The organism is Enterobacter sp. TCD1-1, from assembly GCF_020567405.1.
Lineage (GTDB): Bacteria > Pseudomonadota > Gammaproteobacteria > Enterobacterales > Enterobacteriaceae > Enterobacter > Enterobacter quasiroggenkampii.
The window spans coordinates 1-57,041 of the sequence record NZ_JAJCXF010000008.1; the positions used below are offsets into that span (position 1 = coordinate 1).

Here is a 57,041-nt window from a genome sequence, read left to right on the forward strand (position 1 = left end):
GTTTGATGCTCGTGAATTAAACTTCGTAATGAATTACGCATGTTCACTCAGAGACTTGGTATTCATTTATTGTCCGAGGACGTTAAGAATCCATGTCACTTTGAGTGCCCACACAGATTGTCTGATAAATTGTTAAAGAGCAGTGCAACGCGGCTTTCGCTCACCGTTGCGAGGTGGCGTATATTACGCTTTCCTCTTTCAGAGTCAACCCGTTATTTCAGGATTTTTTCTCTTCAACCGAACCGCTTGTTGTGTGAAGTGATTCACATCCGCCGTGTCGATGGAGGCGCATTATAGGGAGTTCCCGAACGACCGCAACCGAAAAGTTGCAAAAAAATGACTGACTGCTGCATTCCCCAGCAAAACCCCGCCTTATACCCTTTTATGCACATAGTTATCCACAATCATGCACGGATCCGGACGCGATCCCACGAATTGAGCGGGAAGATCAACTATACTAGCGGCAAATACTCTCCTCTGTGCAGGCCGCTTCATGACCACACAACGCCTCACCCGTGACTGGCGTCTCCCTACCGCTGGGTTGATGCTGCTGGCAATTCTCTTTGCCGGTTTTACCCTGCATACGCACTGGAACGCCTTTATCCAGTGGTGTCTTGCCACGCAAATTACCCTGCACCGTTATCTGGTGATGTACCTGCTGCAGCTGAATAACCACCAGTACAGCGGTGGGTTATGGCTGTTAACGGGGGCTTTCCTTTATGGTGTCCTTCACGCCATCGGACCCGGGCACGGAAAATTCATTGTGACGACCTATCTGACCACCAATAAGGAAAGCGAGCTGGCCGCCCGGGTCGTCCCCTTCCTGGGTAGCCTGATGCAGGGCGTCAGCGCCATTCTGTTTGTCTTTATTTTGGCGGTAGGGTTCAACCTCGCCTCAGGGGATATCAGTACCAGCCGCTGGTACGTGGAGAAGATCAGCGCAGTGCTTATTGGCGCATTCGGCGCATTTGTCATTTACCAGGCGCTGAAGAGTCTGCGCCCGCGCAGGATGTCTGTCTCTGCCATTAAGCCGCTTCATCAGCACGACGAACACTGTGGCTGCGGCCATCACGGCGTAGGCACGGACCTGACGCAGGGAGACTGGAAAACCCGTCTGGGCGTGATTCTGGCAATTGGGGCACGTCCGTGCAGCGGGGCGATCATGATTCTGATGTTCTCGAACGCGCTGGGTATTGTTACCTGGGGAGTGGCCGCAGTCATGACCATGTCTTTGGGAACCGCGCTCTCTATTGTGGGGCTTTCCCTGGCTGTACGGTACGCCCGCGAACGTACGGTGACCTGGTTCGGAGAAAGCGCCTCACTAAGATGGCTGGTGCCGGCAGTCAAAATAGCCGGAGGGATAGTCCTGATCCTGTTCGCGACGGTGCTGTTCCTGACGGTGATCCCCATCAGTACCAATGGCGACTACATCGCCGCCGGATGCTAATAAAAGAAAACCCGCCGTTGGCGGGTTTCTTTATTACTCGTTGATGCGTGGATGCTGATCCACCAGTCGGGAGCGTTTTTTCTGCAGCTCTTCAATCTCTGCGTCAATATCCTCAATCTTCTGCTCTACGTTATCGTAGTGCTCACGCAGGATCTCTTTCGCCTCCTGAATATCCGATGCCGCAGGCGTGGCGCCTTTCAGAGGACGATTCGCCGTCTCCTTCATGGTAATACCGGTAATCAAACCAATCACCGCGATCACCATCAGGTAATAAGCCGGCATCATCAGGTTCTGCGTGCTCTCCACCAGCGAGGCGGCAAGCGTCGGGGTCAGACCGGCAATCAGTACCGAGATGTTAAAGGCCGCGGCCAGCGCGCTGTAGCGAATGTGGGTCGGGAACATCGCGGGCAGCGTTGAGGCCATCACCCCGATAAAGCAGTTAAGGATCACCGCCAGCATCAGCAGACCGGCAAAAATCAGCCCCAGCACATCGCTGTTAATCAGAATAAATGCCGGGATTGCCAGCGCAAACAGCGCAACGCTTCCCAGAATAATGAACGGTCGACGGCCAAAACGGTCACTCAACAGGCCCATAATCGGCTGCACAAACAGCATACCGACCATGATGGCGATAATAATCAGCACACCGTGATCTTCCGAGTAGTGCAGGTTATGCGACAGATAGCTCGGCATGTAGGTCAGCAGCATGTAGTAGGTCACGTTGGTCGAAATCACCAGACCAATACAGGTCAGCAGGCTGCGCCAGTGCTTAGTGGCAATCTCTTTGAACGATACCTTCGGACCATCCTGCAGCCCTTCACGGTCACCCTGTTCCAGCTTATCGACGTGCTGCTGGAACGCAGGCGTCTCTTCAAGCGCATGACGCAGGTAGAGACCAATGATCCCCAGCGGCAGTGCCAGGAAGAACGGGATACGCCAGCCCCAGTCGAGGAAGTTCGCTTCCCCCACTACGGTTGAAATCAGCACCACCACGCCCGCGCCCAGAACGAACCCGGCAATGGAGCCGAAGTCCAGCCAGCTTCCCATAAAGCCGCGCTTACGGTCGGGGGAATACTCGGCAACAAAGATCGAGGCGCCGGTATATTCACCGCCCACGGAGAAGCCCTGTGCCATCTTACAGATCAGCAGCAGGATCGGTGCCCAAATGCCGATGGTGGCGTAAGACGGGATAAGACCGATACAGAATGTACTGATCGACATAATGACGATGGTGATAGCCAGGATCTTCTGACGACCATATTTATCACCGAGCATACCGAAGAACAGACCACCCAGCGGGCGAATCAGGAAGGGGACGGAGAACGTACCCAGTGCGGCAATCATCTGCAGGCTGGGATCGGCCCCGGGGAAAAACACTTTACCTAACGCATAGGCCACAAAGCCGTAGACACCAAAATCGAACCATTCCATCGCATTACCGAGCGAGGCTGCGGTAATCGCTTTACGCAGTTTTGCGTCATCAATAATGGTGACGTCGCGAAGCGTGATGGGTTTAATCTTTTTCCTTCTCAGCATAGCTATCCTCGTTGACTCGGCCCTGTCTGTTTCACAGTCCAGTTTACGTTCTGTGAACCATGGGATCCGCTCCATGCGAATCGCCTTATTCAAGCGTAGCAGGTTTACTTACATTGACGTTTTACGTCGATACAACCGAACCTGTTGACGCCTGCCTGGGCAGTTAATGACCTTTTTACCCTACCAGCGTTTATATTTGTGATCAACTTCACACATATTTCAGCGTCAGGTCAATTCGTTCCCGGATTTGTCAATGAGTGCAAATAAGCACTTTCTCATCCCCGCCTTTAGAGCCCCCTTCACACACATCATGAGTTCTTTCTCAACAAAAAAAACAAACCACGTTTTCTCACATCCAATTTACATAAATTTTCATCATCAGGAAGCCATCGATGTTTTTACATTGAATATGTGACAAAGATAACTAAAACGATGTTTTATTTTCATTGAATCAATGTTCCATTGATCGCATGATAAATCCGAATACAACGTTTCATGTGTTTTCCAATGAGGTAAATCGAGAGCACTCATTTATTTTCCTTGCAGGGTTATCGAGAAATGCCCCTCAAGCACAAACGCCAATCAATTGAATTTATTGACTAATTTTTAGCACCGATCGCCCGTCAGGCGGGGTCAGATGTGAGGATTGTCTATGAAGATTAAAGCCACGATAGAACGCATACCCGGCGGTATGATGCTGGTTCCGCTGGTACTGGGCGCCATCCTGAATACCCTTGCCCCTGATACCGGGGCTTATTTTGGCGGTTTCACAAAAGGCATGATAACGGGCACGGTTCCGATTCTTGCCGTCTGGTTTTTTTGTATCGGTGCATCCATTAATTTGCGGGCGACGGGTACCGTATTACGGAAATCCGGTACGCTGGTAATAACCAAAATAGCGGTAGCCTGGGCAGTAGCGATGATATGCGCGATGTTCATCCCGGAGACTGGAGTTCAGACCGGGTTCTTCGCGGGATTATCGGTGCTGGCGATTGTCTCAGCGATGGATATGACTAACGGCGGATTGTACGCCAGCCTGATGAATCAGTACGGGACAAAAGAAGAGTCCGGCGCATTTGTGTTGATGTCTCTGGAGTCTGGCCCGCTGATGACGATGCTGATCCTGGGGTCTGCTGGCCTGGCCTCTTTTGAACCCCACCACTTTGTCGGCGCGATCCTGCCCTTCCTGATCGGCTTTGCCCTTGGCAATCTCGATCACGATCTGCGTGATTTCTTCAGCAAAGCCACGCCGGTGCTGATCCCGTTCTTCGGCTTCGCGCTGGGAAACACCATTAATCTGAAGGTTATCCTTGATACTGGCCTACTGGGTATTGTGCTGGGTGTCGCCGTAATTATCATTACCGGTATCCCGCTAATCATTGCCGACCGCGCGATCGGGGGAGGAAATGGCACAGCGGGAGTCGCCGCCTCTTCAGCCGCAGGCGCTGCCGTCGCCAACCCGGTGATTATTGCCCAGATTAACCCGGCCTTCGAACCGGTGGCCGCTTCCGCGACGGCGCTGGTTGCGGCCAGCGTGATTGTCACCGCGATTCTGGTGCCGATCGTCACGGCGCTGTATGCGAAACGCTACGGGAATATGCAAGAGACCCAGCCTGAACCGAAACCAATTGAAATGAATCATTAACGCGCCGCACCAAACCATTCCCTCTCCCCCCGGGGAGAGGATCAGGGTGAGGGGAAGAAGGGATTCACCCAAAAATCTCTTCCACCATCCCGTCCACCAGCCGTTTTGCCGAACAGAGCCTCGGCATTCCCAGCGCGACGGTCTGCCAGTTTTGCGTCACTGACCAGCTCACCGGATGCTTATCCGCCTGACACCAGTCCCCCAGCCAGCCCAGCATGTCTTTATGATCGATCAATCCCGGCGAAGCCGGCGTTGTCAGCCACTGGTGATAAAAATGGCGGGTCGTGGGGGAGGCATTGATGCCCTGCGCCAGATAGTTAGCCGCCATGCTGCGCAGGTTATCCTTAAGCATTGCCGCCACATCTTCGTTTGCGAGACGGCATGCGTCGCCAAATGCCCCCCAGCGCAGCTCCTCCAGGACGATAAAACAGCGCCCGGCCAGCGACCAGCCATCATAATGCCCGGCCCGCCAGCGGGTAAAAATTTGCTCGCTGTGCTCACCCGCCTGCACCGTCAGGCCGCGCTGGGTCAGCGCCTTTTCCTTATAGGCTGCGCGTTGGGTAAAATGAGACACGAGATCGGCGTACTGCTGTGTCAGTCCGGGGGACTGCAGGGTGCGCGGGTGAGTCTGCTGACGCAGCGCTATCAGCTTCTCTGCCATCAGCGTCAGCGCGAGATGACCCGGATCAAGCATGCTGGCCAGTTTTTCCGCCAGCCCCAGACGCAGCCCCGCATTTTCATTGAGCATCCCCGCCATCGCCCAGGGGCGTAGCCGGGTATGCGTCATGATTTCCTGCGTCAAACGCTCACGAAACTGCAGCTGCTGTGGTCCCAGGCGAGGATGACGCGCTGCGTCTCCCCCCTGCACCAGATCGACCATAAATTTTGGATTAATACACTCCAGCGTTCGCCCGGGGCCGTCCAGTAGTGGTGTTGTCATGGTTGCTCTGCCGCGAATAGGGTTTGAATATCATCGCGTAACAGTCGGGTATCTTCCTGTATCCACGTCGCAGTAGTGATGCTTTGCTTCAACAACTGGCAGAGCGCTCGGGTTGAGTGCTCATTTTGCTGACGCACTGCGAGGCTATCACGCAAGCTTTCCTGTAACCCGGTCAGGCACAACGAAAATTCTGCAAAGAACGTCGCCATTCCTGCCGTAACAGAGACATCGACCTGCGCGGACAAAGCTTTACGTATTTGTTCACAAAACTGATCAATATGTTGCTTAAATTTGTCATGTAGCTGCGCAATGTCGATAACATACCGCGTGCGCGTTTCCACATACTCGTCCCAGCCCCAGCCCGGATTATTGAGCCAACGAGAGACCGTTTCACGCATGCTGCTCCCGCCGGAGGGAGGGACGGTCTGGCTGTCGTCCTGCGCAATCGCATCGTTGAACAGCGCCCGCGTATTGAAGTTAAGCTGGCTTGCCTGAAACGCCGGGAAGCTGATCCGCGCCCGAAAACCCGCATGGCTCAGATGCTCTTTAATACGCGTTTCGATGGGACGCATGGCTTCGTTCAGAGAGCGCGCCAGCGTGGACTCCAGCTGATCGAAGCGTAACGCCAGCTCCCGGCCGATCTTCGTCTGGGCATCCAGCATCACCTGCTCGCAGGAGGCGCGTAATTTACTCAGCGCAATCTGCGCCTGCCCTTCATCGTCCAGAACCAGCTGCTTCAGCACCTCACCGCGAAGGTTATGCCGTTCGGTGCCTGGCAAATCAAGAATCGGGTGCGTGCTGAACACCAGGTCAATTTCATGGTGTAGCGCGGTTTTTTGGGACCCGATAAAGTCCGCGGTAGCGCTCAGCGCTTCCTCAACCTCGTGTTTCACCTCATCGCTCACCACGCACTGACGCGTCTGCAAAAGCGCCATGTCCTCTTCCAGACGTGCGATATTCAACTCCAGCGCCTCAAAGGCCACCGTCAGCCCCTGATAGCGGAAATCGAGATACTCGCGGGCATTTTGCGCGTAGTTGAGCAGCTTATGCGAGGCTGAACGCAGCGCGTATAGCGAGGCATTGGCATAGGCTGCGTAAATCAGCTTACGTATCGGTTGCTCGAAGAGCGAATCTTCCCAGAGCAAATCGGCAGAATGTCGGATATGGTCGATATCGTCCAGGTCCGCCGTACGCCAGCGACGTCCGAGTGCCGCTTCGGCAAAATCCTGCACCCAGGGTTGCTCCTGATGATCCGGCAGTTGCCCGTGCGTACTCAACTCGTAGCGCGCGCGGTTCGCCAGATACGCCCACATGGACGACACGGGGTAAATCTGGCCCGGAGAAATATTGCCTTTCATTAAGGTGCCGGAGATCATCGCCCGGATTTGTTCTTCATCGTCGCTATTGCGATCTTTCTGATCGAATTTATTAACCAGCGCATACAGCGGCACCGATTTTCCCGCCGCGGAAATGGCCTGGCGGACTTCTTCATCAGAGATGGATTTAAGCTGGGTATAATCCATCACGGCCAGCACCGCCGATGCGCGAGAGAGTTGCTCGCTGAGCATTTTTTGCAGATGCGGCTGTCCGGCCTCGTTCGGCCCGGGCGTGTCGAGCAGCGTCAACTGCCCGAGGTGGGCATCCAGGCCCGCAAGATGCACGAACTCCACTTCAATGACCGGGATATGTTCGATCGCCGCATATTCTGAGAACGGAAACGCCACGCCCAGCGCCTGAGAAAGTCTCACCAGGTCATTGAGGCTTTTCAGACAATGAAAGATCGGCTGCGCGCCCAGATGATGCTTCTCAAACGCTTCCCCTTTTTCAATGCGCTCCAGCAGCGTATTCATGTCTTTATCAATTTCCAGACGCTGGGCCAGCTTCCCGCGATCGTAATCGCATAGCTGTTTCTGAAGCAGTTGGATCAATTCATCAATCGGGGAGGCATGAGAGAAATGCAGCACCGGCTCCTTCTGGCCCGGCGTGTGGCGGATCAGCGTCGGCAGCGCCGTCATCGGACGATTGCGGTTCGGCAGCACTTCGGTACCCACAATCGCATTAATGGTGGTCGATTTTCCCGCTTTCATGGTGCCCACAATGGCCAGGACCATTTCCAGCCGGGTTATTTTCCGTAATTCATTATTCAGCATCGCCTGCTGCGCGTCGACGCCGCGTGCGCTAAAATGCAAAGGTAAAACGTTGTTCGTTTCGCCTGTAATAGCAGCCGCAGTGCTCTCCAGCATTGCAGTCGGCATTGATTTCAACGTATCAAGATTTTGCAGGGCAAGCTGTAACAAACGCTCCGCTTCCTGGCTTAATTCAAAAATGGTCTGTGTGTGCATGATAAAAGCCTTTCCTTAACGCAAATTTATTACTTTTATTAAGCCACTTGTTTTAATTATGTCGTTCAGGCTTATATGATCACGTGTGGAAAACATGTTCGCCGAAATATAACTGATTGAAGATAATCAGAAATAATTCACTATCCTTGCATGGCGTGTATAGCTTCTCTCCTGGCCCGTTAGCCAAAAGAAAAAAGCGTAGCCCATTTTTAAGAAACTTCAGGATATATCATCATTATTTATCCACCTAAAAAGAGAGGTAATGCGCCACTGCCATAAGATATGTAGGGCAGTGAAGTCCGGCAATAAATAACAATGTGTCGCTTCACCTTATCCGAAATGGCAGAGCGTAGCAATTTGCTGCAATAAAATATTCGATATATTTATCGTCATTTCTTCCCACCGTGTTAATGGGCGTAAGCATCGCTTAACTGACTGACAGAACGTGTCACTCCCGATACGCTTTTTGCCTTTTTTAATTCACAATATCACCGACAACGGTGTGGATTTGCGCTATACTTGCCGCCTTTTTCGGCACCCTGCCGTCATTTAGCTGGCACTTTCCAGCGCGTTTACACTTTTGAGGATACCGATATGTCACTTCCACACTGCCCAAAATGCAATTCTGAATACACCTATGAAGATAATGGCATGTTCATCTGCCCGGAATGCGCTCATGAATGGAATGATGCCGAGCCGACTCAGGATGCTGATGCGCTCATCGTGAAAGATGCGAACGGCAATCTGCTGGCAGACGGTGACAGCGTTACCGTCGTTAAGGACCTGAAGGTGAAAGGCAGTTCTTCCATGCTGAAAATCGGCACCAAAGTGAAGAATATCCGTCTGGTTGAAGGCGATCATAATATCGACTGCAAAATTGACGGCTTCGGTCCGATGAAACTGAAATCAGAGTTCGTGAAAAAGAACTGATTTACCCGCCCGGTGGCGCTTCGCTTGCCGGGCTTTCGGGAACTACACTTAATGGGCTTTTCTTACGTGAGGTAAAGATTATGCCGTTAAGTCCCTACATCTCTTTCGCCGGCAACTGCGCTGAGGCCACCGCCTTCTACCAGCAAGCCGTCGGCGCAGAGCTTCTCTATAAAATTACCTTCGGCGATATGCCAAAAAGCGATAACAGCGATGAAGGCTGTCCGTCCGGTATGCAATTTCCGGATTCGGCTATCGCCCACTCCAACGTCCGCATTGCGGGCAGCGATATCATGATGAGCGACGGGTTGCCGCCCGGCAGTAACGCGCAGTACGCGGGCTTTACGCTGGTGCTCGACACCCAGGACGTCAATGAAGGCAAGCGCTGGTTCGACAACCTTGCCGATGGCGGGAATATCGAAATGGCCTGGCAGGAGACCTTCTGGGCGCACGGTTTCGGTAAAGTCACCGACAAATACGGCGTGCCGTGGATGATTAACGTCGTCAAGCAACAAACGTCGTAGGCAGGACACGCGCAGCGCATCCGGCAACAGCGCCCGGTGGCGCTGCGCTGACCGGGCCTACGGTGATTGTCATCAAACTCCGCTCAACTCTTCAAACTCCCGCAACCTGCACTTAACCCAAATGTCACATTGATGCGCCAGCATGAGGCCACATTTATCGTGAGGCCCAGCACATGCAAACTGTCATCCGCGTCGAGAAACTGAGCAAGACCTTCAATCACAACAAGGCTCTGCATGCCGTTGATCTGACCGTCCGGCAGGGCGACATGGTGGCGCTTCTCGGGCCTTCCGGCTCGGGTAAATCCACCCTTCTGCGCCATTTGAGCGGGCTTATCACCGGCGATAAAACACCGGAAAGCCACGTCGAGCTGCTGGGTAATACCGTGCAGCGCGCCGGGCGTCTGGCGAGCGATATCCGCAAGAGCCGTGCCCAGACGGGCTACATCTTCCAGCAGTTCAACCTGGTAAACCGCCTGACGGTGCTGGAGAACGTGCTGATTGGCGCGCTCGGCAGCACTCCGTTCTGGCGCACCTGTCTGCGCTGGTTCACCCCTTCCCAGAAGCAGGAAGCCTTACAGGCGCTGACCCGCGTCGGGATGGCGCACTTCGCCCACCAGCGCGTCTCCACCCTGTCCGGTGGACAACAGCAGCGCGTGGCGATTGCGCGCGCGCTGATGCAGAAAGCGCAAATCATTCTTGCTGACGAACCCATCGCCTCGCTGGACCCGGAGTCCGCCCGCATCGTGATGGAAACCCTGCGCGACATTAACCAGAACGACGGCATCACAGTAGTGGTCACGCTGCATCAGGTGGATTACGCCCTGCGCTATTGCGAACGCATCGTCGCCCTGCGTCAGGGACACGTGTTCTTTGATGGCGCGAGCCATCAGTTTGATAACGAACGTTTTGACCATCTCTATCGCAGCATTAACCGCGTCGAAGAGAACGCGCAGGCTGCTTAATTAAACCCGATCCGAGGAAAGTACATGAGCTACAAAGCCGTTGCCGCGCTGGCCTTTACCAGCATGTTCAGCCTCAGCACCCTGTTAAGCCCGGCGTATGCACAAGAGCAGGAAAAAGCGCTGAACTTCGGCATTATTTCGACGGAATCACAGCAAAACCTGAAACCTCAGTGGGAACCGTTCCTGAAAGATATGGAAACCAAACTGGGGATCAAAGTGAACGCCTTCTTCGCCCCGGACTATGCAGGCATCATCCAGGGGATGCGCTTTAATAAAGTAGACATCGCCTGGTACGGCAACCTCTCCGCCATGGAAGCGGTGGACCGCGCGAACGGCCAGGTCTTTGCCCAGACCGTCGCGGCAGATGGCTCCCCGGGCTACTGGAGCGTGCTGATCGTCAACAAAGACAGCCCAATCAACAACCTCAATGACATGCTCGCCAAACGCAAAGAGCTGACCTTCGGCAACGGCGATCCGAACTCGACCTCCGGCTATCTTGTCCCTGGCTACTACGTCTTCGCCAAAAACAACGCCTCCGCCAGCGACTTCAAACGCACGGTGAACGCCAGCCATGAAACCAACGCTCTGGCCGTGGCCAACAAGCAGGTGGATGTTGCCACCAACAACACCGAGAACCTCGACAAGCTGAAGACCTCCGCCCCGGACAAGCTGAAAGAGATCAAGGTTATCTGGAAATCCCCGCTGATCCCCGGCGACCCGATCGTGTGGCGTAAAAACCTGTCCGAAAGCACCAAGGACAAGGTGTACGACTTCTTTATGACCTATGGCAAAACGCCGGAAGAGAAAGCGGTCCTCGAACGTCTGGGCTGGGCGCCGTTCCGCCCGTCAAGCGACCTGCAGCTGGTCCCGATTCGCCAGCTGGCGCTGTTTAAAGAGATGCAGGGCGTGAAGGACAACAAAGGCCTGAAGGACGAGGAGAAAACCAGCAAAGTGGCCGCGATTCAGGCCCAGCTCGAAGACCTCGACCGCCTGACCGCCGCGCTCGGCGCGATGACGAGCGTGAATAAAGCGGTGCAGTAACGCTTTTCGCCCGGTGGCGCTGCGCTTACCGGGCCTACATTTTGGATCGTAGGCCGGATAAGCGTAGCGCCATCCGGCACACAAAGACCTGCGGAGTAATACATGCAAACCATCACCCTCCCACCGCCAAAGCGCAGCTGGTTCTCGCTCATAAGCTGGGCCATCCTGCTGGCGGTGCTGGTTATCTCCTGGAAGGGCGCGGAAATGGATCCGCTGCTGCTCTTCAAAGACGCGGGCAACATGGCGACCTTCGCCGCCGACTTCTTCCCGCCGGACTTCAGCCAGTGGCAGGACTACCTCAGCGAAATGGCGGTCACCCTGCAAATCGCCGTCTGGGGCACCGCGCTGGCCGTTATTCTCTCTGTCCCGTTTGGCCTGATGAGCGCCGAAAACATCGTGCCGTGGTGGGTATACCAGCCCATGCGCCGCCTGATGGACGCCTGTCGAGCGATCAACGAAATGGTCTTTGCGATGCTGTTCGTGGTCGCCGTCGGCCTGGGTCCGTTTGCGGGCGTCATGGCACTGTTCATCCACACCACCGGCGTGCTCTCCAAGCTGCTCTCCGAGGCGGTCGAAGCCATTGAGCCCGGTCCGGTGGAAGGCATTCGCGCCACCGGCGCCAATAAAATCGAAGAGATCCTCTACGGCGTCCTGCCGCAGGTGATGCCGCTGCTGATCTCCTACTCCCTGTACCGCTTTGAGTCCAACGTCCGCTCCGCCACCGTCGTCGGCATGGTCGGCGCAGGCGGGATTGGCGTCACCCTGTGGGAAGCGATTCGCGGTTTCCAGTTCCAGCAAACCTGCGCCCTGATGGTGCTTATCATCGTCACCGTCAGCCTGCTGGATTTCCTCTCTCAACGTTTGCGTAAGCACTTCATCTGAGAAGCGAGGCTTTGTTTTCTATGCACTTATCCAGACATCCGACCAGTTATCCTACCCGCTGGCAAGAGATTGCGGCGAAGCTCGAAGTGGAGCTTCGCACGCACTACCGCTGCGGAGACTACCTTCCTGCCGAGCAGCAGCTTGCCGACCGCTATGAAGTGAACCGACACACCCTGCGCCGTGCCATTGACCAGCTGGTCGAGCGCGGCTGGGTCCAGCGCCGCCAGGGCGTGGGCGTGCTGGTGCTGATGCGCCCGTTCGACTACCCGCTTAACGCCCAGGCGCGCTTTAGCCAGAACCTGCTGGATCAGGGCAGCCACCCGACCAGCGAAAAGCTGCTCTCGGTATTACGCCCGGCCTCCAGCCACGTGGCGGACGCGCTGGGTATTCAGGAGGGCGACAACGTCATCCACCTGCGCACGCTGCGCCGGGTCAACGGCGTCGCGGTGTGCCAGATAGACCACTACTTCGCGGATCTCACCCTCTGGCCAGTGCTGCAGAATTTCTCCAGCGGTTCGCTACATGATTTTCTCCAGAATGCGACAGGCATTGCGCTGAAACGCACCCAGACGCGCATCAGCGCCCGCCGCGCACAGGCGAAAGAGAGCAAAGTGCTCGAAATCCCCAATATGGCCCCGCTGCTCTGCGTGCGCACCCTCAACCACCGTGACGGCGAGATCGACGCGACGGAATACTCCGTCAGCCTGACCCGCGCCGACATGATCGAATTCACCATGGAGCACTGAATGCACTTCGACACCGCCACCCGACAGCGCTGGATGCGCGTGCTGGCCCACAGCCAGCCTGCTGCGCTGTCTGCCCGCATGAACGCCCTTAGCCTGGCCCCCGGGTACGACATCCTCCGCGCGCCGGAGCTCGGCCTCGTGCAGATCCAGGCGCGCATGGGCGGCACCGGCGAGCGCTTTTTCGCCGGGGATGCCACCCTCACCCGCGCAGCGATCCGCCTGCACAGCGGCACGCTGGGCTACAGCTACGTGCTGGGGCGTGATAAAGCCCACGCCGAGCGCTGCGCGGTCATCGACGCGCTTTTACAGGAACCACCGCATTTCCAGACGCTGATGGAAACCCTTATTTCCCCGCTGGAGGCCGACCGCGCCGCACGTCTTGCCGCGCGTCAGGCCGAAGTGAATACCAGCCGGGTCGACTTCTTTACGCTCGTTCGCGGAGACAACGCATGACGCTTCAACCTGCTTTTACCCTGGCCGTCCAGGATGCCCAACACAGTTTTCGTCGCCTGCTGAAGGCCATGAGCGAGCCGGGAGTTATTGTCTCGCTGCACCAGCTCTCCCAGGGCTGGCTGCCGCTAAATCTGGCCACCACCAGCGTACTGCTGACCCTGGCCGACAACGATACCCCGGTATGGCTTTCGGGCGCCCTGTCGAACGACATCGCCAGCCAGAACCTGCGTTTTCACACCGGCGCTCCGCTGGTCGATCAGCCCCGGCAGGCGATCTTTGCCGTGGCCGACGAACAAATCAGCCATGAACAGCTGAATGCCCTGAGCGAAGGCACCGCCGTCGCCCCGGAAACCAGCGCCACGCTGATTTTGCAGGTTGCCAGCCTGAGCGGCGGCCGCATGCTGCGCCTGACCGGCGCAGGCATCGCCGACGAGCGCATGGTCGCGCCGCAGCTGCCAGAGTGCATCATTCACGAGCTGACCGAGCGCCCGCACCCGTTCCCTCTGGGCATTGACCTGATCCTGACCTGCGGCGAACGCCTGCTGGCCATCCCGCGGACCACCCACGTGGAGGTGTGCTGATGTACGTTGCCGTTAAAGGGGGCGAGAAGGCCATCGCCGCCGCCCATGCGCTGCAGGCGCACAGACGACGGGGCGATGAACAGCTCCCCGAGCTGAGCGTCGCCCAAATCGAGCAGCAGCTTAATCTCGCCGTAGACCGGGTAATGACCGAAGGCGGCATCGCCGACCGCGAGCTGGCGGCGCTGGCCCTGAAGCAGGCCAGCGGTGATAACGTGGAAGCGATCTTCCTGCTGCGCGCCTACCGCACCACGCTGGCGAAACTGGCGGTCAGCGAGCCGGTGAATACGGCGGAGATGCGCCTGGAGCGCCGCATTTCTGCCGTTTATAAAGACATCCCCGGCGGCCAGCTGCTTGGCCCTACCTGTGACTACACCCATCGCCTGCTGGATTTTACCCTGCTGGCGAACGGCGAGACGTCGCCGCTCAGCACCTCTGACGCCGAACAGGAACCGTCCCCGCACGTCTTCAGCCTGCTGGCGAAACAGGGCCTGGCGAAGGCGGAGGAGGACTCCGGCGCGCAGCCGGACGATATCACCCGCACGCCGCCGGTCTACCCCTGTTCACGCTCGTCCCGCCTGCAGCAGCTGATGCGCGGCGACGAAGGCTATCTGCTGGCGCTGGCCTACTCCACCCAGCGCGGCTACGGGCGTAACCATCCGTTTGCCGCCGAAATTCGCAGCGGCTACATCGACGTTGAAATCGTGCCGGAAGAGTTAGGTTTTGCGGTGAACGTCGGCGAACTGCTGATGACCGAATGCGAAATGGTGAACGGCTTTGTCGCGCCCGAAAATGAAGACCCGCACTTTACCCGCGGCTACGGGCTGGTGTTTGGCCTTGGCGAGCGCAAGGCGATGGCCATGGCGCTGGTCGACCGCGCCCTGCAGGCGCCGGACTACGGCGAACACATCGCGGGCCCGGCACAGGACGAAGAGTTCGTCCTGGCCCACGCGGATAACGTCGAGGCCGCGGGCTTCGTCTCGCACCTCAAGCTGCCGCACTACGTCGATTTCCAGGCCGAACTGGAACTGCTGAAACGCCTGCAACGGGAGCGCAAACATGGCTAACTTAAGCGGCTACAACTTTGCCTATCTGGATGAGCAAACCAAACGCATGATCCGCCGAGCGATACTTAAAGCGGTGGCGATCCCGGGCTATCAGGTGCCGTTCGGCGGCCGCGAAATGCCGATGCCCTACGGCTGGGGTACCGGCGGTATCCAGCTCACCGCCAGCGTGATCGGTGAAGCAGACGTGTTGAAAGTGATCGACCAGGGCGCGGACGACACCACCAATGCCGTGTCGATCCGCAACTTCTTCCAGCGGGTAACGGGCGTCGCGACCACGGAAAAAACCGAAGACGCGACGCTGATCCAGACCCGCCACCGCATCCCCGAAACCCCGCTGACGGAAGATCAGATTTTGATTTTCCAGGTGCCGATCCCGGAGCCGCTGCGCTTTATCGAGCCGCGCGAAACCGAAACCCGCACCATGCACGCCCTGGAAGAGTACGGTGTCATGCAGGTGAAGCTGTATGAGGATATCGCCCGCTTCGGCCATATCGCCACCACCTATGCCTACCCGGTGAAGGTCAACGGGCGCTACGTCATGGACCCGTCGCCGATCCCGAAATTTGACAACCCGAAGATGGACATGATGCCCGCCCTGCAGCTGTTCGGTGCCGGACGTGAAAAACGCATCTACGCCGTCCCGCCCTACACGCGTGTCGAAAGCCTGGATTTCGACGATCACCCGTTTACGGTGCAGGAGTGGGACGAACCGTGCGCCATCTGCGGTTCCAAACACAGCTATCTGGATGAAGTGGTGCTGGATGACACGGGCAAACGAATGTTTGTCTGCTCCGACACCGATTTTTGCCGCCAACAGAGCGAGGCGAACGGCCAATGAAACCGCTGCTTTCGGTTAACAACCTGACCCACCTGTATGCGCCGGGCAAAGGCTTTAGCGACGTGTCGTTCGAGCTGTGGCCGGGCGAAGTGCTGGGGATTGTCGGCGAGTCCGGCTCAGGCAAAACCACCCTGCTGAAGTCCATCTCCGCGCGCCTGACGCCGCAGAACGGCGACATTTTGTATGAGGGCGCCTCCCTCTACGGCATGAGCGAGGCCGAACGCCGCCGCCTGCTGCGCACCGAGTGGGGCGTGGTGCACCAGCACCCGATGGACGGCCTGCGCCGTCAGGTCTCTGCGGGGGGCAACATCGGCGAACGCCTGATGGCCACCGGCGCGCGCCACTACGGCAATATCCGCGCTACGGCGCAGCGCTGGCTGGAAGAAGTGGAAATCCCCGCCTCGCGCATCGACGACCTGCCCACCACCTTCTCCGGCGGTATGCAGCAGCGCCTGCAGATCGCCCGCAACCTGGTCACGCACCCGAAGCTGGTGTTTATGGATGAACCCACCGGCGGGCTGGACGTCTCGGTGCAGGCGCGCCTGCTCGACCTGCTGCGCGGCCTGGTGGTAGAGCTGAACCTGGCAGTGGTGATTGTCACCCACGATCTGGGCGTTGCGCGCCTGCTGGCGGACCGCCTGCTGGTGATGAAGCAGGGCCGGGTGGTGGAAAGTGGGTTAACCGACCGTGTGCTCGACGATCCCCACCATCCCTACACCCAACTGCTGGTGTCGTCCGTGTTGCAGAACTGAGGTTGCTGCTGCCGGGTGGCGCTGCGCTTACCCGGCCTACGAATAGCGCACCTGTAGGCCGGGTAAGGCGTAGCCGCCACCCGGCAACACGAACACCGCATCTTGTAGGCCGGGTAAGGCGAAGCCGCCACCCGGCAAAACAAATCGCGAGGCCAACATGATCCACGTACAAAACATAAGTAAGACCTTTGTGCTCCACCAGCAAAACGGCGTGCGTCTGCCGGTGCTGCAAAATGCCTCTCTGGAGGTTAATCGCGGCGAATGCGTGGTGCTGCACGGCCACTCCGGCAGCGGAAAATCGACCCTGCTGCGCTCCCTCTACGCCAACTATTTGCCCGACGAAGGCCATATTCATATTCGCCACGGCGATGAATGGGTCGACCTGGTACAGGCCCCCGCGCGGAAGGTGCTGGACGTGCGCCGCACCACGATCGGCTGGGTGAGCCAGTTTCTGCGGGTGATCCCGCGGATCTCCGCCCTCGACGTGGTGATGCAGCCCCTGCTGGATCTCGGCGTGCCGCGCGAAACCTGCGCCGCCAAAGCCGCCAGCCTGCTGACGCGCCTGAACGTGCCCGAGCGCCTGTGGCACCTTGCCCCGTCGACCTTTTCCGGCGGCGAGCAGCAGCGCGTCAATATCGCCCGCGGCTTTATCGTCGACTACCCGATTTTACTTCTGGATGAACCCACCGCCTCGCTCGACAGCAAAAACAGCGCCGCCGTGGTGGAACTGATCGAACAGGCCAAAGCGCGCGGGGCGGCGATCGTCGGGATCTTCCACGACGAGAACGTTCGCACCCGCGTCGCGGACCGGCTGCACCCAATGGGGACTCCCGCATGATTATCAATAACGTCAAGCTGGTACTGGACAATGAGGTGGTTGGCGGCTCGATTGAGATCCAGGACGGAACAATCTGCGCGTTTGCCGAAACCCAGAGCCGCTCACCCGAAGCGATGGACGGCGACGGCGGCTGGCTGCTGCCGGGGCTGATCGAACTGCATACCGATAATCTGGACAAGTTCTTCACGCCACGGCCGAAGGTGGACTGGCCCGCGCATTCAGCGATGAGCAGCCACGACGCGCTGATGGTCGCCAGCGGCATCACCACCGTACTGGACGCGGTGGCCATCGGTGACGTGCGCGACGGCGGCGACCGTCTGGAGAACCTGGAGAAGATGATCAACGCCGTGGAGGAGACGCAAAAACGCGGCCTCAACCGCGCCGAGCACCGCCTGCACCTGCGCTGCGAGCTGCCGCACCACACCACCCTGCCGCTGTTTGAAAAGCTGGTCGGCCGCGAGCCAGTCTCGCTGGTCTCCCTGATGGACCACTCGCCGGGGCAGCGTCAGTTCGCCAACATCGAAAAGTATCGCGAATACTATCAGGGCAAATATTCTCTCAGCGATGCGGAGATGGCCCGTTACGAAGAAGAGCAGTTGGCGCTTGCGGCGCAGTGGTCGCAGCCTAACCGTCTCAGGATCGCGGCGATGTGCCGGGACCGAAATATCGCGCTGGCCAGCCATGACGACGCCACACACGATCACGTGGTCGAATCCCATCAGCTTGGCAGCGTGATCGCCGAATTTCCCACCACGTTCGAGGCGGCTGAAGCCTCCCGCAAGCACGGGATGAACGTGCTGATGGGCGCACCGAACATCGTGCGCGGCGGCTCACACTCCGGCAACGTCGCGGCAAGCAAGCTCGCTTCCCTCGGCCTGCTGGATATCCTCTCGTCCGACTATTACCCCGCCAGCCTGCTCGACGCGGCGTTCCGGGTGGCCGACGACGAGGGCAACCGCTTTACGCTACCACAGGCGATTCGCCTGGTGACGAAAAACCCGGCTTCGGCGCTTAACCTGCAGGATCGCGGCGAGATAGCCGAAGGCAAGCGGGCGGATCTGGTGCTGGCCCACCGCAGGGGCGAGCACATCCATATCGACCACGTCTGGCGTCAGGGAAAGAGGGTGTTCTGATGGGAAGACTTATCTGGTTAATGGGGCCGTCCGGCTCCGGTAAGGACAGCCTGCTGTCCGCCTTACGGCAGCAGGAGCATCCGCAACTGCTGGTGGCGCACCGGTACATTACCCGGTCGGCGAATGCGGGGAGTGAAAACCATATCGCCCTGAGCGAGCAGGAGTTTTTCACCCGTGCCGGGCAAAATCTGCTGGCGCTGAGCTGGCACGCCAACGGCTATTACTACGGGATCGGTATCGAGACCGATCTGTGGCTGCATGCGGGGTTCGACGTGCTGGTCAACGGTTCACGGGCGCATCTTTCGCAAGCGCGCGCCCGCTATGGAGCGGCCCTGCTGCCGGTCTGCCTGCAGGTTTCACCGGACGTCCTGCGCAGCCGGTTGCAGAGCCGGGGGCGTGAATCCGCCCGTGAGATCGACCAGCGGCTGGAGCGTGCGGCCCGCTATACCCCGTCCGACTGCCACGTCCTCAATAACGACGGAAGTTTGCTACAGTCAGTCGAGACCTTTTTATCGCTTATCCGTCAGAAGGAGAAACAGCATGCCTGACTGCACGCTTCGTCCCGCCACCGCCGACGATGCGCAAATCGTTTACGCGTTAATCTGCGAGTTAAAGCAGGCCGAGTTCGATCGCCAGGCGTTTCACGCGGGCTATCTTGCCAATCTGCAGGATCGCAATATGCGCTATCAGCTTGCCGAACTGGACGGGCAGGTCATCGGCATGATCGGCCTGCACCTGCAGTTTCACCTCCACCATGCACGCTGGATCGGCGAGATCCAGGAGTTGGTGGTGATGCCGCAGGCGCGCGGATTAAAGGTGGGCAGCCAGCTGCTGGCCTGGGCGGAAGGGGTGGCACGAGAGGCCGGCGCGGAGCTGACCGAACTCTCCACCAGCGTGAAGCGCGTGGACGCCCATCGTTTTTACGTTCGTGAAGGATATACGCAGAGCCATTTCCGATTCACCAAACCGCTGTAGAGGTGCGTTATGAGTCTGACAATCACGTTAACAGGAACCGGAAGCGCGCAACTCGTGCCGGTCTTTGGCTGCGACTGCGCGGCGTGTCGCCGGGCGCGCCTGCAGGATAACTATCGCCGTCGTCCCTGTAGCGCGGTGGTCAAATTCAACGATGCGGTGACCCTGCTGGATGCCGGTATTCCGCACCTGATGGACGACTGGGCCGCAGGCAGCTTTCAGCAATTTTTGCTCACCCATTACCATATGGATCACGTCCAGGGGCTCTTCCCCCTGCGTTGGGGCGTGGGCGCGACGATCCCCGTTTACGGTCCGCCGGATGAAGCGGGATGCGACGACCTGTTTAAACATCCGGGGATTCTGGATTTCAGCCACACGGTCGAACCGTTTGTGATGTTTGAGCTCCAGGGTTTGCGGGTCACGCCGCTGCCGCTCAACCATTCGAAACTGACCTTCGGGTATTTGCTGGAATCGGCCCACAGCCGCGTGGCCTGGCTGTCCGATACCGCCGGACTGCCGGAAAAAACGGTGAAGTTCCTGCTCAACAATCAGCCGCAGGCGATGATTATCGACTGCAGCCACGAACCGCGCGACGAGACGCCGCGAAACCATTGCGACTTAAATACCGTGATGGCGCTAAACGAGGTGATTGGCTGCCCGCAGGTGATCCTGACGCATATCAGCCATCAGTTTGACGTGTGGATGATGGATAACCCGCTGCCCGACGGCATTGAAGCGGGGTATGACGGGATGGTGCTGGTACTGGACTGAGTTTTGCCGGGTGGCGGCTGCGCCTTACCCGGCCTACGGTCCAGGTTTTTGCAGGCCTGCGCCTGCGAAGCGCCACCAGGCTTTAGCCTCGATCGTAATCGTCTTCTAACCTGCGCTCATCCTCTTCTAACCGACGCCTGTCGTCATCCAGCTGGCGCTGGCGCTCGTCTAAACGGCGGCGTCTGTCTTCGAGCTGCCGACGACGATCGTCGTACTGTCGACTGTCGATTTGACGGCTGCGGTCATAACGATCGTCGTCGTCATTGCTGCTGCTGGGGTTGTAGGCATCGTTGATCGCCTGCTGAATGTTGCCAATAGCATCATCAACAATGTCGGCATGAGCCAGTTGGCTGGTAAGTGACAGCAGACCAAATAACAGAGCAGTTGAATAACGTTTCATAAGGCCAGACTCGCAGGTGAACTGGCCTTACGATAATGAACAGCAGGAAACGGGGGTAGCGGAGGAATCTCAAATTCAGTTGTGTCCTGGGACTTCCATCAGTTGATTCGCACGCTGTTTATTTTCTGCGACCAGGACGATGCCGTAGCATTTTTGATCCGGCGAATGGCTCCAGATACGATCTTCGGGGATACACCCTCCGTCATAGATAACCTTGCTACCATCATACGGCCAAAATGCGCCCTGCTCGGTATCGAGAACAAATACAGCGATTTGGTCAGACTCACGGGCAATTTTCTGCCAGAGCATCTTCCCACCCTCATATTGTTCAAAGTCGCTGACAAGTGTCACGCCACACTGTAATACCAGGGCTTCATACAGGCGAGTTGCCAGTCCCTTGTCACGCTCGGCGGGATCAACACAGATACCTTCTACCTGAATAACATTGGCATCTTCCCAACAGCGCTCGACGGCAATGATATCTTCACCCAAATGCGTTTTACGTTGTAAATCCAGGGCAGCAACAACCCGATGCCGGGGCACCCCATCGAAGGTTTCGATATCCGCTTCAATAATCGCAGCTCTTGGCGTCTGGCTATCAAAAATAACATGTAGCACTCGCCCGGAAAGCTCAAACTCATCAACGAGTTTAAACGACCTGGCAATTGTGCTCGGGCTGTATGTTGTAGGCATCACGATCATTTGTGAGTCCCCCTTTGTGAGTACCGGCATAATTCCTTTTATATCCCAATCTGCTAAATTTTGCGCAGATTAACATCACCGGCGTCAACGATGCTCTTGATGAAATCCTAAACAGGGGCATTTAAAAACATATTTTCCGCAGAGTCTGCGCCAGCTGCGCCCGCGTAAACGGCTTACGCAATAACGGAACGTCCGGCAGCTGAGGATTATGCGAGGGCCGTAAATCCTGGCCGCTGATCAGCAGCACCGGAAGCTGCGGATAATGACTGCGCACATGGCTAATCACCTCGGCCCCGCTCAGGCTTCCGGGCAACATCAGGTCGCTGATAAACATGCCAATATCCGGCGACGCCGCCAGCATGCTCAGCGCCTGCTCGCCGTTTTCCGCTTCGAGCGTCAGATAGCCAAGCTGGTGCAACTGCTCGCACAGGGTCTGACGGACATCCGCTTCATCCTCCAGCACCAGCACCAGGCGCTCGCTCTCGACGGAGGCGGTGGCTGACAGCGCTTCATCAACTGCAGCGGCGGGCTGCGTCGAGCGCGGGAGGTGAAGCCGCACGGTCGTTCCCTGTCCCGGCGCGCTTTCAATCTCCACGCGACCACCGGACTGGCGCACAAAGCCGTACACCATCGACAGGCCTAACCCGCTCCCGCTCCCGGTCTGTTTGGTGGTGAAGAACGGTTCAAAGACCCGGGATTTGACCTCCTGCGACATGCCGCTGCCGCGGTCAATGACTTCCAGCGCCACCATATCCTGCCTGCGTCCGTCGCTGCGGGTAACGCGCTGATTCCAGGTGCGAATTTTAATCACCCCGCTTTGCCCTTCCATCGCATCACGCGCGTTCATCACCAGATTAATGATGGCGTTTTCCAGCTGGCTGACGTCGATCCATGCGGGCCATGCCGGGGATTGCGCTTCAATTTCCAGGGTCAGGGTGGCGGGCAAGGAGTGACGCAGCAGTTCCCGGAGGTTCTCCAGCAGCGGCTGCATCTCTACCGCATGCGGCGTCAGGGATTGCTTGCGGGAAAACGCCAGCAGGCGCTGGGTCAGTAAGGCGCCACGCTCGGCCGCCTTCAGCGCCCGGCTGATGCGCGGCGCGTCGTTTGATTCGGGGTCGGTGAGCTCAAGACTGCCGATGATCACCGCCAGCAGGTTATTAAAATCATGCGCCAGCCCGCCCGTCAGCTGCCCGACCGCCTTCATTTTCTGGCTGTGCAGCAGCGCCTCTTCCAGCCCCTGACGCTCAATGCGGTCGATCTCCATCTGCGTGGTTTTTTCTTTCAGCAGGCGCGTGGTGTGCTCAAGCGAGGCGGTGTTGCGGGCAAAAACGTTAAACGCGCGCGCCAGTTCACCCAGCTCATCGCGCCGCTGCAGCGCGGGGACGGACACATCCTGTTCACCGTGAGCAAGACGCGACATCGCCCGGGAAATGGCCGTCAGGTTGGAGGCCAGATTGCGGTAGATATACCAGCAGGCACACCCGGTGATGATCAGCGCCAGCACGGCGAAAATGGTGATAAATACGCTGATGGATTGCAGTTCGTGATGGCTCTGGGCGGTGCGAAGCCGGGATGCCTGCGCCACCTGCTCCACGTACTGATTGATGTCGCTGTTGAGGATCGCCACCAGCGCCTTGATGTGGAACATATACCAGCTTATCGCCAGATCGCTCTCCTCCAGCTGCTTCGACAGCGGGGCGAGCTGACCTAGCTCGGCATTAAAATCAGGCAGAACCGCCTTTACGACCGGCTGTACGGTATTTCGGGGCAACGTTGCGGCCACCGCGTCCAGTTGCTGGATGGTCGCGCGCGGCGAAGGGGTATCGATGGCGGCGGCGATCAGCCGGTCCATCTCCATCAGCTGCTGCGCACCCGGTACGTTACTGTCATAACGGCGGTTGATGTCCTGCAGATGACGCAGGTAACTCTGGCTTTGATATAGCGAGCTCAGCAGGGCATTACGCTCCAGATGGCGTCGCTGTCCGCGCTCCAGCATCTCCGTCACGCTCTGCTGTAACTCATTGCTTCGTTGAATAATACGCGCCACCAGAGCTGGCTCCTGCTGCGCCAGCGGCGCCTCCGCAAGCTGCTCCAGCGAATGGCGGAGGGCCATTTGCGTCTGCTTCAGGCGCTCGGCTTCTCCTTTGTACTCGAGTGCCCCCACCACCTGCGAGAGCCGCACCGCCGCCGTCGCCACGTTGGCGGTATCGCGGGCCAGGTTCATGCTGCCGGTCATATCGTCCAGCGTTTGCTGCTGAACCTGCTCCTGGATTTGACTGGCGTGACGGAAGCCGAGCACCGCCACGCCGCTCACCATCAGCGTCACGGCGACCACCAGCAGATTGAAAATCAGCAGGCGACCGCGGGCGCTGGCGAAGAACGGGGGGCGGTGTGATGGCATGGATTGAGGCTCCTTTGCGGTTTGTTGTCCCCTCACCCTAACCCTCTCCCCAAAGGGGCGAGGGAATAATTTGCTCCCTCTCCCTTTCAGGGAGAGGGCCGGGGTGAGGGTAATTCAATAACTGTGATCCACATTAGCTATTCATAACTATGACAAATATGAACAGCTTCTGACATTTTGCATTTACGCACCTGTGATGAAGTGCAGAAATCGGCATTCACAGGAGATCCGCCATGAGCAGAACCCCGGTATTAGAGATGCGCAACATTGCCAAAACGTTTGGCAGTTTCCACGCGCTCAAGGGTGTGGATTTGACGGTTTTTCCCGGTGAGATCCACGCGCTGATGGGCGAAAACGGCGCGGGAAAAAGCACGCTGATGAAAATCCTCGCGGGGGCCTATACCGCCACTCACGGCGAGATCCTGATTGACGGTCAGCCGTTTCACATTAAAGGGCCGAAGGATGCGCTTGCCGCGGGCATCACCCTGATTTATCAGGAGATGCAGCTCGCGCCTAATCTGACCGTAGCCGAAAATATCTTCCTCGGCAGCGAGCTGTCGCGCGGCGGGATGGTGCAGCGCAAAGAGATGGCTGCCCAGGCGCAGGCGGTGATTGACCGCCTCGGCGCACAGTTCAGCGCCACCGATCTGGTGATGAAGCTCACCATCGCCGAACAGCAGCAGGTAGAAATTGCCCGCGCGCTGCACCGCAACAGCCGCATTCTGGTGATGGATGAACCCACCGCCGCCCTCTCCTCGCGGGAAACACATCGCCTGTTTGAACTGATTTTACGCCTGCGCGATGAAGGGATGGCGATCATTTATATCAGCCACCGCATGGCGGAAGTGTATGAACTCTCTGACCGCGTCAGCGTTCTGCGCGACGGGCAGTACGTCGGCAGCCTGACGCGCGACAAGCTTAACGCCTCCGAGCTGGTGCGCATGATGGTGGGACGACCGTTAAGCGACCTGTTCAACAAGGAGCGTGATATCCCCCTCGGCAGCCCACGCCTCAACGTGCATCACCTCACCGACGGTAAAAAAGTACAGCCCTGCAGCCTGCAGGTGCGTTCCGGCGAAATCGTCGGGCTGGCGGGGCTAGTCGGGGCCGGACGTTCCGAGCTGGCACAGCTTATCTTCGGCGTGCGCAAAGCCACGGGCGGCATGATTGAGGTCGACGGCGAGCCGGTGGTGATCCACTCCCCGCGTGCGGCCATCGAAAACGGCATCGGTTTTCTCACCGAGAACCGCAAGGAGCAGGGACTGTTTCTGGAGCTGGCGGCGCAGGAGAACATCACCATGGCGACGCTGGAGCGCGACGCCACCTTCGGCATGTTAAACCGCAAAAAAGCGCAGGCCATCTCCGATGACGCCATCGCCCTGCTTAACATCCGCGTGCCGCATGCTCAGGTGCGCGCGGGCGGGCTGTCGGGCGGCAACCAGCAGAAGCTGCTCATCTCCCGCTGGGTCGCGATTGGCCCACGCATTCTGATTCTGGACGAACCCACGCGTGGCGTGGACGTCGGGGCGAAAAGCGAGATCTACCGCATCATGAACCAGATGGCGCGCAAAGGGGTGGCGATTTTGATGATCTCCAGCGAGCTGCCGGAAGTGGTGGGGATGAGCGACCGGGTGTACGTGATGCGCGAAGGCAGCATCGCGGGCGAGCTTCACGGGCGTGACATCTCTCAGGAAAACATTATGACGCTGGCAACCGGCGTGAACGACACTCATCATCAGGCGGTGCAATCATGACAACTCCAACCCATCCGCAGCAGGTGGCGAAATCCGCCTCCGCCAAAAAAATGCTGATGAGCGATCTGATGCAAACGGTCGGTATTTTGCCAATTCTTATCCTGATTGTGGCGGTATTTGGCTTTATTGCCCCGAACTTCTTTACCGAGAGCAACCTGCTCAACATTACCCGTCAGGCGTCGATCAACATCGTGCTGGCGGCGGGAATGACCTTCATTATCCTCACCGGCGGGATTGACCTCTCCGTGGGGTCGATTCTCGGCACCACGGCGGTGGCCGCGATGGTGGTATCGCTCATTCCCGAATTCGCCGGGCTGTCCATTCCCGCCGCGCTGATGCTCGGCATGGTGCTGGGCCTGTTTAACGGCGCGCTGGTGGCTTTTGCCGGGCTGCCGCCCTTTATCGTCACGCTCGGCACCTACACGGCGCTGCGCGGCGCGGCGTACCTGCTGGCCGACGGCACGACGGTCATTAACTCGAACATCAACTTCGAGTGGATCGGCAATAACTATCTCGGCCCAATTCCCTGGCTGGTGGTGATCGCCCTGGCGGTCATTGTGGTGTGCTGGTTCATCCTGCGCCGTACCACGCTTGGCGTTCATATCTACGCCGTGGGCGGCAACATGCAGGCGGCGCGCTTAACGGGGATTAAGGTCTGGCTGGTGCTGCTGTTTGTCTACGGCATGAGCGGCCTGCTCTCCGGCCTCGGCGGCGTCATGAGCGCCTCACGCCTGTACAGCGCTAACGGCAACCTCGGCACAGGCTACGAGTTGGATGCAATTGCGGCAGTGATCCTTGGCGGCACCAGCTTTGTCGGCGGGATCGGCACGATCACCGGCACGCTGGTCGGCGCATTGATCATCGCCACCCTCAACAACGGCATGACGCTGATGGGCGTCTCCTACTTCTGGCAGTTGGTGATCAAAGGGGCGGTGATCATCATTGCGGTGCTGATCGACAAATACCGTACCCGACACCATCAAAGTGCATAACAACAATACCCTACGAGTGAGGAAGACAAGATGCGTTTGAAACCGTTAGTAACTGCGCTCTGTGCTGGCGCGCTGCTTGCCGCAACGCCGTTTGCGCAGGCGAAAGATCTGAAGTCCATTGGCGTGACGGTGGGTGACCTGGCTAACCCGTTCTTCGTGCAGATCACCAAAGGTGCCGAGCTGGAAGCGCGCAAACTGGCGGGGGATAACGTCAAGGTGACGCTGGTCTCCAGCGGGTACGATCTGGGCCAGCAGGTGGCGCAGATCGACAACTTCATCGCCGCGAAAGTGGACATGATCATCCTCAACGCCGCGGACTCCAAAGGGATCGGCCCGGCGGTGAAGCGCGCGAAGGACGCCGGGATCGTGGTCGTGGCGGTTGACGTCGCGGCGGAAGGGGCTGATGCGACCATCACCTCCGATAACACCCAGGCGGGTGAGATGGCCTGTAAGTACATTACCGACCGCCTGAAAGGGAAAGGCAACGTGGTGATCATCAACGGACCGCCGGTCTCAGCGGTGCAAAACCGCGTGGAAGGTTGCCAGACGGAGTTCAAAAAACATCCGGATATCAAGGTGCTCTCGGATAACCAGAACGCCAAAGGCAGTCGTGAAGGCGGTCTGGAAGTCATGACCTCCCTGCTGGCGGCTAATCCGAAGATCGACGGCGTGTTTGCGATTAACGATCCGACGGCGATCGGCGCCGATCTGGCCGCGAAACAGGCGCAGCGCAATGAGTTCTTTATCGTTGGCGTGGATGGTTCACCGGACGGTGAGGAAGCGCTGAAGCGCGAAAACTCGCTGTTTGTGGCGACCCCGGCGCAGGATCCGCAGGTTATGGCGGCAAAAGCGGTGGAGATCGGCTATGACATTCTCCAGGGCAAACCTGCGCCGAAAGCGCCCGTGCTGATCCCGGTGACGATGATCGATAAAAAGAACGTCGGCACGTATAAGGGGTGGACGGTTAAATGATCCTTTTCCCTCTCCCGCAGGGAGAGGGAACTGTTTTCAAGGAGTCCCCATGAAACGCTCCGACATTAACGAAATCCTCGGCCACACGCGGCAGTTTTTCTCCATGCACGACGTGCATCTCCCGCCTTTTGCCAGCTTTCCGCCAACGAAATGGCAGCAGCTTGACCAGGCTGCATGGCAGGAAGTGTTCGACCTCAGGCTCGGCTGGGACGTGACGGCATTCGGCGGCAACAACTTTGCCGCTGAGGGCCTGACGCTGTTTACCTTGCGCAACGGCTCGCCCAACGGTGTGCCGTATGAAAAAAACTATGCCGAAAAAATCATGCACGTGCGGGACGGCCAGGTCACGCCGATGCATTTTCACTGGCGTAAACGGGAAGACATCATCAACCGGGGCGGCGGGAATCTGATCGTGGAATTATGGAATGCCGGGGCGCATGAAGAGACGGAAAACACCGACGTGACGGTCACCGTCGACGGCTGCCGTCAAACCCACGCCCCCGGCAGCCAGCTGCGCCTCACGCCAGGGGAAAGCATCTGCCTGACGCCCGGTCTTTACCACAGTTTCTGGGGCGAACGCGGCTTCGGCGACGTGCTGGTCGGGGAAGTATCCTCGGTCAATGACGATGAACACGACAACCACTTTTTGCAGCCCGTTGCCCGCTATAACAACATCGAAGAAGACGAGCCGGCGCTGCTGGTGCTGTGCAACGAGTACAACCTGTTTCGGATATAAGGGGTGAATGATGCCATTGATTTCTCTTGCCGACGGTCTTGCCCACGCCAGACAACACCGCTATGCGCTGGGCGCATTTAACGTGCTCGATTCCCACTTCCTGCGCGCGCTGTTCGCCGCCGCAAAGCAGGAGCGCTCGCCGTTTATCATCAACATCGCCGAAGTGCACTTTAAGTACGTGTCGCTGGATTCGCTTGTCGAAGCGGTGAAGTTCGAAGCCGCCCGTCACGACATTCCCGTGGTGCTCAATCTCGACCACGGCCTGCATTTCGAGGCGGTGGTGCGCGCCCTGCGCTTAGGGTTCAGCTCGGTGATGTTCGACGGCTCTACGCTGAGCTATGAGGAAAACATCCGCCAGACGCGGGAAGTGGTGAAGATGTGCCACGCGGTGGGCGTCTCGGTGGAGGCGGAGCTGGGCGCAGTCGGGGGCGATGAAGGCGGCGCGCTTTACGGACATGCGGATGAAGCCTTCTTCACCGACCCACAGCTGGCGCGCGAATTTGTCGATTCAACCGGCATCGACGCGCTGGCTGTCGCCATCGGCAACGCACACGGCAAGTATAAAGGCGAGCCGAAGCTCGATTTCCCGCGTCTGGACGCCATTCGTCAACAGACGGGACTGCCGCTGGTATTACACGGCGGCTCCGGGATTAGCGATGCCGACTTCCGCCGCGCCATCGAGCTGGGCATTCATAAAATCAATTTCTATACCGGGATGTCGCAGGCCGCGCTCGCCGCCGTGGAGCAGCGTATGGCAAAACGCCAGCCGCTCTACGACGAGTTTGCCGAGCTGCTGCTGGGGATAGAAGAGGCGATTACGGATACGGTCGCCGAACAGATGCGCATTTTCGGCAGCGCGGGGCAGGCATAATGGAACGCAAAGGCATCATCGCCGCAGGCAATATGCTGGTGGACCACGTTCACCAGATCGTGCAATGGCCGGAGCGCGGCTGGCTGGCGGAAATCACCCACAGCGAACGCTCAACCGGCGGCGCGCCACTCAACGTCCTGCTGACGCTTGCGAAAATGCACGTTGGCCTGCCGCTGCAGGCGGTGGGGCTGATTGGCGAAGACAGCGACGGGGACTACATTCTGGCGATGCTCGACCAGTACCACGTCAACCGCCAGCGCGTACAGCGCACCACCTTTGCGCCAACCTCCATGTCGCAGGTGATGACCGATCCCAGCGGACAGCGTACCTTTTTCCACTCACCGGGGGCCAACCGCCTGCTGGATCTTCCCGCTTTCGATCGCTTAGACGGATCGATGAAGATCTTCCATCTCGGCTATCTCCTGCTGCTCGACAGCCTGGATATGCCCGATGACGAGTTCGGCACCCGCAGCGCGCGGCTGCTGGCACAAATGCGTGAACAGGGGTATGAAACCTCGCTCGACCTGGTTTCCCGCAAGGGTGACCCACGCTATCAGCCGCTGGTGCTCCCTGCCCTGCGCCATCTCGACTATCTGGTCATTAACGAGCTCGAGGCCGGTGAGTTTAGCGGCCTGACAATGCGTGATGAAAACGACGCCCCGCACATTGCCCATATCGCCGATGCCGCGGCGCAGCTGCTGGCGGCAGGCGTACGCCAGCGGGTGGTGATCCACTGCCCGGAAGGCGCATGGGGAGAAGCCCGCGGTGAAGAGGGTCGCTGGATCCCGTCATGGATGCTGGAGCAGGAAGAGATTATCGGCAGCGTCGGCGCGGGCGATGCCTTTTGCGCGGGCTTTTTATACGGCTGCCATGAATCGCTGCCGCTGACAGAGAGTATTTATCTGGCGCACGCCTGCGCGCGGGCAAGCCTGCTGGCCGCCAATGCGATTGACGGCGCAAAAACGCTGGCCGAGCTGCAGGCGTTTATTCGCGAGAGCGTTTAATTTAACAATAATTGCGATATTTCATTACAGTTCTATGAATTTTACATCCCCGAACTACACTCTCTCCATCTGGCATATTCGGCGTGGGCAGCACACTGTCCGCACACTTTTCCGAAATGAGATAGAAAGAGGACAAGGGAAAAATGTTCGCAGCCATCATCATCGGTATTTTCATTATCAGCGTTATTTATGCGCATTCACGCGGCAAAGAAAAACAGACGCTTTCTCGTCAGCTCTTCGACCATTCGACGTTTATGGCGCCCATCAATATGTTTATGACGGCGTTTTCTTCCCTGCCCGCCAGGCAGCCTTTCTTTGAAACAGAACGCTTCCCGGAATTAAATAAGCTGACGGAAAACTGGCTGGTTATTCGCGAAGAGGCGCTGCGTTTGCAGCATCATATTAAGGCGGCGGAAAATAATAACGACGCTGGCTTTAACACCTTTTTTAAACGCGGCTGGAAACGTTTTTATCTGAAGTGGTATGCCGATGCCCATCCCTCCGCGCAGTCTTTATGCCCGGTAACGACCCGGCTGGTAAGTGAAATCCCCTCGGTGAAGGCGGCCATGTTTGCCGAGCTGCCGGCGGGGGCGAAGCTTGGCAAGCACCGGGACCCGTACGCGGGCTCGGTTCGTTACCATCTGGGCTTATTCACACCGAATGACGATCGCTGCTTTATTGAAGTCGACAGGCAGCGCCACAGCTGGCGGGATGGAGAAGCCGTTATTTTTGATGAGACCTACGTCCACTGGGCAGAGAATAAAACGGATCAAACGCGCATTATTCTTTTCTGCGATATTGAGCGTCCGATGAAATGGCGCTGGGCGCAGGCGGTTAACCATTGGGTGGGAACCACGCTAATGTCTGCAGCCAGCTCACCGAATGACGAGAATGACAGCACTGGCGGCATTAACCGCATTTTTAAATACGTTCATGCAGGTCGCGAGCGGGGGCAGCGTCTGAAAAAAAGAAACCGTAAGGCCTATTACGCCCTCAAATATCTGTGCATCGCTGCAATCTTTGCCGCCATCATTGTTCCGGCGATAACGTAAGCCTTATGCCGCCTGTTCGGGCCGGCTCACATCGATGGCAAACACGTAACCCAGCCCGCGGATCGTTTTGATAAGCGCAGGCTGATGCGGGTTAGCCTCTATTTTCCGGCGCAGGCGCATGATCAGCACGTCAATCGTGCGATCGAACACGTCGGCGCTTTCGCTGTGGGTCAGCTCGAGCAGCCTGTCACGGCTCAGCACCCGACGGGCATTTTGCGTGAGCGCCAGCAGCAGGCCGTACTCGCCCTGGGTTAAGGGCACGGGATTACGCTGCGGATCGCTCAGCTCGCAGCGGGTGGTATCAAGCGTCCATCCGTTAAACGCAATGCCCGCGACGGGCGCTGCGGGAGCTTCCGCCGCCAGCACGCCCGTACGGCGCAGCACCGCTTTCACGCGGGCAACCACCACGCGCGGGTTGAACGGTTTGCCAATATAATCGTCGGCCCCCATCTCCAGCCCCACCACCACGTCTGACTCGCTGCCCAGCCCGGTTAACATCACAACCGGTAGCGCCGGACGCTGCTTTTGCAGCTGCAGCAGAACCTGCAGGCCATTAATATCCGGCAGCATCATATCCAGCAGCACAAGCGCGATATTTGGCTCCTGTTGTACCCGGCGCAGCGCATCCTGGCCGTTATGGCAGACAAGCACGCTAAAGACGTGCTCGCTCAGCACGTCCTGAAGCAGTTCGCAGACTGCCGTATCGTCATCAACCACCAGAATCGCCGGTTTCATCGTATGCTTCCGTCAGGGGATTATGTTAAGTCTGAACTATTCTGCCGTCGGCTCCAGTCAAAAGGTTTTTTCAGTGACGGAAATTCAACCCATGTCACATCCGCCGCCCTGTCGACACGTCAATTTTGACGATTGGCTGCTTTTTGTCAGGGTTTTCACCCCGAATGGGCCGTAAAGTCAGGGGATACCCATACAAAAAACATGGCATAGAAGCTGCATAGTGGGTGCGAACGATTCGATTAACTGGAGCAGACTGATGAAAAAAGTCGTCACGGTTTGCCCTTATTGTGCCTCAGGTTGCAAGATCCACCTGGTGGTCGATAACGGCAAAATCGTCCGGGCGGAGGCCGCACAGGGGAAAACCAACCAGGGCACGCTGTGCCTGAAAGGTTACTACGGCTGGGATTTTATTAACGATACCCAAATCCTTACCCCGCGCCTGAAAACCCCTATGATCCGCCGCGAGCGCGGCGGCAAGCTGGAAGCCGTCTCCTGGAACGAGGCGCTGGATTACGTCGCCACGCGCCTGAGCGCCATCAAGGCCAAGTATGGCCCGGATGCCATCCAGACCACCGGCTCTTCCCGCGGGACGGGAAATGAAACCAACTATGTGATGCAAAAATTCGCGCGCGCCGTTATTGGTACCAATAACGTCGACTGCTGCGCTCGCGTCTGACACGGCCCATCGGTTGCAGGTCTGCACCAGTCGGTCGGTAACGGCGCAATGAGTAATGCCATCAACGAGATAGATAATACCGATCTCGTCTTCATCTTTGGTTATAACCCGGCGGATTCTCACCCTATCGTCGCGAACCACGTTATTCGCGCTAAACAGAATGGGGCGAAAATCATCGTCTGCGATCCGCGCAAAATTGAAACCGCGCGCATTGCGGATATGCACATTGCATTGAAAAACGGCTCGAACATCGCGCTGTTGAATGCAATGGGACACGTCATCATTGAGGAGAACCTGTACGACCAGGTGTTTGTCGCGACCCGTACGGAAGGCTTTGAAGAGTATAAGAAAATAGTCGAAGGCTATACGCCGGAGTCGGTTGAAGCGATAACCGGCGTTAGCGCGCAGGCGATCCGTCAGGCGGCCAGGATGTATGCCGGAGCGAAAACCGCCGCCATCCTCTGGGGCATGGGCGTGACCCAGTTCTACCAGGGCGTGGAGACCGTGCGCTCGCTGACCAGCCTCGCGATGCTGACCGGTAATCTGGGTAAAGCCCACGTTGGCGTGAACCCGGTGCGCGGTCAGAATAACGTGCAGGGCGCCTGCGATATGGGCGCGCTGCCGGATACTTATCCTGGCTACCAGTACGTGAAATTCCCGGAGAACCGCGCCAAATTCGCGAAGGCCTGGGGTGTGGAAAGCCTGCCGGAACATACTGGGTACCGCATCAGCGAGCTGCCGCACCGCGCGGCGCATGGCGAAGTGCGTGCGGCCTACATCATGGGCGAAGATCCGCTTCAGACCGACGCCGAGCTCTCTGCAGTGCGTAAAGGGTTTGAGGATCTGGAGCTGGTGATTGTCCAGGATATCTTCATGACCAAAACCGCGGCGGCGGCGGATGTCATTTTACCGTCGACCTCCTGGGGCGAGCATGAAGGCGTCTACACCGCGGCCGACCGCGGCTTCCAGCGCTTCTTCAAGGCGGTCGAGCCGAAGTGGGATCTGAAAACGGACTGGCAGATTATCAGCGAAATCGCCACCCGTATGGGCTACCCGATGCACTACAACAACACCCAGGAGATCTGGGACGAGTTGCGCAGCCTGTGTCCGGACTTCTACGGCGCCACCTATGAAAAAATGGGTGAGCTGGGATACATCCAGTGGCCGTGCCGGGATGAGTCGGAGGCCGATCAAGGCACGTCCTATCTCTTTAAGGAGAAATTCGACACCCCGAACGGGCTGGCGCAATTCTTCACCTGCGACTGGGTCGCGCCCATTGATAAACTCACCGATGAGTATCCAATGGTGCTCTCCACCGTACGTGAAGTGGGCCACTACTCCTGTCGTTCGATGACCGGCAACTGCGCCGCGCTGGCCGCGCTGGCGGACGAACCGGGCTATGCGCAAATCAACACCGCCGATGCGGAACGCCTTGGTATTGAGGACGAGGCGCTGGTGTGGGTGAATTCGCGCAAAGGGCGGATCATCACCCGTGCGCAGGTCAGCGATCGTCCAAACAAAGGGGCGGTCTATATGACCTATCAGTGGTGGATTGGTGCCTGCAACGAGCTGGTAACGGAGAACTTAAGCCCGATAACCAAAACGCCGGAGTATAAATACTGCGCCGTCAACGTTGAGCCGATTGCGGATCAGCACGCGGCGGAACAGTACGTGATCGACGAATATAACAAGCTGAAAGCCCGACTGCGCGAAAGCGCAATGGGTTGAAGCCGTTAATTCATCGATGAATAAAGGGAGTGAAATATTCACTCCCTTTTTATTTCCGATTAATTCATAAGAAATATAAATTACTATTCTGGAAATCGGCTCGCAGAAATAATGTAATTTTCGCGAAAAAGAATTACATCTTTGCATTTTAATTCAGAGGGATAAGATATTCGGCGGGTGCTTAAGACTTTCTGTCTTGAGCATTGTTGAGGGACAGAAAGTAGAAAGCCCCGGGAAATTTTCATTTACCCGAGGCTACTCCCTCAACTCCCAACAGGCTGAGAGTAGCCTCTTATTCTTTTTTTGACAAGGAGTAAAAGGCATGACGCCATTAAAAACTGCGTTAGGCATCGTCTTTATTGTTTGCCTGACGATAGTGATCTTTACCTTTATTACTCGCGGTAAGCTCTGCGAGTTTTCAATAAAGAGTGAACATCAGGAGGTGGCGGCTAAATTAGCCTGCAACCCAGGCTAACCTCTATGGGCGGAACAACGGTTCCGCCCGGCTTGTAGGATGCTGAGGTCTTAATGCACCCATTTTTTTCTTTTGCGCCCGCGATTATACTGCGCGGCGTGTACCCAGATGATAAGAATCCATGAAAGCCATTTTTCTGTTGTTAGTGTTTTTAACGTCCTTCGCCAGCGCGGATGAGATAGGCAGCCAGTATCGGAAACAGGCGGAAGCCGGTGATGCGCGTGCCCAGTATTATCTTGCCGATACGTACTTCAGCTCCGGCGACAGCAAGAAGGCCGCGCTGTGGGCCGAGAAAGCCGCGAAAGGCGGTGATGTCGACGCCATGGGGTTGCTCTCGCAAATCCTCTTTACACAGGGCGATTACGCACAGGCCAAAGCCCTGGCCCAACAGGCAAACATTGCTGGCAGCAAACGCGGCGCGATCATGCTGGCGCGCATTCTGGTGAATACTCAGGTAGGGAAAACGGACTATCCGCAGGCTATCAGACTGCTGCAAACGGCAACCGAAGATATCGACAGCGACTCTGCGGTCGATGCGCAACTGCTGCTGGGACTCATTTATGCCAACGGCGTCGAGGTGGCGCAGGATGACGTGCAGGCCGCCTCGTGGTTCAAGCGAAGTTCAGCCCTTTCGCGTACGGGCTATGCCGAGTACTGGGCAGGGATGTTGTTCAGGCAGGGTGAGAAAGGCTTTATCACGCCAAATAAGCAGAAAGCACTGTACTGGTTGAACCTGAGCTGCACTGAAGGGTTTGATACGGGATGCGAAGAGTTTGATGCGTTAAGCGGAGAATAAAGTGCCGGGTGGCGGCTTTGCCTTACCCGGCCTACAAGACTCGTAGGCCCGGTAAGCGCAGCGCCACCGGGCTTAAGAGGTTACCGATCGGCAGTCTTATCAAAACGACCCAGCACCTCGCGTTCATACGCCAGCGCCTTTTTACGATCGAATTTGTGTTCCCACTTGGCGATAACCAGCACCGCCAGTGCATTACCCACCACGTTCAGCGCCGTACGCGCCATGTCGAGGATACGGTCCACACCGGCGATAAAGGCCAGACCTTCCAGCGGAATACCGACGCTGCCCAGCGTCGCCAGCAGCACCACGAACGACACGCCCGGTACGCCTGCGATACCTTTAGAGGTCACCATCAGCGTCAGCACCAGGACGATCTCCTGCCACAGCGACAGGTCAATGCCGTACAGCTGGGCAATAAAGATAGCGGCGATGCTCTGATACAGCGTGGAACCATCCAGGTTAAAGGAGTAACCGGTCGGCACCACGAAGCTGGTGATCGACGCTGGCGCGCCGTAGGCTTCCATCTTCTCAATAATACGCGGCAGCACGCTCTCAGAGCTTGCTGTGGAGTAGGCCAGAATCAGCTCATCTTTCAGGATACGGATCAGGATCCAGATGCTCAGCCCGCACAGACGCGCCACGATGCCCAGCACCACCAGCGCAAAGAACAGGATCGCGAAGTGCACCAGAATCACCAGCTTCGCCAGCGGCCAGAGGGAGGCAAAACCGAAGTTCGCCACGGTGACGGCAATAAGCGCAAACACCCCTACCGGCGCGTAACGCATCACCATGTGGGTCACTTTAAACATGGTCTCGGAGATAGAGCGGAACACGGTCACCAGCGGTTCGCGGTGCGTCGCGGGCAGAGAGGAGAGCCCCAGACCAAACAGGACCGAGAAGAAGATAATAGGCAACATCTCGCCCTTCGCCATCGATGCCACGATGTTGGTCGGTACCAGAGAAAGGATAGTGCCCATCAGGCCGTGTGCATGGCTCTGCACGTCAGCGGTTGTACTTTGGTATTTCGAAATATCCACCGTAGCCAGCTGCGACATATCAATCCCGGAACCCGGCTGGAACACGTTCGCCAGGGTGATACCGAGAATGATCGCAACCGTAGTGATCACTTCGAAATAGATAATGGTTTTCGCACCAATACGACCTAACTGCTTCGCATCGCCGACGCCCGCAATACCCACCACCAGCGTCGAGATCACAATCGGTACCACAATCATCTTGATCAGATGAATAAAGATATCCCCTGCCGGTGAAAGCAGGTTCGCAATCAGCCAGTCGCGGCTGTCGCTGTGATAGTGGAGGTAACTGCCCAGCAGGATGCCCAGCACAAGGGCAATTAAGATCTGCCAGGCCAGGCTGACTTTAACGTTTTTCATAGAAACTGACTTCCTCAATGAAGCGCCTTATTCACTCAAACTGCATGAATAGGGGGACATACTGATAGGGTATGAATTGTGTTGCGTCGATTTATGGGATTTTTTAACGCGGCGTATGAGTATCATTTGCGCGGCCTGTTGCGCAAGCCTTAAAGAACGACGCATTTCACTCGTAAAAGCGTCCGTGACGGGAGTTTCTCCTGTTTCTAATAAATAACCTTTTGTTATAAAAACGCTTTTTTAAACATAAATGTGAATAATCGTCAGCATAAATTATTTTCCTTCAAAGTTTCATTCGCTCATTTTTCAACCTGTTCAAACAATGCGTGATCTGTAGCCCAAATAATAAACAAAGCTTGTAAAGCCCCTATTATTAACGTTTTTGCGACATATTATTAACATCTTACAAGGAGAAAAAAAGCCATGAGCCAAATACACAAACATGACATTCCCGCAAACATTGCGGACCGTTGCCTGATCAACCCGGAGCAGTACCACGAGAAATATCAGCAATCTATCACCGCCCCGGACACCTTCTGGGGTGAGCAGGGCCATATCCTGGACTGGATCAAACCTTATCAGAAGGTGAAGAACACCTCCTTTGCGCCCGGTAACGTCTCCATTAAATGGTATGAAGATGGCACGCTGAACCTGGCGGCGAACTGCCTTGACCGTCACCTTGCCGCGCGCGGGAACGAGACGGCGATTATCTGGGAAGGCGATGATGCCTCGCAGAGCAAACACATTACTTATAAAGAATTGCACCGCGACGTGTGCCGCTTTGCCAACGTCCTGCTGGATAAAGGCATTAAAAAAGGCGACGTGGTCGCAATCTATATGCCGATGGTGCCGGAAGCGGCGGTGGCCATGCTGGCCTGCGCGCGTATCGGCGCCATTCACTCGGTTATCTTTGGCGGGTTCTCGCCAGAGGCGGTTGCGGGTCGTATTGTCGATTCAAGCTCAAAACTGGTGATCACCGCCGATGAAGGCGTGCGTGCAGGACGCGGTATCCCACTCAAGAAAAACGTCGACGAAGCGCTGAAAAACCCGAACGTCAAAACGGTCAGCAACGTCATCGTCCTTAAGCGTACCGGCGGCAAAATCGACTGGCACGAGGGGCGCGACCTGTGGTGGAGCGACCTGATTGAAAAAGCGAGCGACCAGCATCAGCCTGAAGAGATGAATGCGGAAGATCCGCTCTTCATTCTTTACACCTCTGGCTCAACCGGCAAACCGAAAGGCGTGCTGCACACCACTGGCGGGTATCTGGTCTACGCGGCCACCACTTTCAAATACGTCTTCGACTACCACCCGGGCGACATCTACTGGTGTACTGCCGACGTGGGCTGGGTCACCGGGCACAGCTATCTGCTGTATGGCCCGCTGGCCTGTGGCGCAACAACGCTGATGTTTGAAGGCGTACCGAACTGGCCGACCCCGGCGCGTATGTGCCAGGTCGTCGACAAGCATCAGGTCAATATTCTCTACACCGCGCCAACGGCGATCCGCGCATTAATGGCGGAAGGCGATAAAGCCATCGAAGGCACCGATCGCTCTTCATTGCGCATCCTTGGTTCCGTGGGCGAGCCGATTAACCCGGAAGCCTGGGAGTGGTACTGGAAGAAAATCGGCAACGAGAAATGCCCGGTCATGGACACCTGGTGGCAGACCGAAACCGGCGGTTTCATGATCACCCCAATGCCGGGCGCCACGCAGCTGAAAGCAGGCTCGGCAAGCCGTCCGTTCTTCGGCGTGCAGCCTGCGCTGGTGGATAACGAAGGCAACCCGCTGGAAGGCGCCACCGAAGGCAACCTGGTGATCACAGACTCGTGGCCGGGTCAGGCGCGTACCCTGTTCGGCGATCACGATCGCTTCGAGCAGACCTACTTCTCGACCTTTAAAAACATGTACTTCAGCGGCGACGGCGCGCGCCGTGATGAAGACGGTTATTACTGGATCACCGGACGCGTGGACGACGTGCTGAACGTCTCCGGCCACCGTCTGGGCACCGCGGAGATTGAATCAGCGCTGGTGTCGCATCCGAAGATTGCCGAAGCGGCCGTTGTCGGTATTCCGCACAACATCAAAGGCCAGGCGATTTACGCCTATGTCACTCTGAACCACGGTGAAGAACCGTCGCCAGAACTTTATACAGAAGTGCGCAACTGGGTGCGTAAAGAGATTGGCCCGCTGGCCACGCCGGACGTGCTGCACTGGACCGACTCGCTGCCGAAAACCCGCTCCGGCAAAATCATGCGCCGTATCTTGCGCAAAATCGCGGCAGGGGACACCAGCAACCTCGGTGATACCTCAACGCTCGCGGATCCTGGCGTGGTGGAAAAACTGCTCGAAGAGAAGCAGGCCATCGCAATGCCATCGTAATCTTTTCTCCCTCTCCCCGTGGGAGAGGGCCGGGGTGAGGGCATCAGACCGCACCTTCCTCCCCTCACCCTCTCCCCATAGGGGAGAGGGGATAAAAACAAACCAACCTTACCTTTGGAGACTCTGTGATGAATGACCATATTTGTCAGCAGATAGAGAATAGTGCGCACTACAGGGAGCTCGTCGATAAGCGGCAACGGTTTGCCTTCACCCTTTCCATCATCATGCTGATTATCTATGTCGGCTTTATTCTGCTGATCGCCTTTGCGCCGCACTGGCTGGGCACCCCGCTGCACGAGGGGACCAGCGTGACGCGCGGTATTCCCATTGGCATTGGCGTGATCGTGATTTCATTTGTGCTGACCGGCGTCTACGTCTGGCGCGCGAACGGTGAATTCGATCGTCTTAATAAAGCGGTACTGCAAGAGGTAAAAGCATCATGAAGCGAGTCCTGACGGCGCTAGCCGCCACACTTCCCTTTGCCGCCCACGCGGCGGATGCCATTACCGGCGAGGTACAGCGCCAGCCAACCAACTGGCAGGCGATTATCATGTTCCTGATTTTCGTGGTGCTGACGCTGTACATTACGTACTGGGCGTCGAAACGCGTGCGCTCCCGTAACGACTACTACACCGCAGGCGGCAACATTACCGGCTTCCAGAACGGCCTGGCGATTGCGGGTGACTTTATGTCTGCCGCCTCGTTCCTCGGGATCTCCGCGCTGGTCTACACCTCCGGCTATGACGGCCTGATTTACTCCCTCGGCTTCCTCGTCGGCTGGCCGATCATTCTGTTCCTGATTGCCGAGCGCCTGCGCAACCTGGGCCGCTATACCTTCGCCGACGTGGCCTCGTATCGCCTGAAGCAGGGGCCGATTCGCACCCTCTCCGCTTGCGGTTCGCTGGTGGTGGTGGCGCTGTATCTGATCGCACAGATGGTGGGCGCGGGTAAATTGATCGAGCTGCTGTTCGGCCTGAACTACCACATCGCGGTGGTACTGGTGGGCGTGCTGATGGTGATGTACGTCCTGTTCGGCGGCATGCTGGCGACCACCTGGGTGCAAATCATCAAAGCGGTATTGCTGCTGTTCGGCGCCAGCTTTATGGCCTTTATGGTGATGAAGCACGTCGGGTTCAGCTTCAATAACCTGTTTACCGAAGCCATGGCGGTCCATCCGAAAGGGGAAGCCATTATGAGCCCGGGCGGGCTGGTGAAAGACCCGATTTCTGCCCTGTCGCTCGGTCTGGGCCTGATGTTTGGTACCGCAGGTCTACCGCACATTCTGATGCGCTTCTTCACCGTGAGCGATGCGCGTGAAGCGCGCAAGAGCGTCTTCTACGCCACCGGCTTCATGGGCTACTTCTATATCCTGACCTTTATCATCGGCTTTGGCGCGATCATGCTGGTGGGGGCAAACCCGGCGTTTAAAGATGCCGCGGGCGCGCTGATTGGCGGCAATAACATGGCGGCGGTGCATCTGGCCGACGCGGTGGGCGGCAACCTGTTCCTCGGCTTTATCTCTGCCGTGGCCTTCGCCACCATTCTTGCGGTGGTTGCGGGTTTAACGCTGGCCGGGGCGTCGGCGGTTTCGCATGACCTCTACGCCAACGTCTTCCGCAAAGGCGCGAGCGAGCGCGATGAGCTGAAAGTCTCCAAAATCACCGTGCTGGTACTGGGCGTTGTGGCGATCCTGCTGGGCATTCTGTTCGAGAAGCAAAACATCGCCTTTATGGTGGGGCTGGCCTTCTCCATTGCGGCCAGCTGTAACTTCCCGATCATCCTGCTCTCCATGTACTGGTCGAAACTGACCACCCGTGGCGCGATGATTGGCGGCTGGCTGGGGCTGCTGACGGCGGTGATCTTAATGATTCTGGGCCCGACGATCTGGGTGCAGATCCTCGGTCACGCCAGCGCCATCTTCCCGTATGAATACCCGGCGCTGTTCTCCATTGCTGTGGCGTTTATCGGTATCTGGGTCTTCTCGGCCACCGACAATTCGCCGGAGGGTAACCTGGAGCGCGAGAAATTCCGCGCCCAGTTTATTCGTTCACAAACCGGTCTTGGCGTTGAGCAGGGCCGCGCGCACTAAACCTTTCTCCCCGGCCATTCTGGTCGGGGAGCTTAAAACATCACCCACGCCACCAGCGGCGCAACCAGCACCATCACCACGCCCGACAGCATCATCACCAGGCTCGCGACAACGCCCTCCTGCTGGCCCAGCTCATAGGAACGAGCCGTGCCCGCGCCGTGCGACGCGGCGCCAAATCCCGCGCCTTTGGCCATTCCTTCCCGAATAGAAAGCCGCAGAAAGAGCATATCGCCCACCGCCATCCCAAAGACACCCGTCACCACCACAAACAGCGCCACCAGGTCCGGCTGTCCGCCGAGGGGTTTAGCCGCCGCCAGCGCAAACGGCGTGGTCACCGAGCGCACGGCCAGGCTGCGCTGAATTTCATCGGGCAGCGTAAACAGTCTCGCCAGCCAGACGGAGCTACAGACCGCGACCACCGTGGCGGTGATCACGCCTGCGCTGAGCGACATCCAGTGGCGCCTGATAATCGCCAGGTTGTCATAAACGGGCACGGCAAAGGCGATGGTCGCCGGGCCGAGCAGCCACAGCAGCCAGTGGGACTCACCAATGTAGTTCTGCCAGGAAATGTGGCCGAAGACCAGCATCAGCACCAGCAGGATCGGCGTGAAGACCAGCGGCATCAGCGGCAGCGCATGAAACCGGCGATACAGCCGCTTGTTGGCAAAGTAGATCCCGAGCGTCGCGATCAGGCACAGGACGCTGATCTGAAAGTTAGTCATGTTTGTGCCTGCTGATTTCAAACCGGTAGACTTTATCCACGACCCAGGCGGTCGCCCCCAGCACCATCAACGTACTCAGCGCGATCACCGCAAAGATTCGCCAGCCGTCCACCATCAGCAGTTGCGCATAGTTCACCACCGCCACCACGGCAGGGACAAAGAACAGCAGCATCTCCGCCAGCAGCCAGCGCGCCCCGGCGCGCACCCAGTTAAGGGGGATCACGCGACAGAGGATGAGCGTCAGCATCAGCAGCATCCCCACCAGGTTGGCAGGCAGCGGCAGGTGGAGCCAGCCGACAAGATATTCGGCGAAAACAAACAGTCCCGCGTAGAGCAGTACCTGAACCGGGACCTGGAGTCGTTGTACAACGGCAGGCGTAACACGGCTTAACGCCACGGCCATGGGGGTTTTCCTCAAAAATGAGACGAGGCGCCAGTATAGTGAGCGCACGGTGTGGACTGAAATGAATTAAAATCATCAAAGGTATAGTTTCGAGGAATAATCATGGACATAAGAACGCTGCGCTATTTTGTCGAAGTGGTTCGTCAGCAAAGTTTTACCCGCGCAGCGGAGAAGTTGTTTGTTACCCAGCCCACCATCAGCAAAATGCTGAAAAACCTCGAAGATGAACTGAACTGTACCCTGCTGATCCGCGACGGGCGCAAGCTGCTGCTGACCGACACCGGACGCGTGGTGTTCGAACGCGGGCTGGCGATTCTGGCGGAGTTCCGCCAGCTGGAAGCAGAGCTGGACGATATTAATCATCTGACCAAAGGGGTGCTTCGCCTCGGCATTCCCCCGATGGTCGGCATGATGATGGCCGGACCGATTAGCCTGTTTCGCCAGCGTTATCCCGGCGTAGAGCTGAAGATTTCGGAGTTTGGTGGGTTAACCGTCCAGCAGGCCGTCACTAACGGCGAGCTCGATGTGGCAATGACCGCCCTCCCCGTTGAGGAAGAGAGCGGCCTGGCGACGCTTCCGCTCTTTAGCCACCCGCTGTGCGTGCTGGTGCCCCGCTCCGGCGACTGGCTAAAGAGGGAGTCGGTGAAGCCTGAACTACTCGGCGAGCACCCCCTGCTGATCTACAACGAAGACTTCGCCCTCAGCCGCCAGCTGATGACGCTGTTTAACCAGCATAACGTCAAGCCGCGCATTGCGGTACGCAGCGGACAATGGGATTTCCTGGCAGCGATGGTGCAGGCCGGCGTGGGGATTGCCATTCTGCCGCAGCCGATTTGCGAGCGTCTGGATAAAAACACGCTGCGCTGGATCCCACTGGAGAGCGCTCTGCACTGGCAGTTAGGGATGATCTGGCGTGAAGGGGTCTATTTGTCGCAGAGCGCGCAGGCGTGGCTGCAATGTTGTGAGGGGTTTTGGGTGCGGTCTGAATAGTGCCCGGTGGCGCTTACCGGCCTACGTTCGAACCGTAGGCCGGGTAAGGCGAAGCCGCCACCCGGCAAAACAGCGCTACTGATTCTCTATCAACAGCGCTTCCAGCAGGTCCAGATCGTGCAGCAGCTTTTGCAGCGTCTCGTTGCTGATCTGGCGCGTGGCGCGCAGGTGGTACAGTTCAGCACGCTCTGAGCGCAGCGCTGCCAGACGGAACCGGCGTTCCAGGTTCTCCTCCTGCAGCGAGCTTTCCACATCGTTACGCCCGTCCGCGCGGCGGCGAAGATTACCAATTACGCGGGAACTCACTTCCGTCAGCAGCTGATTATCGATGTTCTCTTCCGCATCCGCGGCCAGACGCTCTTCCATTTTCTGGATGGCGACAATCGCCACTTCGGCGGTCGCTGCACGCGCAATGCGCTCTTCCTTGTGCTGCTGGGTCGAATCACCGACATCAATATGCTGGAGTAAAATCGGCAGCATAATCACGCCGACAAACAGTGAGAACAGAATGACGCCCGCTGCCAGGAACACCAGCTCGTAACGCGCCGGGAAGACGTCGCCCGTCGGCAGCAGCAGCGGAATGGAGAGGACACCGGCAAGGGTGATCGCCCCGCGTACGCCCGCAAAAGAGGCAATCAGCAGTTCACGCGTTGTCCACGAACCAAACTCCATCGGCTTTTTCTTCAGGAAGCGGACGCTGAAGTTTTTCATCGTCCACAGCCAGCCGAAACGCACCAGCATCAGCGCCAGGTAGATCAGCACGATGTCGGTAAACAGCATCCAGACTTCAACGTTTGGATCGGCTTCGGCCGCCACCAGCGAGGATTCCATAATGCCCGGCAGCTGCAGGCCCAACAGCAGGAACACCATGCCGTTAAAGACAAACTCCAGCATCGCCCAGGTGCTGTTGGCACGCAGACGCATAGCCAGCGGCGCGCGGCGCATCACGCCGGAGCGGGTAATGGTCATCCCTGCCGCCACTGCCGCCAGAATGCCCGACACGCCGATATGTTCGGCAATCAGATAAGAGGCGAACGGCAGCAGGAACAGCAGTACGATCTGCGTAGCGGGTTCATCGCCGCCCCAGCGGCTGAGGAAGCGCAGCGAGCGGCCGTACAGCCAGCTCACCACGAAGCCCGCGAGAATACCGCCAATCGCCACCTTGAAGAATTCCAGCGTCGCGCCGCCGACGGTAAAGACCATCGTGCCCATCGCAACGGCCACAGCAAACTTCAGGGCAACCAGGCCGGAGGCGTCGTTCATCAGCGCCTCCCCCTGTAAAATCCCCATAATTTTCTTCGGAATACGGCCTTCACCCACAATACCGGACAGCGCCACGGCATCGGTTGGCGACAGCACGGCGGCCAGCGCAAAGGCAGGAATTAACGGGATACCCGGTACCGTCCAGTAGATCAGGAAACCAATCCCGACGACGGTGACCACCACCAGCGCAAGCGCCAGGCCGAAGATCTCTCGCCCGTGCTCAAGGAATTCGCGCGTGGGCGTTTTCCAGCCATCCGCAAACAGCAGTGGCGGAATGAACAGCACGAGGAACAGTTCTGGGTCAAATTCCACGTGCAGGCCAAACGTCGGCCACGCCAGCAGCGCGCCGATGGCAATTTGCATTAATGGCAGGGGGACCTGAAAGGGCAGTACGCGTGTAACCACCCCGGATAGCGAGACCACAAGGGTCATGATGAGTATTGTGAAGAAGATTTCCATGCGTTCCCTGTTTGCTGTGTTGCTTATGTACTCCGGAAGGCGTCGTGCCTTTTATTCTATCTTCCCCAGAGTAACGCAAAAGGCAACAGGATGAGTCCTGAAAATAAAAACGGGCGGCCTGAGCCACCCGTTTTCGCATCAAAGGCCAATTTAGATAGCCCAGCCGCCCGCGTAAAACGCCACCAGCGCAACGGCAATCACAACGGTACCAACGTTCAGCTTGCGCCATTCCCCGGAGACCAGACGACCAATCACCAGCGACGCGAAACCGATCATAATGCCGGTCACGATGTTACAGGTCAGCACGATAAAGACCGCGGTAATCAGGCCAGACATCGCGTCCACGAAATCCGCAAAGTCGATTTTCGCCACGTTGCTCAGCATCAGCAGGCCAACGTACATCAGCGCTGGCGCGGTCGCGTACGCCGGAACCAGGTAGGAGAGCGGAGAGAGGAACAGGATCAGCATGAACAGCACGCCAACGGTGATCGCCGTCAGGCCGGTTTTACCGCCTGCCGCCGTACCCGCTGCGGACTCGATGTACACCGCCGCAGGCGCTGCGCCCACCAGGCCTGAGAAGACGCTGCTCAGGGAGTCCGTCGTCAGCGCTTTGCCACCGTCAATAATCTGACCGTCTTTATCCAGCAGGTTCGCCTGACCGGCCACCGCACGAATGGTACCGGTCGCGTCAAACACCGCGGTCATTACCAGCGCCAGCACGCTTGGCAGGATGACCGGGTTCAGCGCGCCAACGATATCCAGGCTGCCAATCAGAGAGTTGCCTTTGTCATCGCTCAGCGACGGCATGGCGAAAATGCCGGAGAAATGGACGTTCGGATCGAAAATCAGGCCGACAATGGAAACGCCGATAATGGTCAGCAGGATGCCGCCCGGGACTTTCAGTTTTTCCAGACCGATAATCACCGCCAGCCCGATCAGCGACATGATCACCGGGAAGCTGGCGAAATGGCCGAGCGCCACCGGCAGACCGTCCAGCGGGTTCTTGATGACCAGACCGACGCCGTTGGCGGCGATCAGCAGCAGGAACAGGCCGATACCGATGCCGGTACCGTGCGCCACGCCCTGCGGCAGGTTGCGCAAGATCCAGCTACGGATGCCGGTCGCTGAAATAACGGTAAACAGCACACCCATCAGGAAAACGGCGCCCAGCGCAACCGGTACGCTGATGTGCTGGCCCAGCACCAGGCTGAACGCGGTAAACGCGGTCAGGGAGATGGCGCAACCAATCGCCAGCGGCAGGTTCGCCCACAGGCCCATCACGATAGAGCCCACGCCGGCCACAAGGCAGGTCGCTACAAAGACAGCTGCTGGCGGGAAGCCCGCTTTGCCCAGCATGCCCGGCACAACGATGACGGAATACACCATCGCCAGAAACGTTGTCAAACCGGCAACGATTTCCTGGCGCACGGTGCTGCCGCGGGCCGAAATTTTAAACATGGCGTCAAGTGAACCGCCAGTACGCGCAGATGGCGTAGACATAGAAAACATCCCCTGAGAGTTTTTTAGGAAGTCCGTAAGCGAGGTGGAGACGCCACTGCCAGCTAAACGTCAAATCCTTGTGTTGCGTTTGCGACGAAAGGGCGTCACAGAAAAAGCAAACGTTTAGCTCCGCGCTTACAAACGGGTGGTCAAACTAAGGCAAACGATTATCTAGCCTAATCCCCGCCCTTTTCAACTGAACTTTATCGTTTTTCGCTAAAATTCACTTATGACGCTGAAGAAATAAACAGAGGATGCGCAAACGTTATCGTCTATGCGCAATTTGTTTACATTTCAATCCTCCCCCGGGATGGATAACGGCCCCCCTTGTGCCAGGGTTCGTTGCCAGCCAGGGCTGTTTTCAACCTTCGTTTTCCATGCCTGACTATGCGGCAGGTTATTAATACCGCCGCGCGCCAGCAGGGCAAAGATCGGGAAGCTCATCTGGATGTCGGCCATGCTGAGCGAATCCCCGGCAAACCAGCTGTTTTTAGCAAGGTGCGACTCAATAAAGCGTGCATGGGTTTCCAGCTGGCGGTTGAGGTACGCTTTCTGCACCCCCTGCCCCAGCGCTTTCCCCAGGGTTCGGATACCAAACGGCACCGGCGGCTTGCCGAGGCTGTTGAAGACCAGCTTCATTAACAGCAGCGGCATCAGCGATCCTTCCGCGTAGTGCAGCCAGAAGCGGTACTGCACCTTATGCGCCGGATCTAAAGGCTTAAGCCGCGACTCGGGATCGTACGTCTCCTGCAGATACTCCAGAATGGCGCCTGACTCTGCGAGGATCAGTCCGTTATCTTCGATGACCGGTGATTTGCCCAACGGATGCACCTTTTTGAGCGCCTCAGGTGCCAGCATGTTCTTTTCGCGCTGATAGTGAACGATCTCATAAGGCAGACCGAGTTCTTCCAGCGCCCAGATTACGCGATGCGAGCGCGACTGGTTTAGGTGGTGTACCGTGAGCATGGCTTTCTCCTGTTATTCATACTTTTTAACTATAGAAAATTGAACAACACCGCGAAAAAAATTCGGCTAAAAACCGGTCAGCGTCGCTGGCGAAAAAACGGGCCTTGCATAGAATTAAAGTGTCAGCACAATCCGGAACCTCCCCAACCAGCTCGACACGAGGGGTGCTGATGTCGGGGGAAACCCTCCCGTGAACCAGCGGGATAGAGAGAAAGACAAAGACCGGGAAAAACTAAAGCGCCCTTTGTGGCGCTTTAGTTCTTTATGTATGTGGGGTTTTGCCGGGTGGCGGCTACGCCTTACCCGGCCTACATTTGACGGTTTGGTAGGCCGGGTAAGCGAAGCGCCACCCGGCAAACCGATCTCAATCCTCTTCCAGCAACCGCGCTCCCGTCCCCTGCTCACCCAGTTTGTCCCCGGGGTTACGCAGCGGGCAGTCGCTGCGCGACAGGCAACCGCAGCCAATGCAGCCATCCAGTTCGTCACGCAGCGCGACCAACGTATGAATACGCCTGTCCAGCTCTTCACGCCACTGGGACGACAGCTCTTTCCACTCTTTCGGGCTCAGCGTGTGCCCTTCCGGCAGCACGCCAAATGCCTCGCCGATCGTGGCCAGGGGAATTCCGATTCGTTGCGCAATTTTGATAATCGCCACATAGCGGAGCACGTCGCGGGTATAGCGACGCTGGTTACCGCCGTTACGGATGCTTTTAATTAACCCTTTGCTTTCATAGAAGTGGAGCGCCGATACCGCCACGCCGCTTCGCTTTGCCACTTCGCCGGGGGTTAACAGCGCTTTAATGCGCGGCAATCTCTTTTCCATAAAACCTCTTTACCTCAAGTTAACTTGAGGAATTATACTCCCCCGCAGAGAAAACGACGAATTAACCGAGATAGTTGTATCTACAGAGGGGCAACCTTATGTCGCATCAGCAGATTATTCAGACGCTTATTGAATGGATTGATGACCATATCGACCAACCGTTGAACATTGATGTGGTCGCGAAAAAGTCGGGCTATTCGAAATGGTATTTACAGAGAATGTTCCGTACGGTCATGCATCAGACGCTGGGTGAGTACATTCGTCAGCGCAGACTGCTGCTGGCGGCGCAGGCGCTACGCTCAACGCAGCGGCCGATTTTTGATATCGCGATGGATCTTGGCTATGTGTCGCAACAAACCTTTTCCCGCGTGTTTCGCCGCGAGTTTGACCGCACGCCGAGCGACTATCGCCACCAGTTGAATTAATCACGCTCAGTGCAAAGGTTGCTGCTGCCAGGTCATAAATTCCTGGGGCGGCATCGCTTTCGCGAAGTGCCACCCCTGACAAAACTGGACGCCGCGCTTCAACAGCCAGCTCACCTGCTCTGCCTTCTCAACCCCTTCCGCAATGGTTTTCAGCCGCAGGCTTTGCGCCATCTCGATAATATGCTCGGCGATCAGGTGGCTGGTGCTGTTGGTCGTTAAGGTATCGATAAACGATTTGTCGATTTTCAGAATATCGACGTTCAGCGAGTAGAGATTGTGCAGGTTCGAGTAGCCGGTACCGAAATCATCGATCGCCACTTCATACCCCGCCTGACGAAAAGCCTGAATCACCGGCGTGGTTTTAGGCACATCGATAAAACCGCGTTCCGTCACTTCAATTTTAATTTGCTGCGCGCGGACGGCATAGTGGCGGGCCTTCTCAGAAATCATGGCGATCAGCCGCGAGGAGTGGAAATCCGTCGCCGACAGGTTAATCGAAATATAGAGATGCGGATGTTCGGCAAGGAAATGGCCCAAATCGCTGAACACTTCCTCAACGACATAATCCGTAATCCGCTCGCTCATCCCCTCATTTTCAGCCAGCGGAATAAACTCAGCCGGGCTCATCACCTGCCCGTTAAAACCAGGCCAGCGTAATAACGCCTCCGCGCCGACACACCGGTTGTTCTTGATATCAATAATCGGCTGATAGTGCACGCAAAGCTGGCGTTTGTTCAGCGCCCTGTGCAGTAAACGCCCCGGCGAATTGAGCTCACGATGGGTGCGGGACCAGACCAGCAAAATAATAATGCTGCAAATCATTCCCAGCGGCAGCGTTAATGTCGCCTGATGGTAAAGCGTTTCATAAAAGCGTTTATTCGATGTCGACACGATGGCCGCAATCGGTCTTTTGGGGGATGTGACGATCGTATAAAAGCGGTTATCTTTTTGAAATACCGATTCCTTATCCCGAATCATCGAATTTAATAAAGAAACATTGGCTTTCTGACTGACGGAAAAGAAAGCATTGGTTACCGTGTCGTATACCCCCCACGAGAGAGAATGATCCGCAGACATGACTTCGCTGTATGAAAGTGGATTAACGACCACCACATAATTTCCACGCTGCATATATGTCATTTTATAACCAGTATAAAATGGGGTGTCGCGATAATAATAGATAGCGACGTCAGGTTTACGCGTGTAATTAGCGACGGGAATGGCGTAGGGACGATCCGGTGTAAAAACGGTCGAACAAAGAAAATTCTGACCTTCAGCATAAATTAAATCGGCAACAAACAGGCGGCCACGAACAACGTTCAACATATATTGACGGTGTCCCGGGGTGCAAAGCTCGCCCCGATATTTTTCCGCCTCGTCCCGGGCCAGATCAACCTGCTGTATAACCAGCTCTGTTTTGTCTAAAGCCAGTTCAGCAAATGTCCGTAGCTGGGCGCTTGTTTCAGACACGGCTCTTAGCTGGGCAAACCATAGCGCAAGCATCACCGGCAGCATAACTACCATGATGATCCCTACCACCCTGAGCATCTTGCGCTGCGCGCTACGATTCATTTCCCGCCCTATATCCCTGCATGTTGTACGCCTGTAGTAATGAAGGCCGGATGCTGTGTTAAACAGGTGATTACGTTGCATGAATCATGCGAAGTTAGCAACTGACTTTTCGTATTAAAAATCTTAAATTTCGTTATGACGATAATATTTTCCCGTAAGTGAAACTGTAAGTATTCGTTCCGTTTCAATTAAGGAAAATAATTATCCAGCCCGTAAGGGCGGTGGGAAGATAACACAACAGACGATTGTTGATTAAGCCAAACTTCTGGCAGCATGAAAAAAGCACACCGTCATCATGACGTTTTATGCTATTTGATCGGGTGTATTGTGTTCACTGATTTATAAATAATCAGCCGCCACCACCGTTTTTCCTCGCCCCAAATGCTTAGCCTCATATAACGCTTTATCAGCACGCCTTAGCAAGGCTGAAGTATCCCGCTGTCCTCCGCGGACTTCCACGACCCCTGCGCTAAACGACAGCGACAGCGTTCTCTCGCCCACAATCAGCGGATGAGTTTGCAAAACGGTGCGCAACCTGGCGGACAGTTGCGCAGCGCCATTGCCGTCAGTTTGCGCCAGCAGGAGCAAAAATTCCTCCCCTCCCACGCGCCCTAATGCGGAGCCTGAAGGGGCCAACTCACGGATAGCATTACAGAAGTGAAGAAGCGCCGCATCGCCCACTGGGTGTCCCCACTCGTCGTTGATCTGTTTGAAAAAATCCAGGTCAAACATCAGAACGCAAAAATGGCTGTTAGCCTCCTGCCTGGCACTGGCAGCCAGCGCAAGCTCCAGCTGCTGCAAAATCGCAGACCGGTTAAAGCAGCCGGTGAGATCGTCAGTGGTGGCTTTAACCTCGAGCTGCTGTTCGGCTTTTTTCCGCTCGGTGATATCCAGCCCAATATTCAGGATAGAGTTGTCCGGCAACAGAATGTTTGACCACAGCACCGTCAGCGGGGTGCCGTCTTTGCGTAGCGGATGCCATTCATACATATCCTTCAGCGGCGAGACATTGACCGACTCTCTTACCCGCCGCCGCTCTTCAGGATCGGGATAAAACAGCGAAAGCGGATCGGCATGTTCCGCGATCTCCGCCATCGTCCAGCCGAATACTTTTTCACATTCGGCATTCCACAGCACGCAGCGGTTAAATTTGTCGAAAGAGTTCATTAAAACCGGGGCGCGTTCAAAGAGCGTCTTATATTGCGTCACGACGCGCTGCATTTCCTGCGCCGTTTTTTCTCGGGCAATAATTTCCGCAAAATAGTCTTTTAATTTTTCGACCAGCACCACGACGATATTTTTCAGGATCGGCAAAGAAGAAAGCCTTTCTTCGAACGCTAAAAAGAAATAGCCGCTGCAGTGCCAGTTTTGGGTGGAAAGCTTGCACAGCACACCGCTTTGCAGTTGCGCATAGCCCGGGTGCTGAGGAGGAAATAACGTGCGGCCAATATTCTCTTTCCAGTAGACCACCCGCCACGATCGATGATGTCGCTGAAGCAGCGTGTTCGCCAGGAAATCGGCCACGTCGAGGGGATGGCAGGTCATCTCCCCGGCGGATACCACGCGCTTCAGCCCGTCATCACCGTTTACGCTGACCCAGGCAAGGCTTGCGCCCAGCGCGCGACTGATGGTCGCCAGCATGTCGGCCAGAGAACATTGAGCATGAAGCTGGGGCATTAGCTTAGCCAGCGCATGCAATGCCTGCATGCTGTCATTAACAATCTCACGTCGGTTTTCTTTCATTTTTTTCGCTGATTATCAGGCGATAAACCGGACGCAACTTTCTTCAGATTCGAAAATCGACAAACCAACGCGCAGGCTGAATCTCAGCGTAGCGAATTAAAAACAACGTTGTGTGTAATTAAAAACGTACAAAGAAATAAAAAAATAATGAAATTCAAAAACCTGAAAGGTTAGCTGCGAGTAAAATTAATTGTCCACTCAAGCATAAGCCATAGGGTTATTGCTGTAAACATTGTACAGAGTGCGTCCTTTTGCATCAGTTTTGCTATCTTAATGAATTCATTATAAAGAGTGCGGGAACTGGGGAACTTAGCCAGCAAAGATATATTTTCACTCAGGCATCCACTGATTCTCGGCAACTATGAATCGCTCGTTTTTCATCATCCCGGGACTGGCGAATAAAACAGCAAACGTGATATAGTTCACACAACTTATGTAACGAAAATACTCTGTTTCATTCAGTTCGTCTTTTTTATAGAGGATGGGTTTTATGGCAACCATTACTACCAGCATGGTACTCCTGCGCTGGCCTTTGTTGAGTGCGGTACTGATGTTTTTGGCCAGCACGCTGAACATTCAGTTTCGTAAATCTGACTACGCGGGTCTCGCTGTCATCAGCACGCTGTTGGGGCTGGGGGCTGCCTGCTGGTTTGCAACGGGTCTGCTTGGCATTACCCTGCTGGATATGGCCGCCGTCTGGGAAAATATCAAAGTGGTGATGGTTGAGGCGATGAGCCACACGCCACCAGACTGGCCGATGGTGATTACCTGATCCCTTATGGAATAAAAAAACCCAGACGATGTCTGGGTTTTTTGTTTGGGGAACGCGGAAATCAGAACGGAATGTCGTCGTCGAAATCCATTGGCGGTTCGTTAGACGGTGCAGGAGCAGACTGCTGCTGCGGGCGAGACTGCGCGCCGCCGCTGAACTGGTTGCCACCCTGCGGCTGCTGAGGCTGACCCCAACCGCCCTGCTGCTGGCCGCCACCTGCTGGTGCGCCACCGCCCTGACGGCCACCCAGCATCTGCATGGTGCCGCCGACGTTAACCACCACTTCCGTCGTGTACTTCTCAGCACCGGACTGATCGGTCCATTTGCGGGTGCGCAGCTGGCCTTCGATATAGACCTGAGAACCTTTACGCAGATATTCACCGGCCACTTCGGCCAGTTTGCCAAACAGCACAACGCGGTGCCATTCGGTCTGCTCTTTCATCTCACCGGTCGCTTTATCACGCCAGGATTCGGAAGTAGCCAGCGTAATGTTGGCAACTGCGCCACCACTCGGCATGTAGCGTACTTCCGGGTCCTGGCCCAGATTACCGACGAGAATCACCTTGTTTACGCCTCTGCTGGCCATGTTCGTGTCTCCTGAATACGTTTCTTAATAGTGTAAACGCGCGAGTGTACCATTTCCATGCTGCACTTTGATAGTTGCGTAGCACGTTCCAGAGTTCTCCCGCAACTCCACATTGTTACACAGCGAATCAGAAAATGCATTCCAATACTGTATATTCAAACAGGTCAAATTGTGTCATAATTAGCCGTTTCTGGCAGCCGTTTGTCCTTCAAACAAACCAGGCAATCCGTGTTCCAACCGGGAAAGGTGAATGGATAAGATCGAAGTTCGGGGCGCCCGCACCCACAATCTCAAGAATATCAACCTGATAATCCCTCGCGACAAGCTGATTGTCGTGACCGGGCTGTCGGGGTCTGGCAAATCCTCACTGGCTTTCGACACCCTGTATGCCGAAGGACAGCGTCGTTACGTTGAATCACTCTCTGCGTACGCGCGTCAGTTCCTGTCGCTGATGGAAAAACCGGATGTCGACCACATTGAAGGGTTGTCCCCTGCTATCTCTATTGAGCAGAAATCCACCTCGCATAACCCGCGTTCAACGGTCGGTACCATTACCGAAATCCATGACTACCTGCGTCTGCTGTATGCCCGCGTGGGTGAGCCGCGCTGCCCGGACCACGACGTCCCGCTGGCGGCCCAGACCGTGAGCCAGATGGTAGACAACGTCCTGTCGCAGCCGGAAGGCAAGCGCCTGATGCTGCTGGCGCCGATCATCAAAGAGCGTAAGGGTGAGCACACCAAAACGCTGGAGAATCTGGCAAGCCAGGGCTATATCCGCGCCCGTATTGACGGCGAAGTGTGTGACCTGTCCGATCCGCCCAAGCTGGAACTGCAGAAGAAGCACACCATCGAGGTGGTGATTGATCGCTTTAAGGTGCGTGACGATCTCGCCACGCGTCTCGCAGAATCGTTTGAAACGGCGCTGGAACTCTCCGGCGGCACGGCCGTGGTCTCCGACATGGACGACCCGAAAGCGGAAGAGCTGCTCTTCTCCGCCAACTTTGCCTGCCCGATTTGCGGCTACAGCATGCGCGAGCTGGAACCGCGCCTGTTCTCGTTCAACAACCCGGCGGGCGCATGCCCGACGTGTGACGGCCTGGGCGTGCAGCAGTATTTCGATCCGGACCGCGTGATCCAGAATCCGGAGCTGTCCCTGGCGGGCGGCGCCATTCGCGGCTGGGACAAGCGTAACTTCTATTACTTCCAGATGCTGAAGTCGCTGGCAGAGCACTACAAGTTCGACGTGGAAGCGCCGTGGGCCAGCCTGAGCCCGAACGTACACAAAGTGATCCTGTTCGGCTCTGGCAAAGAGAACATCGAGTTCAAATACATGAACGATCGCGGTGATACCTCCGTGCGTCGCCACCCGTTCGAAGGGGTGCTGCACAATATGGAGCGCCGCTACAAAGAGACCGAATCCAGCGCGGTGCGCGAAGAGCTGGCGAAGTTCATCAGCAACCGCTCCTGCGCCACCTGCGAGGGCACGCGCCTGCGTCGTGAAGCGCGCCACGTGTTTGTGGAAAATACGGCGCTGCCGACCATCTCAGACATGAGCATCGGCCACGCGATGGACTTCTTCAATAACCTGAAGCTATCTGGCCAGCGCGCGAAAATCGCCGAAAAAGTGCTGAAAGAGATTGGCGATCGCCTGAAGTTCCTGGTGAACGTCGGCCTGAACTACCTGACGCTTTCCCGCTCGGCAGAAACGCTCTCCGGCGGTGAAGCCCAACGTATTCGTCTGGCGAGCCAGATTGGTGCGGGCCTGGTGGGCGTGATGTACGTGCTGGACGAGCCGTCAATCGGCCTGCACCAGCGCGATAACGAACGTCTGCTCGGCACCCTGATCCACCTGCGTAATCTCGGTAACACGGTGATTGTGGTCGAGCACGACGAAGACGCGATCCGCGCCGCTGACCACGTGATCGACATCGGCCCGGGTGCCGGCGTCCACGGTGGCCAGGTGGTGGCGGAAGGGACGCTGAAAGACATTATGGCGGTGCCCGAGTCGCTGACCGGCCAGTACATGAGCGGCAAGCGCAAGATTGACGTCCCCAAACAGCGCGTGGCAGCGGATCCGGAAAAAGTGCTGAAGCTGACCGGCGCGCGCGGCAATAACCTGAAAGACGTCACCCTGACCCTGCCCGTCGGGCTGTTTACCTGTATCACCGGCGTGTCCGGCTCCGGTAAATCGACGCTGATCAACGATACGCTGTTCCCGATTGCACAGACCGCGCTAAACGGTGCGACGCTGGCAGAGCCGGCACCGTACCGCGACATTCAGGGGCTGGAGCATTTCGATAAAGTTATCGATATCGACCAGAGCCCGATTGGCCGTACACCACGCTCTAACCCGGCAACCTATACCGGTGTTTTCACGCCCGTACGTGAACTGTTTGCTGGTGTGCCGGAAGCGCGTTCACGCGGCTACACGCCGGGACGTTTCAGCTTTAACGTGCGCGGCGGCCGCTGTGAAGCGTGCCAGGGCGACGGCGTGATCAAGGTTGAGATGCACTTCCTGCCGGATATCTACGTGCCGTGCGACCAGTGCAAAGGCAAGCGCTATAACCGCGAAACGCTGGAGATTAAGTACAAGGGCAAGACCATCCACGAAGTGCTGGATATGACCATCGAAGAGGCGCGCGAGTTCTTTGACGCCGTTCCCGCGCTGGCGCGTAAGCTGCAGACGCTGATGGACGTCGGCCTGACCTACATTCGTCTGGGGCAGTCCGCCACGACGCTGTCCGGCGGTGAAGCGCAGCGCGTGAAGCTGGCGCGCGAGCTGTCAAAACGCGGTACCGGCCAGACGCTGTATATCCTGGATGAGCCGACCACCGGTCTGCACTTTGCCGACATCCAGCAGCTGCTGGACGTGCTGCATCAGCTGCGCGATCAGGGCAACACCATCGTGGTCATCGAACATAACCTGGACGTGATTAAAACCGCGGACTGGATTGTCGATCTTGGCCCGGAAGGCGGCAGCGGCGGCGGTGAAATCCTCGTCTCCGGTACGCCAGAGACCGTTGCAGAGTGCGAAGCCTCGCACACCGCGCGCTTCCTTAAACCGTTGCTGTAATTGTCACACGGAGAGTTGCTGTCGGGTCGTTTCCGGCAGCAGCTCAACCGCCTGCTGATAGGACGCGTCCACCAGGTAGTAAATTTGCGAGCCTGGAATCGATCCATCCAGATAGACGGTGCTCCAGTGCGCCTTATTGAGGTGCTGGCTCGGCCTCACGTCATCATGCTGCTGACGCAGTAAATCCGCCA

Annotated in this window: 53 protein-coding genes (1 of these 53 running past the window's edge); 35 read left to right on the forward strand and 18 right to left on the reverse strand. The window is 57.1% G+C overall.

Annotated elements, in window-relative coordinates; translation table 11 throughout:
* Positions 1 to 493 precede the first annotated feature (493 nt).
* Complete coding sequence (locus LJA86_RS20455) at positions 494 to 1,447, forward strand: nickel/cobalt transporter (protein ID WP_048226502.1); 954 nt, start codon at positions 494 to 496, stop codon at positions 1,445 to 1,447.
* A gap of 33 nt (positions 1,448 to 1,480) precedes the next feature.
* Here the strand turns inward: LJA86_RS20455 and proP are convergent, their stop codons facing one another.
* Entirely contained in the window at positions 1,481 to 2,983 is a 1,503-nt protein-coding gene (proP, locus tag LJA86_RS20460) for a glycine betaine/L-proline transporter ProP (RefSeq protein ID WP_024906762.1), read from the reverse strand.
* 652 nt (positions 2,984 to 3,635) lie between these two features.
* Between proP and kdgT the strand changes: the two genes are divergently transcribed.
* On the forward strand, positions 3,636 to 4,628 hold the full coding sequence (gene kdgT, locus LJA86_RS20465) for a 2-keto-3-deoxygluconate transporter (RefSeq protein WP_229226659.1): 993 nt from the start codon (positions 3,636 to 3,638) through the stop codon (positions 4,626 to 4,628).
* Positions 4,629 to 4,692: 64 nt separating this feature from the next.
* Here the strand turns inward: kdgT and LJA86_RS20470 are convergent, their stop codons facing one another.
* Positions 4,693 to 5,568, reverse strand: a complete 876-nt coding sequence (locus tag LJA86_RS20470; RefSeq protein ID WP_045909207.1) for a diguanylate cyclase regulator RdcB family protein — start codon at positions 5,566 to 5,568, stop codon at positions 4,693 to 4,695.
* On the reverse strand, positions 5,565 to 7,910 hold the full coding sequence (crfC, locus tag LJA86_RS20475; protein WP_229226660.1) for a clamp-binding protein CrfC: 2,346 nt from the start codon (positions 7,908 to 7,910) through the stop codon (positions 5,565 to 5,567). The genes LJA86_RS20470 and crfC overlap by 4 nt, the downstream gene beginning before the upstream one ends.
* A gap of 594 nt (positions 7,911 to 8,504) precedes the next feature.
* Between crfC and LJA86_RS20480 the strand changes: the two genes are divergently transcribed.
* From LJA86_RS20480 to phnP, 16 genes are all read left to right on the forward strand, one after another.
* A complete protein-coding gene (locus LJA86_RS20480; RefSeq protein ID WP_048226496.1) occupies positions 8,505 to 8,840 on the forward strand; it encodes a zinc ribbon domain-containing protein YjdM in 336 nt (111 codons plus the stop codon).
* An 80-nt stretch (positions 8,841 to 8,920) separates the two neighbouring features.
* Positions 8,921 to 9,361 carry a VOC family metalloprotein YjdN gene (yjdN, locus tag LJA86_RS20485; protein ID WP_229226661.1) on the forward strand — a complete coding sequence of 147 codons (441 nt, stop codon included), beginning with the start codon at positions 8,921 to 8,923 and terminating at the stop codon, positions 9,359 to 9,361.
* Between the two features lie 173 nt (positions 9,362 to 9,534).
* On the forward strand, positions 9,535 to 10,323 hold the full coding sequence (gene phnC / locus LJA86_RS20490; RefSeq protein WP_023618659.1) for a phosphonate ABC transporter ATP-binding protein: 789 nt from the start codon (positions 9,535 to 9,537) through the stop codon (positions 10,321 to 10,323).
* A gap of 24 nt (positions 10,324 to 10,347) precedes the next feature.
* Positions 10,348 to 11,364 carry a phosphonate ABC transporter substrate-binding protein gene (phnD, locus tag LJA86_RS20495; RefSeq protein WP_024906756.1) on the forward strand — a complete coding sequence of 339 codons (1,017 nt, stop codon included), beginning with the start codon at positions 10,348 to 10,350 and terminating at the stop codon, positions 11,362 to 11,364.
* A 102-nt stretch (positions 11,365 to 11,466) separates the two neighbouring features.
* Positions 11,467 to 12,246 (forward strand): phosphonate ABC transporter, permease protein PhnE, encoded by a 780-nt coding sequence (gene phnE / locus LJA86_RS20500; RefSeq protein WP_048226491.1) that lies wholly within the window; start codon positions 11,467 to 11,469, stop codon positions 12,244 to 12,246.
* Positions 12,247 to 12,266: 20 nt separating this feature from the next.
* Positions 12,267 to 12,992 (forward strand): phosphonate metabolism transcriptional regulator PhnF, encoded by a 726-nt coding sequence (gene phnF, locus LJA86_RS20505; RefSeq protein ID WP_023326523.1) that lies wholly within the window; start codon positions 12,267 to 12,269, stop codon positions 12,990 to 12,992.
* A complete protein-coding gene (phnG, locus tag LJA86_RS20510) occupies positions 12,993 to 13,445 on the forward strand; it encodes a phosphonate C-P lyase system protein PhnG (RefSeq protein ID WP_229226662.1) in 453 nt (150 codons plus the stop codon).
* Positions 13,442 to 14,026, forward strand: a complete 585-nt coding sequence (phnH, locus tag LJA86_RS20515; protein WP_023345283.1) for a phosphonate C-P lyase system protein PhnH — start codon at positions 13,442 to 13,444, stop codon at positions 14,024 to 14,026. Before phnG ends, phnH begins: the two co-directional genes overlap by 4 nt.
* The gene (locus LJA86_RS20520) at positions 14,026 to 15,090 is read left to right on the forward strand and encodes a carbon-phosphorus lyase complex subunit PhnI (RefSeq protein WP_196347359.1); all 1,065 of its coding nucleotides are present in this window, start codon (positions 14,026 to 14,028) and stop codon (positions 15,088 to 15,090) included. Before phnH ends, LJA86_RS20520 begins: the two co-directional genes overlap by 1 nt.
* Positions 15,083 to 15,928, forward strand: a complete 846-nt coding sequence (gene phnJ / locus LJA86_RS20525; protein WP_229226663.1) for an alpha-D-ribose 1-methylphosphonate 5-phosphate C-P-lyase PhnJ — start codon at positions 15,083 to 15,085, stop codon at positions 15,926 to 15,928. Before LJA86_RS20520 ends, phnJ begins: the two co-directional genes overlap by 8 nt.
* Positions 15,925 to 16,680 carry a phosphonate C-P lyase system protein PhnK gene (phnK, locus tag LJA86_RS20530; protein ID WP_111967834.1) on the forward strand — a complete coding sequence of 252 codons (756 nt, stop codon included), beginning with the start codon at positions 15,925 to 15,927 and terminating at the stop codon, positions 16,678 to 16,680. Before phnJ ends, phnK begins: the two co-directional genes overlap by 4 nt.
* A gap of 157 nt (positions 16,681 to 16,837) precedes the next feature.
* A complete protein-coding gene (gene phnL, locus LJA86_RS20535; protein ID WP_229226664.1) occupies positions 16,838 to 17,518 on the forward strand; it encodes a phosphonate C-P lyase system protein PhnL in 681 nt (226 codons plus the stop codon).
* Positions 17,515 to 18,651 (forward strand): alpha-D-ribose 1-methylphosphonate 5-triphosphate diphosphatase, encoded by a 1,137-nt coding sequence (phnM, locus tag LJA86_RS20540; RefSeq protein WP_229226665.1) that lies wholly within the window; start codon positions 17,515 to 17,517, stop codon positions 18,649 to 18,651. The genes phnL and phnM overlap by 4 nt, the downstream gene beginning before the upstream one ends.
* Positions 18,648 to 19,199, forward strand: a complete 552-nt coding sequence (phnN, locus tag LJA86_RS20545) for a ribose 1,5-bisphosphokinase (RefSeq protein ID WP_090393124.1) — start codon at positions 18,648 to 18,650, stop codon at positions 19,197 to 19,199. The genes phnM and phnN overlap by 4 nt, the downstream gene beginning before the upstream one ends.
* Positions 19,192 to 19,626, forward strand: a complete 435-nt coding sequence (gene phnO / locus LJA86_RS20550) for an aminoalkylphosphonate N-acetyltransferase (RefSeq protein WP_045909193.1) — start codon at positions 19,192 to 19,194, stop codon at positions 19,624 to 19,626. The genes phnN and phnO overlap by 8 nt, the downstream gene beginning before the upstream one ends.
* Before the next feature lie 9 nt (positions 19,627 to 19,635).
* Complete coding sequence (gene phnP / locus LJA86_RS20555; RefSeq protein ID WP_045909192.1) at positions 19,636 to 20,394, forward strand: phosphonate metabolism protein PhnP; 759 nt, start codon at positions 19,636 to 19,638, stop codon at positions 20,392 to 20,394.
* Positions 20,395 to 20,476: 82 nt separating this feature from the next.
* Here phnP and yjdP read toward each other — a convergent pair whose 3' ends face one another.
* The 3 genes from yjdP to LJA86_RS20570 all read right to left on the reverse strand — a co-directional run bounded on the left by yjdP (position 20,477) and on the right by LJA86_RS20570 (position 23,897).
* Complete coding sequence (yjdP, locus tag LJA86_RS20560; protein WP_045909191.1) at positions 20,477 to 20,794, reverse strand: DDRRRQL repeat protein YjdP; 318 nt, start codon at positions 20,792 to 20,794, stop codon at positions 20,477 to 20,479.
* Positions 20,795 to 20,869: 75 nt separating this feature from the next.
* Positions 20,870 to 21,496, reverse strand: coding sequence for a GNAT family N-acetyltransferase (locus tag LJA86_RS20565; RefSeq protein ID WP_008500049.1), 627 nt, complete (start codon positions 21,494 to 21,496; stop codon positions 20,870 to 20,872).
* A gap of 121 nt (positions 21,497 to 21,617) precedes the next feature.
* On the reverse strand, positions 21,618 to 23,897 hold the full coding sequence (locus tag LJA86_RS20570; protein WP_045909190.1) for a hybrid sensor histidine kinase/response regulator: 2,280 nt from the start codon (positions 23,895 to 23,897) through the stop codon (positions 21,618 to 21,620).
* Positions 23,898 to 24,130: 233 nt separating this feature from the next.
* On the opposite strand from LJA86_RS20570, the gene LJA86_RS20575 reads away from it, so the two are divergent.
* From LJA86_RS20575 to lpxO, 7 genes are all read left to right on the forward strand, one after another.
* Positions 24,131 to 25,651, forward strand: a complete 1,521-nt coding sequence (locus tag LJA86_RS20575) for a sugar ABC transporter ATP-binding protein (RefSeq protein WP_039266969.1) — start codon at positions 24,131 to 24,133, stop codon at positions 25,649 to 25,651.
* Positions 25,648 to 26,643, forward strand: coding sequence for an ABC transporter permease subunit (locus LJA86_RS20580; RefSeq protein ID WP_048030254.1), 996 nt, complete (start codon positions 25,648 to 25,650; stop codon positions 26,641 to 26,643). The genes LJA86_RS20575 and LJA86_RS20580 overlap by 4 nt, the downstream gene beginning before the upstream one ends.
* Positions 26,644 to 26,673: 30 nt before the next feature.
* Complete coding sequence (locus LJA86_RS20585) at positions 26,674 to 27,615, forward strand: ABC transporter substrate-binding protein (RefSeq protein ID WP_021242935.1); 942 nt, start codon at positions 26,674 to 26,676, stop codon at positions 27,613 to 27,615.
* Between the two features lie 49 nt (positions 27,616 to 27,664).
* On the forward strand, positions 27,665 to 28,351 hold the full coding sequence (locus tag LJA86_RS20590; RefSeq protein ID WP_045909188.1) for a D-lyxose/D-mannose family sugar isomerase: 687 nt from the start codon (positions 27,665 to 27,667) through the stop codon (positions 28,349 to 28,351).
* Between the two features lie 10 nt (positions 28,352 to 28,361).
* A complete protein-coding gene (locus LJA86_RS20595) occupies positions 28,362 to 29,222 on the forward strand; it encodes a ketose 1,6-bisphosphate aldolase (protein ID WP_048226469.1) in 861 nt (286 codons plus the stop codon).
* The gene (locus tag LJA86_RS20600; RefSeq protein ID WP_063622854.1) at positions 29,222 to 30,226 is read left to right on the forward strand and encodes a carbohydrate kinase family protein; all 1,005 of its coding nucleotides are present in this window, start codon (positions 29,222 to 29,224) and stop codon (positions 30,224 to 30,226) included. The genes LJA86_RS20595 and LJA86_RS20600 overlap by 1 nt, the downstream gene beginning before the upstream one ends.
* A 143-nt stretch (positions 30,227 to 30,369) precedes the next feature.
* On the forward strand, positions 30,370 to 31,278 hold the full coding sequence (gene lpxO / locus LJA86_RS20605) for a lipid A hydroxylase LpxO (protein ID WP_008500041.1): 909 nt from the start codon (positions 30,370 to 30,372) through the stop codon (positions 31,276 to 31,278).
* Positions 31,279 to 31,281: 3 nt separating this feature from the next.
* Here the strand turns inward: lpxO and LJA86_RS20610 are convergent, their stop codons facing one another.
* Positions 31,282 to 32,013, reverse strand: coding sequence for a response regulator (locus tag LJA86_RS20610; protein WP_229226666.1), 732 nt, complete (start codon positions 32,011 to 32,013; stop codon positions 31,282 to 31,284).
* Between the two features lie 256 nt (positions 32,014 to 32,269).
* Between LJA86_RS20610 and fdhF the strand changes: the two genes are divergently transcribed.
* From fdhF to LJA86_RS20625, 3 genes are all read left to right on the forward strand, one after another.
* The gene (gene fdhF, locus LJA86_RS20615) at positions 32,270 to 34,417 is read left to right on the forward strand and encodes a formate dehydrogenase subunit alpha (RefSeq protein ID WP_229226667.1); all 2,148 of its coding nucleotides are present in this window, start codon (positions 32,270 to 32,272) and stop codon (positions 34,415 to 34,417) included.
* Positions 34,418 to 34,739: 322 nt separating this feature from the next.
* On the forward strand, positions 34,740 to 34,892 hold the full coding sequence (locus LJA86_RS20620; protein WP_045909184.1) for a Hok/Gef family protein: 153 nt from the start codon (positions 34,740 to 34,742) through the stop codon (positions 34,890 to 34,892).
* A gap of 121 nt (positions 34,893 to 35,013) precedes the next feature.
* Positions 35,014 to 35,688: a tetratricopeptide repeat protein gene (locus tag LJA86_RS20625; RefSeq protein ID WP_229226668.1), complete on the forward strand. Its 675-nt coding sequence runs from the start codon at positions 35,014 to 35,016 to the stop codon at positions 35,686 to 35,688.
* A gap of 80 nt (positions 35,689 to 35,768) precedes the next feature.
* Here the strand turns inward: LJA86_RS20625 and gltP are convergent, their stop codons facing one another.
* A complete protein-coding gene (gene gltP, locus LJA86_RS20630; RefSeq protein WP_045909183.1) occupies positions 35,769 to 37,082 on the reverse strand; it encodes a glutamate/aspartate:proton symporter GltP in 1,314 nt (437 codons plus the stop codon).
* Between the two features lie 423 nt (positions 37,083 to 37,505).
* On the opposite strand from gltP, the gene acs reads away from it, so the two are divergent.
* The 3 genes from acs (at position 37,506) to actP (ending at position 41,553) form a co-directional block, all read left to right on the forward strand.
* Positions 37,506 to 39,464 (forward strand): acetate--CoA ligase, encoded by a 1,959-nt coding sequence (gene acs / locus LJA86_RS20635; protein WP_229226669.1) that lies wholly within the window; start codon positions 37,506 to 37,508, stop codon positions 39,462 to 39,464.
* 128 nt (positions 39,465 to 39,592) lie between these two features.
* The gene (locus tag LJA86_RS20640) at positions 39,593 to 39,907 is read left to right on the forward strand and encodes a DUF485 domain-containing protein (protein WP_008503396.1); all 315 of its coding nucleotides are present in this window, start codon (positions 39,593 to 39,595) and stop codon (positions 39,905 to 39,907) included.
* On the forward strand, positions 39,904 to 41,553 hold the full coding sequence (gene actP / locus LJA86_RS20645) for a cation/acetate symporter ActP (RefSeq protein WP_045909181.1): 1,650 nt from the start codon (positions 39,904 to 39,906) through the stop codon (positions 41,551 to 41,553). Before LJA86_RS20640 ends, actP begins: the two co-directional genes overlap by 4 nt.
* Positions 41,554 to 41,585: 32 nt before the next feature.
* Here actP and LJA86_RS20650 read toward each other — a convergent pair whose 3' ends face one another.
* A complete protein-coding gene (locus tag LJA86_RS20650; protein ID WP_045909180.1) occupies positions 41,586 to 42,275 on the reverse strand; it encodes an LrgB family protein in 690 nt (229 codons plus the stop codon).
* Positions 42,268 to 42,678, reverse strand: a complete 411-nt coding sequence (locus tag LJA86_RS20655; protein WP_021242769.1) for a CidA/LrgA family protein — start codon at positions 42,676 to 42,678, stop codon at positions 42,268 to 42,270. Before LJA86_RS20655 ends, LJA86_RS20650 begins: the two co-directional genes overlap by 8 nt.
* Before the next feature lie 102 nt (positions 42,679 to 42,780).
* Here LJA86_RS20655 and LJA86_RS20660 point away from each other — a divergent pair, with 102 nt between their 5' ends.
* The gene (locus tag LJA86_RS20660) at positions 42,781 to 43,668 is read left to right on the forward strand and encodes a LysR family transcriptional regulator (RefSeq protein ID WP_229226670.1); all 888 of its coding nucleotides are present in this window, start codon (positions 42,781 to 42,783) and stop codon (positions 43,666 to 43,668) included.
* 75 nt (positions 43,669 to 43,743) lie between these two features.
* Here the strand turns inward: LJA86_RS20660 and LJA86_RS20665 are convergent, their stop codons facing one another.
* The 4 genes from LJA86_RS20665 to soxR form a co-directional block, all read right to left on the reverse strand.
* Entirely contained in the window at positions 43,744 to 45,390 is a 1,647-nt protein-coding gene (locus LJA86_RS20665; protein WP_008503391.1) for a Na+/H+ antiporter, read from the reverse strand.
* A gap of 150 nt (positions 45,391 to 45,540) precedes the next feature.
* Positions 45,541 to 46,890 carry a guanine/hypoxanthine transporter GhxP gene (ghxP, locus tag LJA86_RS20670; protein WP_008503390.1) on the reverse strand — a complete coding sequence of 450 codons (1,350 nt, stop codon included), beginning with the start codon at positions 46,888 to 46,890 and terminating at the stop codon, positions 45,541 to 45,543.
* A 294-nt stretch (positions 46,891 to 47,184) separates the two neighbouring features.
* Complete coding sequence (locus tag LJA86_RS20675; protein ID WP_048989830.1) at positions 47,185 to 47,856, reverse strand: glutathione S-transferase family protein; 672 nt, start codon at positions 47,854 to 47,856, stop codon at positions 47,185 to 47,187.
* Positions 47,857 to 48,220: 364 nt separating this feature from the next.
* Positions 48,221 to 48,679 (reverse strand): redox-sensitive transcriptional activator SoxR, encoded by a 459-nt coding sequence (soxR, locus tag LJA86_RS20680; protein ID WP_008503388.1) that lies wholly within the window; start codon positions 48,677 to 48,679, stop codon positions 48,221 to 48,223.
* A 98-nt stretch (positions 48,680 to 48,777) separates the two neighbouring features.
* Here soxR and soxS point away from each other — a divergent pair, with 98 nt between their 5' ends.
* The gene (soxS, locus tag LJA86_RS20685; protein WP_008503387.1) at positions 48,778 to 49,104 is read left to right on the forward strand and encodes a superoxide response transcriptional regulator SoxS; all 327 of its coding nucleotides are present in this window, start codon (positions 48,778 to 48,780) and stop codon (positions 49,102 to 49,104) included.
* A 6-nt stretch (positions 49,105 to 49,110) separates the two neighbouring features.
* Here soxS and LJA86_RS20690 read toward each other — a convergent pair whose 3' ends face one another.
* A complete protein-coding gene (locus LJA86_RS20690) occupies positions 49,111 to 50,676 on the reverse strand; it encodes an EAL domain-containing protein (RefSeq protein WP_229226690.1) in 1,566 nt (521 codons plus the stop codon).
* A gap of 339 nt (positions 50,677 to 51,015) precedes the next feature.
* Positions 51,016 to 52,419 carry a sensor domain-containing diguanylate cyclase gene (locus LJA86_RS20695; protein ID WP_048030236.1) on the reverse strand — a complete coding sequence of 468 codons (1,404 nt, stop codon included), beginning with the start codon at positions 52,417 to 52,419 and terminating at the stop codon, positions 51,016 to 51,018.
* 490 nt (positions 52,420 to 52,909) lie between these two features.
* Between LJA86_RS20695 and LJA86_RS20700 the strand changes: the two genes are divergently transcribed.
* Positions 52,910 to 53,191, forward strand: coding sequence for a YjcB family protein (locus LJA86_RS20700; protein ID WP_045261050.1), 282 nt, complete (start codon positions 52,910 to 52,912; stop codon positions 53,189 to 53,191).
* A gap of 61 nt (positions 53,192 to 53,252) precedes the next feature.
* Here LJA86_RS20700 and ssb1 read toward each other — a convergent pair whose 3' ends face one another.
* Positions 53,253 to 53,777 carry a single-stranded DNA-binding protein SSB1 gene (gene ssb1 / locus LJA86_RS20705; protein ID WP_008503384.1) on the reverse strand — a complete coding sequence of 175 codons (525 nt, stop codon included), beginning with the start codon at positions 53,775 to 53,777 and terminating at the stop codon, positions 53,253 to 53,255.
* Positions 53,778 to 54,027: 250 nt separating this feature from the next.
* Here ssb1 and uvrA point away from each other — a divergent pair, with 250 nt between their 5' ends.
* On the forward strand, positions 54,028 to 56,850 hold the full coding sequence (gene uvrA / locus LJA86_RS20710; protein WP_063622858.1) for an excinuclease ABC subunit UvrA: 2,823 nt from the start codon (positions 54,028 to 54,030) through the stop codon (positions 56,848 to 56,850).
* A gap of 3 nt (positions 56,851 to 56,853) precedes the next feature.
* Here uvrA and LJA86_RS20715 read toward each other — a convergent pair whose 3' ends face one another.
* Positions 56,854 to 57,041, reverse strand: the 3' portion of a protein-coding gene (locus tag LJA86_RS20715; protein ID WP_008503382.1) for an MmcQ/YjbR family DNA-binding protein. It continues 166 nt past the right edge of the window; only the last 188 of its 354 coding nucleotides appear in the window; its start codon lies beyond the right edge, outside the window; its stop codon occupies positions 56,854 to 56,856.

What these genes read in the sequence shown, in the direction of transcription:
- LJA86_RS20455 (WP_048226502.1), top strand. Translation starts at nt 494, where the DNA reads ATGACCACACAACGCCTCACCCGTGACTGGCGTCTCCCTACCGCTGGG.
- proP (WP_024906762.1), bottom strand. Translation starts at nt 2,983, where the DNA reads ATGCTGAGAAGGAAAAAGATTAAACCCATCACGCTTCGCGACGTCACC.
- kdgT (WP_229226659.1), top strand. Translation starts at nt 3,636, where the DNA reads ATGAAGATTAAAGCCACGATAGAACGCATACCCGGCGGTATGATGCTG.
- LJA86_RS20470 (WP_045909207.1), bottom strand. Translation starts at nt 5,568, where the DNA reads ATGACAACACCACTACTGGACGGCCCCGGGCGAACGCTGGAGTGTATT.
- crfC (WP_229226660.1), bottom strand. Translation starts at nt 7,910, where the DNA reads ATGCACACACAGACCATTTTTGAATTAAGCCAGGAAGCGGAGCGTTTG.
- LJA86_RS20480 (WP_048226496.1), top strand. Translation starts at nt 8,505, where the DNA reads ATGTCACTTCCACACTGCCCAAAATGCAATTCTGAATACACCTATGAA.
- yjdN (WP_229226661.1), top strand. Translation starts at nt 8,921, where the DNA reads ATGCCGTTAAGTCCCTACATCTCTTTCGCCGGCAACTGCGCTGAGGCC.
- phnC (WP_023618659.1), top strand. Translation starts at nt 9,535, where the DNA reads ATGCAAACTGTCATCCGCGTCGAGAAACTGAGCAAGACCTTCAATCAC.
- phnD (WP_024906756.1), top strand. Translation starts at nt 10,348, where the DNA reads ATGAGCTACAAAGCCGTTGCCGCGCTGGCCTTTACCAGCATGTTCAGC.
- phnE (WP_048226491.1), top strand. Translation starts at nt 11,467, where the DNA reads ATGCAAACCATCACCCTCCCACCGCCAAAGCGCAGCTGGTTCTCGCTC.
- phnF (WP_023326523.1), top strand. Translation starts at nt 12,267, where the DNA reads ATGCACTTATCCAGACATCCGACCAGTTATCCTACCCGCTGGCAAGAG.
- phnG (WP_229226662.1), top strand. Translation starts at nt 12,993, where the DNA reads ATGCACTTCGACACCGCCACCCGACAGCGCTGGATGCGCGTGCTGGCC.
- phnH (WP_023345283.1), top strand. Translation starts at nt 13,442, where the DNA reads ATGACGCTTCAACCTGCTTTTACCCTGGCCGTCCAGGATGCCCAACAC.
- LJA86_RS20520 (WP_196347359.1), top strand. Translation starts at nt 14,026, where the DNA reads ATGTACGTTGCCGTTAAAGGGGGCGAGAAGGCCATCGCCGCCGCCCAT.
- phnJ (WP_229226663.1), top strand. Translation starts at nt 15,083, where the DNA reads ATGGCTAACTTAAGCGGCTACAACTTTGCCTATCTGGATGAGCAAACC.
- phnK (WP_111967834.1), top strand. Translation starts at nt 15,925, where the DNA reads ATGAAACCGCTGCTTTCGGTTAACAACCTGACCCACCTGTATGCGCCG.
- phnL (WP_229226664.1), top strand. Translation starts at nt 16,838, where the DNA reads ATGATCCACGTACAAAACATAAGTAAGACCTTTGTGCTCCACCAGCAA.
- phnM (WP_229226665.1), top strand. Translation starts at nt 17,515, where the DNA reads ATGATTATCAATAACGTCAAGCTGGTACTGGACAATGAGGTGGTTGGC.
- phnO (WP_045909193.1), top strand. Translation starts at nt 19,192, where the DNA reads ATGCCTGACTGCACGCTTCGTCCCGCCACCGCCGACGATGCGCAAATC.
- phnP (WP_045909192.1), top strand. Translation starts at nt 19,636, where the DNA reads ATGAGTCTGACAATCACGTTAACAGGAACCGGAAGCGCGCAACTCGTG.
- yjdP (WP_045909191.1), bottom strand. Translation starts at nt 20,794, where the DNA reads ATGAAACGTTATTCAACTGCTCTGTTATTTGGTCTGCTGTCACTTACC.
- LJA86_RS20565 (WP_008500049.1), bottom strand. Translation starts at nt 21,496, where the DNA reads ATGATCGTGATGCCTACAACATACAGCCCGAGCACAATTGCCAGGTCG.
- LJA86_RS20570 (WP_045909190.1), bottom strand. Translation starts at nt 23,897, where the DNA reads ATGCCATCACACCGCCCCCCGTTCTTCGCCAGCGCCCGCGGTCGCCTG.
- LJA86_RS20575 (WP_039266969.1), top strand. Translation starts at nt 24,131, where the DNA reads ATGAGCAGAACCCCGGTATTAGAGATGCGCAACATTGCCAAAACGTTT.
- LJA86_RS20580 (WP_048030254.1), top strand. Translation starts at nt 25,648, where the DNA reads ATGACAACTCCAACCCATCCGCAGCAGGTGGCGAAATCCGCCTCCGCC.
- LJA86_RS20585 (WP_021242935.1), top strand. Translation starts at nt 26,674, where the DNA reads ATGCGTTTGAAACCGTTAGTAACTGCGCTCTGTGCTGGCGCGCTGCTT.
- LJA86_RS20590 (WP_045909188.1), top strand. Translation starts at nt 27,665, where the DNA reads ATGAAACGCTCCGACATTAACGAAATCCTCGGCCACACGCGGCAGTTT.
- LJA86_RS20595 (WP_048226469.1), top strand. Translation starts at nt 28,362, where the DNA reads ATGCCATTGATTTCTCTTGCCGACGGTCTTGCCCACGCCAGACAACAC.
- LJA86_RS20600 (WP_063622854.1), top strand. Translation starts at nt 29,222, where the DNA reads ATGGAACGCAAAGGCATCATCGCCGCAGGCAATATGCTGGTGGACCAC.
- lpxO (WP_008500041.1), top strand. Translation starts at nt 30,370, where the DNA reads ATGTTCGCAGCCATCATCATCGGTATTTTCATTATCAGCGTTATTTAT.
- LJA86_RS20610 (WP_229226666.1), bottom strand. Translation starts at nt 32,013, where the DNA reads ATGAAACCGGCGATTCTGGTGGTTGATGACGATACGGCAGTCTGCGAA.
- LJA86_RS20620 (WP_045909184.1), top strand. Translation starts at nt 34,740, where the DNA reads ATGACGCCATTAAAAACTGCGTTAGGCATCGTCTTTATTGTTTGCCTG.
- LJA86_RS20625 (WP_229226668.1), top strand. Translation starts at nt 35,014, where the DNA reads ATGAAAGCCATTTTTCTGTTGTTAGTGTTTTTAACGTCCTTCGCCAGC.
- gltP (WP_045909183.1), bottom strand. Translation starts at nt 37,082, where the DNA reads ATGAAAAACGTTAAAGTCAGCCTGGCCTGGCAGATCTTAATTGCCCTT.
- acs (WP_229226669.1), top strand. Translation starts at nt 37,506, where the DNA reads ATGAGCCAAATACACAAACATGACATTCCCGCAAACATTGCGGACCGT.
- LJA86_RS20640 (WP_008503396.1), top strand. Translation starts at nt 39,593, where the DNA reads ATGAATGACCATATTTGTCAGCAGATAGAGAATAGTGCGCACTACAGG.
- actP (WP_045909181.1), top strand. Translation starts at nt 39,904, where the DNA reads ATGAAGCGAGTCCTGACGGCGCTAGCCGCCACACTTCCCTTTGCCGCC.
- LJA86_RS20650 (WP_045909180.1), bottom strand. Translation starts at nt 42,275, where the DNA reads ATGACTAACTTTCAGATCAGCGTCCTGTGCCTGATCGCGACGCTCGGG.
- LJA86_RS20655 (WP_021242769.1), bottom strand. Translation starts at nt 42,678, where the DNA reads ATGGCCGTGGCGTTAAGCCGTGTTACGCCTGCCGTTGTACAACGACTC.
- LJA86_RS20660 (WP_229226670.1), top strand. Translation starts at nt 42,781, where the DNA reads ATGGACATAAGAACGCTGCGCTATTTTGTCGAAGTGGTTCGTCAGCAA.
- LJA86_RS20665 (WP_008503391.1), bottom strand. Translation starts at nt 45,390, where the DNA reads ATGGAAATCTTCTTCACAATACTCATCATGACCCTTGTGGTCTCGCTA.
- ghxP (WP_008503390.1), bottom strand. Translation starts at nt 46,890, where the DNA reads ATGTCTACGCCATCTGCGCGTACTGGCGGTTCACTTGACGCCATGTTT.
- LJA86_RS20675 (WP_048989830.1), bottom strand. Translation starts at nt 47,856, where the DNA reads ATGCTCACGGTACACCACCTAAACCAGTCGCGCTCGCATCGCGTAATC.
- soxR (WP_008503388.1), bottom strand. Translation starts at nt 48,679, where the DNA reads ATGGAAAAGAGATTGCCGCGCATTAAAGCGCTGTTAACCCCCGGCGAA.
- soxS (WP_008503387.1), top strand. Translation starts at nt 48,778, where the DNA reads ATGTCGCATCAGCAGATTATTCAGACGCTTATTGAATGGATTGATGAC.
- LJA86_RS20690 (WP_229226690.1), bottom strand. Translation starts at nt 50,676, where the DNA reads ATGAATCGTAGCGCGCAGCGCAAGATGCTCAGGGTGGTAGGGATCATC.
- LJA86_RS20695 (WP_048030236.1), bottom strand. Translation starts at nt 52,419, where the DNA reads ATGAAAGAAAACCGACGTGAGATTGTTAATGACAGCATGCAGGCATTG.
- LJA86_RS20700 (WP_045261050.1), top strand. Translation starts at nt 52,910, where the DNA reads ATGGCAACCATTACTACCAGCATGGTACTCCTGCGCTGGCCTTTGTTG.
- ssb1 (WP_008503384.1), bottom strand. Translation starts at nt 53,777, where the DNA reads ATGGCCAGCAGAGGCGTAAACAAGGTGATTCTCGTCGGTAATCTGGGC.
- uvrA (WP_063622858.1), top strand. Translation starts at nt 54,028, where the DNA reads ATGGATAAGATCGAAGTTCGGGGCGCCCGCACCCACAATCTCAAGAAT.